Origin of the sequence: Celeribacter ethanolicus, from assembly GCF_001550095.1 — a bacterium.
In the GTDB taxonomy this organism is placed as follows: Bacteria; Pseudomonadota; Alphaproteobacteria; order Rhodobacterales; family Rhodobacteraceae; genus Celeribacter; species Celeribacter ethanolicus.
Window position 1 is genome coordinate 1 of sequence record NZ_LRUC01000011.1, and the last position, 56,189, is coordinate 56,189.

The following is a 56,189-nucleotide window of genomic DNA, read 5'->3' on the forward strand; positions in this document are numbered from 1 at the left end:
TTGGTTGCGGGAGTAGGATTTGAACCTACGACCTTCAGGTTATGAGCCTGACGAGCTACCGGGCTGCTCCATCCCGCGACAGGGTCGAATGTGTGTTAAGCATCGTATGAGAGATTAATAAGCTGATTATTAGGTTTGGCGGTGACCTACTCTCCCACGTCTTAAGACGCAGTACCATTGGCGCAATCGTGCTTAACGGCCGAGTTCGGGAAGGGATCGGGTGTTTCACTGACGCTGTGACCACCAAACCGAATAATGAGCTTATGTCCAAGTCAAGTAAGTGTTGTGTATGCTTTTGATTTCGTTCGAGTAAGAGCAGTTTTGCTTTTACTGGATCAAATCAAGCCTATCGGGCAATTAGTACTGGTCAACTGAATGCATTGCTGCACTTACATCTCCAGCCTATCGACGTGGTGGTCTTCCACGGCCCTCAGGGATACCTTGTTTTGAGGGGGGCTTCCCGCTTAGATGCCTTCAGCGGTTATCCTTTCCGATCATAGCTACCCTGCACTACCGTTGGCACGATAACAGGTCCACCAGTGGATCGTTCACCCCGGTCCTCTCGTACTAGGGGCAACTCCTCTCAAGTATCCTACACCCACGGCAGATAGGGACCGAACTGTCTCACGACGTTCTAAACCCAGCTCACGTACCTCTTTAAATGGCGAACAGCCATACCCTTGGGACCTGCTCCAGCCCCAGGATGAGATGAGCCGACATCGAGGTGCCAAACACTGCCGTCGATATGGACTCTTGGGCAGTATCAGCCTGTTATCCCCGGCGTACCTTTTATCCGTTGAGCGATGGCCCTTCCACTCGGGACCACCGGATCACTATGGCCGACTTTCGTCTCTGCTCGACTTGTCAGTCTTGCAGTCAGGCTGGCTTCTGCCATTGCACTCAACGAGCGATTTCCGACCGCTCTGAGCCAACCTTCGCGCGCCTCCGTTACTCTTTGGGAGGCGACCGCCCCAGTCAAACTACCCGCCACACAGGGTCCCGGGCCCAGATAATGGGTCGCGGTTAGACATCAAGCAGAACAAGGGTGGTATCTCAAGGAAGGCTCCACAGGAACTGGCGTTCCTGCTTCAAAGCCTACCACCTATCCTGCACATGTTGTGCCTGATGCCAGTGTGAAGCTGTAGTAAAGGTGCACGGGGTCTTTCCGTCTAACCGCGGGAAGCCTGCATCTTGACAGGCAATTCAATTTCGCTGAGTCGATGTTGGAGACAGCGGGGAAGTCGTTACGCCATTCGTGCAGGTCGGAACTTACCCGACAAGGAATTTCGCTACCTTAGGACCGTTATAGTTACGGCCGCCGTTTACCTGGGCTTCAATTCAGAGCTTGCACCCCTCCTTTTAACCTTCAGGCACCGGGCAGGCGTCAGACCCTATACGTCGTCTTGCGACTTCGCAGAGCCCTGTGTTTTTAGTAAACAGTCGCCACCCCCTGGTTTGTGCCCCCAGCCAATACTTGCGTAGAAACTGGGCCTCCTTCTCGCGAACTTACGGAGGTATTTTGCCGAGTTCCTTCAACATCGTTCTCTCAAGCGCCTTGGTATTCTCTACCAGTCCACCTGTGTCGGTTTAGGGTACGATCTAATGAGAGGCTATTTCCAGGGACCGCTGAGCCGCCCATTCAATCCGATAAGGATGAACGACCTTTGCGATCCGTCACTTCTCTCTGGCCACTGAATATTAACAGTGTTCCCATCGACTACGCCTTTCGGCCTCGCCTTAGGGGTCGGCTTACCCTGCTCAGATTAGCTTTAAGCAGGAACCCTTGGACTTTCGGCGACAGGGTCTCTCACCCTGTTTGTCGCTACTCATGTCATCATTCTCACTGGTGATCTCTCCACGGGATCGCTCACGCGCCCGCTTCACAGAAAGCTTCGAGCCTCTAATGATCCCCTTGAGGATCGAAAGAGGCATGAAGCTATATCACACCACGCTCTGCTACCATGCCTTACGGCATCCTCGGCTTCGGCTCATGGCTTGAGCCCCGTTACATCTTCGCCGCAGGACAACTTATCTAGACCAGTGAGCTGTTACGCTATCTTTAAAGGATGGCTGCTTCTAAGCCAACCTCCTGGTTGTTTTGGTCGTCCCACCTGCTTTCCCACTTAGCCATGAATTAGGGGCCTTAGCCGGAGGTCAGGGTTGTTTCCCTCTCCACTACGGGCGTTAGCACCCGCAGTGTGTCTGCCATCTAGTACTCCCGGGTATTCGGAGTTTGGTTAGGATCAGTAAGCCTGTGGGGCCCCATTACCCATCCAGTGCTCTACCCCCCGGGGTATTCGGATGACGCTCTACCTAAATAGATTTCGCAGAGAACCAGCTATCTCCGAGTTTGATTGGCCTTTCACCCCTAGGCACAACTCATCCCGACCTTTTTCAACAGGTGTGGGTTCGGACCTCCAGTAAGTGTTACCTTACCTTCATCCTGGTCATGCCTAGATCACTCGGTTTCGGGTCTGATCCCACGAACTCATGCGCCCTATTAAGACTCGCTTTCGCTGCGCCTACACCTAACGGCTTAAGCTTGCTCGTAAGACCAAGTCGATGACCCATTATACAAAAGGTACGCCGTCAGGACTCGAGGTCCCTCCGACTGCTTGTAGGCGTCCGGTTTCAGAAACTGTTTCACTCCCCTCGTCGGGGTGCTTTTCACCTTTCCCTCACGGTACTGGTTCGCTATCGGTCAGTAAGGAGTACTTAGCCTTCGGGGGTGGTCCCCCGATCTTCAGACAGAATTTCACGTGTTCCGCCCTACTTAATACGTCACTCAAAGCTTCCTATACGGGGCTGTCACCCGCTATGGCCAGACTTTCCAATCTGTTCTAGTCACTCATCGTGCTCGGCTGGTTCCCGTTCGCTCGCCGCTACTAGGGAAGTCTCTATTGATGTCCTTTCCTCCGGGTACTTAGATGTTTCAGTTCCCCGGGTTTGCTCTTAAAACCCTATGTGTTCAGGTTAAAAGTACCTGTTTCAGCAAGATATAAGCAGCCTAAGCTATTATATCGAACTGTCAGGTGGGTTCCCCCATTCGGAAATCCATGGATCAAAGCCTATTCTCGGCTCCCCATAGCTTATCGCAGAGTATCACGTCCTTCATCGCCTCTTACTGCCAAGGCATCCACCAAACGCCCTTCTCGCGCTTGATTTGATCCAGAAAGAGCAAAACTACATGATGTCCTACCGCCTGTCGGCGACTTGAGGACGAAGTTTGCGAGCAACGCGAGCTGGTAAAGACGCGAAGCTATACTTTCAGGACCAAAAGCATACTTTCCCGCTTCCGATCTTGTATGGGATCGGAAACGCGCTGCAGTTCCGCAGAACCGCAACTTGGTTAGTTTACTTGACTTGGGCAACATCATCTTTTCAGCCGCGATACAGACGTTGGACCGGGAATGTGGTCCGCTGAATGCCTTCCTTGCGGAAGCGACCGAGATCAACCCTCACTTGGGCGATCAACGATGTTGCATTTAATCTCTCTATACGATGTCAATTGTCGTCTAAGATTAGACGAGCAAACACTGATCTCAGTGCTTGCTGATGTAATCTTAGTGGTAATGGTGGAGCCTATCGGGATCGAACCGATGACCCTCTGCTTGCAAAGCAGATGCTCTCCCAGCTGAGCTAAGGCCCCATACTCGCTGTTTCAGCGAATTAGTGGTGGGTCGAGGAGGACTTGAACCTCCGACCTCACGCTTATCAGGCGTGCGCTCTAACCACCTGAGCTACCGACCCAAGTCCAGACCGGTAGGTCTGTGATACTTTACGAAGAGATATGAGGACGGCCTGGCCGAGTTTGATCAACTATTGTTGATCTATGCTACATTTTAGTGTCCTACCGCGCAGAGCGCTACTTGAGGACGTGTAGCTGCTAAGTGTTTCACGAGAGTGGCAAGCCAATCTGCTAGAAACATCCTTAGAAAGGAGGTGATCCAGCCGCAGGTTCCCCTACGGCTACCTTGTTACGACTTCACCCCAGTCGCTGAGCCTACCGTGGTCCGCTGCCCCTCCGAAGAGTTAGCGCACGGCCGTCGGGTAGACCCAACTCCCATGGTGTGACGGGCGGTGTGTACAAGGCCCGGGAACGTATTCACCGCGTCATGCTGTTACGCGATTACTAGCGATTCCGACTTCATGGGGACGAGTTGCAGACCCCAATCCGAACTGAGACATCTTTTGGAGATTAACTCACTGTAGATGCCATTGTAGCACGTGTGTAGCCCAACCCGTAAGGGCCATGAGGACTTGACGTCATCCACACCTTCCTCCCGCTTATCACGGGCAGTTTCCCTAGAGTCCCCGGCCAAACCGCTGGTAACTAAGGATGTGGGTTGCGCTCGTTGCCGGACTTAACCGAACATCTCACGACACGAGCTGACGACAGCCATGCAGCACCTGTCACTGATCCAGCCGAACTGAAGGAAACGATCTCTCGTAACCGCGATCAGGATGTCAAGGGTTGGTAAGGTTCTGCGCGTTGCTTCGAATTAAACCACATGCTCCACCGCTTGTGCGGGCCCCCGTCAATTCCTTTGAGTTTTAATCTTGCGACCGTACTCCCCAGGCGGAATGCTTAATCCGTTAGGTGTGTCACCGACAAGTATACTTGCCGACGACTGGCATTCATCGTTTACGGTGTGGACTACCAGGGTATCTAATCCTGTTTGCTCCCCACACTTTCGCACCTCAGCGTCAGTATCGAGCCAGTAAGCCGCCTTCGCCACTGGTGTTCCTCCGAATATCTACGAATTTCACCTCTACACTCGGAATTCCACTTACCTCTCTCGAACTCAAGACTAGCAGTATCAAAGGCAGTTCCAGGGTTGAGCCCTGGGATTTCACCTCTGACTGACTAATCCGCCTACGTGCGCTTTACGCCCAGTAATTCCGAACAACGCTAACCCCCTCCGTATTACCGCGGCTGCTGGCACGGAGTTAGCCGGGGTTTCTTTACCTGCTACCGTCATTATCTTCACAGGCGAAAGAGCTTTACGACCCTAAGGCCTTCATCACTCACGCGGCATGGCTAGATCAGGGTTGCCCCCATTGTCTAAGATTCCCCACTGCTGCCTCCCGTAGGAGTCTGGGCCGTGTCTCAGTCCCAGTGTTGCTGATCATCCTCTCAAACCAGCTATAGATCGTAGGCTTGGTAGGCCATTACCCCACCAACTACCTAATCTAACGCGGGCCGATCCCTCACCGAAATTCTTTCCCCCGAAGGGCGTATACGGTATTAAACCCAGTTTCCCGGGACTATTCCGTAGTGAAGGGTACGTTCCCACGCGTTACTAACCCGTCCGCCGCTAAACCCGAAGGCTTCGCTCGACTTGCATGTGTTAGGCCTGCCGCCAGCGTTCGTTCTGAGCCAGGATCAAACTCTCAAGTTGAAAGCATATTACTATGCTAACCTTGACGTCGAACCTCTGCACATCACTCCTGAAACCGGCTAGGGTTCCAGGAAACTGTTTCTCGTGCTTGGTATCAAAGATACCGAAAGCCGACAAACAGTGAAGCTGACACTCCATCATCGAACCCAAGTCCTAGGAGTGCGATATACAGACGTTCTTGTCGTTAAGACCAAACCGCCCACATATCTCTTCGTTCATCTATCAATTTCAAAGAGCCAGAGACAAAAACCAGACCAGTGCGCCCTAACTTGCGGCGCGCCCGCCCAGATCTGCCTCAAAATTTTCTGCCTCGCTTCCCCTCAAGAACCCCTCTCTGGCGTCCCGTCCGTTCCGTCTGGCGTCCCGTGCCGCGCTGTCTGCGCCGCCGGTGAAGGGGGTTCTAAGGCGAGTGCTCAGAACCCGCAAGCAGTTTTTGAAAGAAAAATGACGAATACACGAAACTTTCAGACAACAGCTTGATTTTTAACGATTTATTACGTCGAACTTTTTGGCGCCCCGCGACTTTCCGCGATTTCTACCCCCTGAAGAGCAGCCCCCCCCACGAAACGAAAACCGCTTATCCACATGAGGCTGCGCAACATTTGTCACTCCTGTCGAGTGGCGCCGCAAATCACACTGTGAATCGTACCGTGAATCGGAGACGAGTCAGCCGCGTGACTGTTGGGGAATCACCCCTCGGCTGCGTTTTCGTGCAGCAAACGGCAGACGCAACACCAGAAGAAGGGCGATTCCCCCGAGATAGAGCAGCGGCTCCAACTGCCAGCCTTTGCGCAGCATGACGAAATGCACGCCGCCAAGGACAACCGCCGGATAGACAAGCCAGTGCAGTCGCCGCCAATTGCGCCCGAGCCTGCGGATCGCGGCGTTATAGGAGGTGGCCGCCAGCGGGATCATCAGGACAAAGGCCGCCATGCCGATGGTGATATAGGGCCGCTTGTAAATGTCGGCGATGATCTGGGACGGGATCTGGACATCGAGCACGATCCATACCAGCAGATGCAGCACGATATAGAAGAAGGCGATCAGCCCCAAGGCGCGGCGGAACTTGATCAGGTTCAGCCCGGCATAGCGGCGCAACGGCGTGATGCAGAGCGAGGCGATCAGGACCTGAAGCCCCAGAAGCCCGATCTTGTGTTCCATCGCCTTGACGGGGTCGACGCCAAGCTGCCCGCTCACTCCGGCATAGAAATACCACGCGGGCGGGATCAGCGCGCCAAGATAGAGCGGCCAGGTCGGAATGCGGCGGGCAAAGCGATTGAGGCGGTCCATCAATATTCCTTGCTCAAGTCCATGCCTTTATAAAGCGCACCGACCTGTTCCTCGTATCCATTGAACTTCACCGTGGCCATGCGGGAGGCAAAGACGCCGCCGCCGATGCGCCGTTCGGTGGCCTGCGACCAGCGGGGGTGGCTGACCTCCGGGTTCACGTTGGAATAGAAGCCATACTCGCGATGGTTCGCGGCCTTCCACGTATTAATCGGCTGCTCACCGGTCAGGGTGATCTTGACCACCGATTTGATCGACTTGAAGCCGTATTTCCACGGCACCACCAGACGCAGCGGTGCACCGTTCTGGTTCGGCAGTTCCTGTCCGTAAAGCCCCGTCGCCATGATCGTCAGCGGATGCATCGCTTCATCGAGCCGTAGCCCCTCGACATAAGGCCAGTCGAGAATGGGTCGACGTTGCCCCGGCATTTCCTCCGGACGATAGAGCGTTTCGAAACGGACATATTTCGCGGAGGGCTCAACGCCAGCCAGATCGAGAAGCTGATTGAGTTCGAACCCGTTCCAAGGGATGACCATCGACCAGGCCTCGACACAGCGGAAGCGATAGATGCGCTCGTCGATGTCCACCTTCGACAGGATATCGCCCAGCCCATAAGAACCGGGCCGCTCGACCATGCCGTCGATCTCGACGGACCAGGGATCGGTGGTCAGGCTGCCAGCATAGCGGGCCGGGTCGTCCTTGCCGGTGCCGAATTCATAGAAATTGTTGTAGTTGGCGATCTCTTCGAAGGTGTTCGGCGTCTCCGTGGTGTCGAAACCCTCGATCTCGAACTTCGGCATGTCTTGCGCCTGCACCCCGGAGGCGGCCAGAAGGCCCGCGCCCGCCATGCCGGCCATGACGGCGCGACGGTTGAGATAGGCCAGCTCCGGCGTGACCTCGGAATATGGCAGGTTGAATCTGGACGTCATGGGTCCCTCCCGATCTGATTTCCCCTAGGGTAAACCGGGCGGGACCATGCTCAAACCAAACTTATCTCACAGATGCGTTGGTCTTTTGTAACTTTCGCCCGCGTATTGGTCGTGGTGATAGCTCGGGACAAGACGGTCGAGCGGCACGGAGGTGCCGTCGGCCTGCACGATGCGCACATGCCGACGTCGCATCTGCCGCGGCTCCAAAACGCCGACCGAGTGGGCGATCATCTCCAGTTCATGGATCGTCGCCGTGGCATAGGCCGCGACTTTCTTGTACTTGTCCTGCACCACGAGACCGCGTTGCAGATGCGGATCATGGGTGGTGATACCGGTCGGACAGGTGTTCTTGTTGCATTTGAGCGCCTGAATGCAGCCGAGCGAGAACATGAAGCCCCGCGCGGAACAGACGAAATCCGCGCCCGCACAGATCGCCCAGGCGACATCCGCCGGGTTCACCAGCTTGCCCGCCGCAACGATGCGGATGCGATCGTGCAGCCCGTATTTGTCGCGCAGATCGACGATGCGGATGAGCGCTTCCTTGATCGGCATGCCCACGAGGTCAATGAGCGGCATCGGGGCCGCCCCAGTCCCGCCTTCGCCACCGTCGATGGTGATGAAATCCGGCGCGCTTTCCTCGCCCCGCTCCTTGATCAGGGCAAAGAACTCTTCCCAGGGGCGCGACGAACCCACCACGAATTTGAACCCGACCGGCTTGCCGGTGACGTCGCGAATGTGGTTGATGAAATCCAGAAGGTCGTTGAAATCGTCCACCTCACGGTGCCGGTTCGGGGAGATCCCGTCTTCCCCCGGACGCAGGCCACGAATCGCGGCAATCTCCGGTGTGATCTTGGCGGCGGGCAGGATGCCACCCTTGCCGGGCTTCGCGCCTTGGGACAGCTTGATCTCGAACATCCGCACCTTTTCATGTGCGGCGGCCGCGCGAAGCTTGTCATCGTCGAGGTTGCCCTCCGCGTCCCGAATGCCGTATTTCGCCGTGCCGATCTGATAGACCAGGTCCGCACCGCCTTCGAGGTGAAAGGGCGACAACCCGCCTTCGCCGGTGTTGAGCCAGATCCCCGCCTCCTTCGCACCTTTCGAAAGCGCCAGAACCGCCGGTTTCGAAATGGCGCCGTAGGACATGCCGGAGATGTTGAAGATCGACTTCGCCGTGTAGGGCACCCGGCAATATTGCCCGATCAGCATCGGTTCGGTCACCGCGAACTGATCGTCGAGCGGCGGGAAGGCGGCGTTCATGAAGATCGGCGTGCCGGGGATGGAAAGCGAGCGGGTCGAGCCGAAGGCCACCGTATTGCCCTTGCCGTCGGAGGCGCGGTAAATCCAGTCGCGCTGCGCCCGGTTGAACGGCATCTCCTCGCGATCCATGGCAAAGAAATACTGCCGGAAGAATTCACCCAGTGTCGAGAACCAGTGCCGGAAATGCCCGATCACCGGATAATTGCGCAGGATCGCATCCCGCGTCTGCCGTTTGTCGAGCACGTAAAGCGCCAGAGCGACGAAGACCATCACCCCGATCACAACCACGAACACCAGCGCCAGAACCTGAAGCGCCATCATCGCCCAATGCCAGAAGGTCATTACCTTATCCCTTTGCATTCCGTTTGGCCCGACCCTGACAGAAGGCACACAGAAGACAACCGCAAACCGGGGCATGTTAGCGCTAAAATCTTAGCTGCGATGCGGCGTGACAGGGTCACATTCCTGTGCCTCACTCGACGCATAAACAGGGAGGAATATATCTATGCTCAAAGCACTCATCACCAGCGCGGTTCTCGCGCTCACCACAGGAATGGCCATGGCGGACGGCATCACCCACAAGATCGCGTTTCATATCGACGACAGCGACATGCGCCTGATGAACATGGCGCTCAACAACGCCAACAATGCCCGCAACTATTTCCAGTCGATCGGCGACGATGTCGTGTTGGAAATCGTGGCTTATGGGCCGGGGCTTCAGATGTTCCTGAAAGGTCAGAGCCCGGTGGCCGACAGGATCGAAATGATGGCGCTGGAATATCCCGATGTGACCTTTTCGGCCTGCGAGAACACCCTGCGCAACATGAGCAAAAACATGGACCGTCCTCTGGAGCTTCTCGAAGAGGCGCAAATCGTGCCCTCCGGCGTCGCCCGCCTCGTCGAGTTGCAGGAAGATGGCTACAGCTACATCAAGCCCTGATCCGGTCCCCATGAAAAAGGCGGCCCCGAAAGGCCGCCTCATTTTCCTTACTGTGCCGTCGTTCAATGAACGACAGCATCTTCCGGCGCAGGTCTGTTCGACCCGACGGTGCGCTCGCCGATAATCAGGCCATCGACTCCGGCGGAAACCGGAATGACGTCGCCATCCTTGACATCGCCCGCCAGCAAAAGCTCGGCCAGCGGATCTTGCAGCGCGCGTTGGATCACCCGTTTCAGCGGACGTGCGCCGAACACCGGATCATAGCCTTCATCGGCCAGCCATTGTTTCGCGGCCTCGTCGATCGCCAGCGAAATGTTGCGTTTCGCCAGACGTTTTTCGAGCCGGGCAAGCTGGATCTCAACGATCCCGCCCATATCGCCACGCCCCAGACGGTCGAAGATGATCGTCTCGTCGAGACGGTTCAGGAACTCGGGGCGGAAATGCGCCCGCACCGCGTTCATCACATCCCCTTTGGCCGTCGAACTGTCGGCCCCTTCCGGCAACTGGCTCAGCGCCTGCGACCCAAGGTTCGACGTCAGGATGATCAGCGTCTGTTTGAAGTCCACGGTGCGGCCCTGACCATCGGTCAGCACACCGTCATCGAGGACCTGCAACAGCACGTTGAACACATCCGGGTGGGCCTTCTCGACCTCATCGAACAGCACGACCTGATAGGGTCTGCGCCGCACGGCTTCGGTCAGAACACCGCCTTCGTCATAGCCAACGTAACCCGGAGGCGCACCGATCAGACGCGCGACCGCGTGTTTCTCCATGAACTCGGACATGTCGATGCGGACCATCGCATTGTCGTCGTCAAAGAGGAACTCTGCGACGGCTTTCGTCAGCTCTGTTTTCCCGACCCCGGTCGGCCCGAGGAAAAGGAAGGACCCAAGCGGACGGTTTTCGTCATTGAGACCCGCCCGCGCCCGGCGCACCGCATTGGCGACGGCATGCACAGCGGCTTCCTGACCGATGACCCGTTTGTGCAGGCCATCTTCCATCCGCAAAAGTTTCTCCCGCTCGCCTTCGAGCATTTTCGACGTCGGAATACCCGTCCAGCGTTCGACCACCTCGGCGATCTGTTCGGGGCGCACAGCCTCTTCGACCATGAGATCGCCCTCGGCTTCGATCTCTCCGGCTTCCGCGAGCTGTTTCTCAAGCTGCGGGATGATGCCGTAAGACAGCTCCCCGGCTTTCGCCAGATTGCCTTCGCGTTTGGCGATCTCCAAAGCGGCGCGGGCCTGATCGAGTTTCTCTTTCAGATCGCGCGTGCCTTCGAGTTTTTGCCGCTCGGCTTCCCATTTCGCCGTCATCGCATCCGACTGCTCCATGAGATCCGCAAGCTCCTGTTCGAGCTTCGACAACCGATGCTTGGACGCCTCGTCATCCTCTTTCTTAAGAGCCTCGGCTTCGATCTGAAGCTGCAGGATCTGACGATCGAGCGCGTCGAGTTCCTCGGGCTTACTGTCCACCTCCATCCGCAGACGCGATGCCGCCTCGTCGACAAGGTCGATGGCCTTATCCGGCAGGAACCGGTCGGTGATGTAGCGATGGCTCAAAGTGGCCGCCGCAACGAGGGCGCTGTCGGAAATCCGAACCCCATGGTGAAGTTCGTATTTCTCCTTGATCCCGCGCAAGATGGAAATCGTGTCTTCCACCGTCGGCTCCTCGACCACAACGGGTTGGAACCGGCGGGCCAGAGCCGCGTCTTTCTCGACATATTTGCGGTACTCATCGAGCGTCGTCGCACCGACACAGTGCAATTCACCCCGCGCAAGCGCCGGTTTGATCAGGTTCGCCGCATCCATCGCGCCATCGGTTTTGCCCGCACCCACAAGGGTGTGGATCTCGTCGATGAAAAGGATAATTTCGCCCGCGGCGGCCTCAATCTCTTTCAGGATGGATTTCAGACGTTCCTCGAATTCCCCGCGATATTTCGCGCCGGCGATCAGCGCGCCCATATCGAGCGCCAACAATTTCTTGTTGCGCAGAGATTCCGGCACGTCGCCATTGACGATCCGAAGCGCAAGCCCCTCGGCAATCGCGGTTTTCCCCACGCCCGGCTCCCCGATCAGGATCGGGTTGTTTTTGGTCCGGCGCGAGAGCACCTGCATCGAACGGCGAATTTCTTCGTCGCGGCCAATGATCGGGTCGATTTTCCCGGCCTCGGCGGCCTCGGTCAGGTCACGGGCGTATTTCTTCAGCGCCTCATAACCGTCTTCGGCAGAGGCGCTATCGGCCGTCCGGCCCTTGCGAATGTCGTTGATCGCCGTATTGAGTTTCTGCGCCGTCACGCCCCCGGCATCGAGCGCGTCTTTCGCCCCCGAGCGGGTGATCGCCAGCGCGGTCAAAAGCCGCTCGACCGGCACGAAACTGTCGCCTGCCTTTTTGGCAAGCTTTTCGGCCTCATCGAGAACCTTCGCGGTCTGTTGATCGAGATAGGTTTGCCCGGCATCGCCGGAGACCTTCGTCAATTTGTTCACGGCAGCCTCATTGGCGGCCATGACGGCTTTTGCATCGCCCCCTGCCTTGTTGATCAGGTTGGCGGCAAAGCCTTCTTCATCGTCAAGCAAAGCCTTCAAAAGATGCTCGGGTTTCAGAGCCTGATGGCTCTCCCGCATCGCGATCGTTTGCGCGGCCTGAAGGAACCCGCGCGACCTCTCGGTGAACTTCTCCATGTTCATACCGTCTCTCCTCTTCCAAGCGCCCCGGGTGAATTTCCGCGCCCGCTTGGCGGCACGCATGAGGGTCGGGGCCTTCCATCCCTAGATGGGCATCGCGCCAAGGCCCCGCAAGAGGACCTGTTGCATAATTGGAACAAATTTAGCGATCCCGGCGTTGCCCCTCAAACGGCAAACATGCCGGAGCAGTTACGGAGAAATGCCATGCACAGCTACGGCGCAGAAATTCAGGGCCTCATATATAATGCAGCGCTTCAGGCCTATCAGGCCCGCGTCATCTTTCACGAGGCGGGCGAACGGATTACATTTCCCGTCGAGTTCACCGCCCCGATCAGCGCGGATTACGCGACCGTCAGTCGCGGCCTTGCGCTCCGCGCCCGCGCGCTGCGTCATCGCAAACGCGGGGCCAATGTCGCCCGATTGAAGGACGTCGCAGAAATCGCAGCCCATCAAGGCCGATTGAGCGCCTGAGCCTCTTGACCCGACGGGCCTGTCTGCGCAAGGAGGGGCGAACCAGAGAGGATGTGCCCATGACTGCCCAGACCGCCGATGACCGCCTGATCGTTGCTCTTGATGTCCCGAATGTCGTACAGGGACTCGACCTTGCCAATCGCATCGGTGATGCCGTGTCCTTCTACAAGATCGGGCTTGGCATGTTGACGGGCGGCGGCTTTGCCCTCGCCAACGAGCTCAAGCAGGAGCAGGGCAAGAAAATCTTCCTCGACATGAAATTCTTCGACATCGGCGCGACGGTGGAAAACGCCGTGCGCGGCGTGGCGCAGCATGACATGGATTTCCTCACCGTGCATGGCGACCCCTATGTGGTGAAAGCCGCGAAAGAGGGCGCTTCCGGGTCGGATATGAAAATCCTCGCCGTCACCATCCTGACCTCACTCGACCGCGCCGATCTCGATGGCGCTTTGATCAAGGACGGCGAAATTCGCGATCTGGTGCAGGAACGTGCGGGCAAGGCCTTTCTCGCGGGTGCCGATGGCGTCATCGCCTCGCCGCAGGAAGCCGCGATGATCCGCGCGCTCCCCGAAGCGGCGGGCAAGCTGATCGTCACTCCGGGTGTGCGTCCGGTGGGTGCCGCGCTCGGCGATCAGAAACGCGTCGCCACGCCCGCACAGGCGATCAAGGACGGGGTCGACCACATCGTCGTCGGGCGTCCGGTCTGGCAGGCGGACGACCCGCGCAAGGCGGCGCTCGCCATTCAGAACGAAATCGCCACGGCCTGAGCCGCAAAAACTCCGCACACAAACCAGACATCAAAAAACGGCGCCCGAAAGGACGCCGTTTCTTTTTGTTTCATCGAATGACGACTTATTCCGAAGCCGGCGCCTCCGGGGCGCTTTCCTCGGTCGTCACATTCAGCGACCCGCCATTGTCCGGCGCGTCGTTGTTGATCGTGACCGAGGCGCCATCAGCCCCTTGCGTCATCGGCGAGGTGTCACCGCCCAGCATCACATAGAGGATCACGCCAAGCACCACGACAATCGCGCCAAGGATAAAATACAGCCCGCCGTTGCCGCCCGAGCTTTGGTTGTAGGACTCATTCTGTGCCATGAGCTTTCCTTTGCGTTTCTATTCCAGTCACGGGGTCAACGCCCTCGCGTCACGCAAGGTTCCCGCTCTGCGCCAAATACCGTCCGAGACGGCCCCGCAGGCCGGTCACCACATCGCCCCGCGTCACGAAATCGCCCACCGGCATCCAAGCCCAACTCTGGCCCTCGTCGCCCAGACAAATCTCCCCATCCGTCAGCGTCTCCCACCGCGCCACGAAGAAATGCACCCGGCCCCCGGGATTGGTATGACCGGCCTCCTCGCGATGATAAATCACCCGCTCCGGCGCGATCTCGACGGACAATTCCTCGAATAGTTCGCGCGCCACGGTCTCAAATGGGCTTTCCACCCCTTCCCGCCCGCCGCCGGGCAGGTCCCAGTGGTTGGGATAGGGAATGTCGGGGTGATCGTCGCGCAACAGCGTCAGCACATGCCCGCCTCGCAAAATCGCGATTTTGGCCCCGTCGAAGGGGCCAAAATCCTCAGACATCGTCATTGATGTCCTTGTCCCAGACTTTCACCTGGCCTTTGCGCAGGCCGAAAATCTTCCGCATGCCGAGCCAGGCGATCATCGAACAGACCGCGAAGATCAGCGTCAAAAGCGACACATTCGCCCCGATCCAGCCGAGAAACAGCAAAAGCGCCACCACCGCAGCCCCGATGCCAAAGCCAAGGAACAAAAAGCCCGCCGCGATGATTTCAAGCGCCATAAGCGCAATCGCCACCAGCCCCCAAAACCACCATTCGAGCAACAGAACCATGTGCTCCATCACGCCTTGCCTTTCAAAAGCTTGAACGCATCGCCAAAGGCCTCAAGCGCTGCCGAGGGCAGAACGATAGTCTGTTTGCCGGTCCCCTCGCCCAATGCGGTCAACGCCTCGACCTGTTTCAGGGCCACCTGATATTGCGCCGCCTCGATGCCGTTCTTGGCAATCGCCCCGGCCACGACCTCGGTGGCATAGGCTTCGGCGTCGGCCTGAATCCGGCGCGCCTTGGCCTTTTGTTCGGCGGCGTAAAGCTCGGCGTCTGCGGCCAGCTCGACGGAGCGTTTCTCGCCCTCGGCTTCCATCACCGTCGCGCGACGCGCGCGCTCGGCGTTCAATTGCTGCAACATCGCGGCGCGGGTGGCCTCGTCGAGATTGACGTCCAGCACCTCGGCCCGCGTCACTTCGATCCCCCAGTTGTCGACCGCATCTTCGACCGCCACCTTGATCGTCGCGATCAGTTGCGAGCGGTTCGATTGCACCTCGTCGAGCTCCATCTTGCCGATCTCGGCGCGGACGATCCCGGCCACGGTCGTGGCAATCGCCGCGTCCACATCGCGGATACGGTAAACCGTCTTTTCCGGCTCGATGATGCGGTAAAACACGGAGGTCTCGACCTTCACCAACACGTTGTCGGAGGTGATCGCGTCCTGCATCGCATTCGGAAGCTGGCGTTCGAGGATCGAGATCTTATGCGCTACCACATCAATGAGCGGCACGATAAAGTTGATCCCCGGCCCCAAAACGGTGCGCAGCCGCCCAAAGCGCTCGACCACGAATTTCTCTGACTGCGGCACGATCCGCACGCCTTTGAGCACCAGAAGAACGATGAACAGCGCCAACGCCAGCGTAACGATATTGCCACCGGTCAGAAACTGTGCCGGATCAATGGAATTCATGAGTAACCTTCCCCCAAACTGATATGCCGGGGCACATGGCCCCCTCTCGCAGATGGGTATAGAATAGCATCGGATCAAGAAAGCGAAACATGCCCGCTCCCACCATGTCCTGTCTGTGCCGTGACTGCCTCTCGACGTTCGATCATGGCCTGCGTTGCCCCAACTGCGGGCGGCCGCGGGTGTTGTCGCATCCCGAGCTTTTCACCCTGTCGATTGCGCATATGGATTGCGATGCCTTCTACGCTTCCGTCGAGAAACGCGACAACCCAGAGCTGCGCGACAAGCCGGTGATCGTCGGCGGCGGCAAGCGCGGCGTGGTGACTACCGCCTGTTACATCGCCCGGATCAAGGGCGTGCGTTCCGCCATGCCGATGTTCAAGGCGCTCGCACTTTGTCCGGAGGCGGTCGTGGTGAAACCGAGGATGGACGCCTATGTGGCCGCCTCACGCGAGATCCGCGATATGATGGCGGAGCTGACCCCGGATGTAGAACCGCTGTCGCTCGACGAGGCGTTCATGGACCTCACCGGCACCACGAAACTGCATGGTCATCCCCCCGCCGTCATGCTCGCGCGCCTGGTGAATCGGATGCGCGACGAATTGCATCTCACCGGCTCCATCGGCCTGTCGCACAACAAATTCCTCGCCAAGATTGCCTCCGACCTCGACAAACCTCGCGGGTTTTCGGTGATCGGCGAAGCGGAAACCATGGATTTCCTTGCCAACAAACCCGTGAGCCTGATCTGGGGAGTCGGACGGGCCACACAGGCCGCGCTTGAGAAAGCCGGGATTCGCACGTTCACCGATCTCAGGCGCTGGGAGAAAGACGATCTGCATCACCGGTTCGGCGCAATGGGCGACCGGCTCTGGCATCTGGCGCGCGGGCAGGACAGCCGCCGCGTTTCCGCTCATCGCCCGGTGAAATCCATCTCGAACGAGACCACCTTTTCCGAAGACATCGGAGCCGCCGACCTGCTCGAAGGTCATCTTTGGCGGCTGGCGCAGAAGGTCTCGGACCGGGCCAAGGCGAAAGACATCGCCGGACGCACCGTCACGCTCAAACTGAAGCGTGCGAGCCATGCCACCCTGACCCGGCGCGTGACCCTGCATGAGCCGACGAATATCGCCGACCGCGTCTACCGCACCGCGCGCGATCTGATGACGCCCGAACTGCCGCAGGGGCCTTTTCGGCTCATCGGCGTCGGGATTTCCGAACTGGGCCCTGCCGATCAGGCCGATCTCTCGCCCGATCTGCTCGATCCCGACGCCACCAAACGCGCCAAGGCCGAGCGTGCCAGTGACGAGATTCGCCGCCGTTTCGGCACGGATGCGATCATGAAAGGTCGGGCGCTTCGGTAAACCGGCACGTTATTCGGCGGCGAGCGGCAGTCCTTCGATCCCGATCTCCGCAATCGAACGTGCCGCCGCAGAGATACGGGTCCGCAACGCCGGAAAATCGGAGCGCGGTACAAGTGTGCGTTCGTTCATGTAGAGAGAACGGTCGATCTCCACCTGAATCGCGTGGCACCGAGACGAGGGGCGCCCGTAGTGCTGCGCCACATAGGCGCCCGCGAAGGGCACATTGCGCGAGACGACAAAGCCCTGCGCCCGAAAGGCCGCCTCCACCGCCGCAACGATCCCCGGCGCCGCCGAGGCCCCATAACGATCACCGATCACCACCTCGGGTCGCTTGCCCCGCGCAGTCCGGATCGCATTCAGCGCTTCGCGTGGCATGGAATGACAGTCGATCAGAATCGCCTGACCGAACAGCGACCGCGATTCGTCGAGCACCGCCTTAAGCAATTCATGATAGGGTCTCCAGACCGTGTCGATCCGCGCCTCGGCCTCCGCCCGCCGGATCTTGCCCCGGTAAATGCTGCGCCCCCCGGCCACGACCCGCGGAACGACACCAAGCCCGGAGGCAATGCGCGGATTGAGCCCGACACGCGCCACATCCTCGACCAGCGCGGGATCGAGCTCATCGGCACGCCGGTTGAGATCGACCCAGGCACGGGGATAGACAGCGGACAGGAGCACGGCCCCATAAGACGGTACATCGGAAAACAACCGATCCACATAGGCGTCCTCGGAAGAGCGCAACTGCAAGGGATCGAGCACGGAAGCCGCAATCATCTCCGCCGGATAGTCGCGCCCGCTGTGCGGCGAAGCAAAAACCACGGGGGAGCGCCTCCGCTCCGGTCTTTGCAACAGATAGGGCGCTTTGCTCATCGGGGCTCCTTTTCCTCAAAAACTATAGACACGGAAATTCTCTGCCAAAAGCCCTTGAACAATCACCCGACTCCTTTTATACGCTGCCGGACTGACGCGGGAAATGCCCCGCGTCTTGTTCTTTACGCTTCGAAGCGTGATTTGCAAGACGTGGAAATCCCGAGGAAGAATGGGCGTATAGCTCAGTGGTAGAGCACTTCGTTGACATCGAAGGGGTCACAAGTTCGAACCTTGTTACGCCCACCATTCTTCCAAAGTCGACTGGTTTTAACAGGCGCACGCAGGCGCCGCGACAAGGAGAAGAACATGAAAGTTCGCAACTCGCTCCGCTCGCTGAAAAACCGGCACCGCGACTGTCGCGTCGTGCGCCGCAAAGGCCGCGTGTACGTGATCAACAAGACGCAGCGCCGCTTCAAAGCCCGTCAGGGCTGAGCTTCAGCAGCGACTACAAAAAAAACCGCCCGATTTTCGGGCGGTTTTTTTATGTCTGCGCTCAGCATGGGATTGGGCGCGCCCCAAAGGGCACGCCCGCAACGCTCACTTCGACACGTCGATCAGAATCTTGACGTGTTCGCCAGAGGCATCGAGCAAGGCGTCGAACCCTTCGGTCACAGCCTCGTCCAGCACGATTTTCCTGGTCACGACTTTCTCCGCCGGAATCGCACCCGACGCGATCAGGTCGATCACTTTCGGCCAATACGACGTCGGATAGGCCCAAGCGCCGCGCACATCGACATCCTTGAAGGTCACGTCATGCCAATGCAGCTTGCTGTCCTTGGTGTGCAGCCCCACCTGAACGATCGTGCCCTGTTTGCGCACGGCCTGAAGACCGGTGTTGAGCGCGGCTTCGTTGCCCGAGGCCTCGATCACTTTGTCACAACCGACGCCCCCTTCGGTCCGGGCGCGAATCTCGGCTACGACATCGTCCTTCATCGGGTTGAAGGTGATCACCTCAGGCAAGATTTCCTTCGCCATTTTCAACCGGGTTTCGTTCACGTCCGAGAGGAAGATCTTCGTCGCGCCGTAAGCTTTCGCCGAGAGCATCGCCAGCATCCCAATCGGACCGGCGCCCGTCACAAGCACGCTGTCGCCCGCCGTCACTTCGCCACGTTCACAGGCATAGACGGCCACGGCCGTCGGCTCGACCAATGCGCCCTCTTCCCAGCTCATGTTGTCCGGGATTTTCACCGCGTTGTAATCGTTGACGATAGCGGCTTCGGCCATGCCGCCGGACATCCAGCTCAGACCGACAAGCGCCAGATCTTCGCTCAGATGAAACAGACCGCGGTCGGCGAAATAATCGCCCGAGCGCGGCATCACCAGCGGCTGCACCGACACGCGGTCGCCCGGTTTCACATGAGTCACACCTTCACCCACGGCGGTCACTTCGCCGCTGAACTCGTGGCCCAGAACCTGCGGAGCCTGTGCCTTGGTGAAAGGATGCGGCTCGACCGGCACGAAAATCGGCCCGGCGACATATTCATGCAGGTCGGTACCGCAGATGCCGACATATTTGTTCTTGATCGCAACCTGCCCGGGCCCCGGCTGGGGAATATCGTCAATCTCTTCGATGCGAAGGTCTTTCGCGGCATAGAATCTGAGAGCTTTCATGGGGGAGGTCTCCTTTAAAATTCAATCGGCCTCTGCCGGAGGCGTCGTGCCGCGACAGAGCTGCGGGCTGTCGTACCATCTGTGCGATCTCTCTGCCCGCTGCCTCTTACCTAAGGTTATATCCACAAATGAAAACGTGCATCGCCGCACACAATTCTGTGTAAAGCGAGCCATTGCCACACCTGCGAACAAAAAAGCGCCACGCGGTAGCGCAGCGCCTTGCCGTTTCGCCTTAAAGCGCTCTCACACCTTGCGGTAAATCTCGTCCTCGATCTCGGAGGTATCCACGCCCAGGCTTTCCAGACCGTCCTCCAGATAGTCGGCCAAAAGAGGAATGCCCAAGAGGTATTTGTCGGTCGGCCCGATGGCTTCCTGTTTCGCAGTCTCGAACGCTTCGGCGTAATCGTCGAAGGTCTCGCGCCCGATCCACATGATCGCGACAAGTGCGGCTTTCTCATCCTCGTTCAGGCCACGAATGAAACTCTGCAACTCGCGCCCGGTCCCGTCGGACGGGCGGGATTCGAGGATCGTATCGCCATCTGCATCGTCGGACGGCGTGTCCCAACGACCGACTTTCGCCCCAAGTTCGCGCGCACGCACGATGACATAGGCGACTTTGTGCGGGCTGATATCCATGACAGGGGTCCTCCAATAATCTGATTGAGTGTGCATCTTACATGCGTTTCAGCACATGACCTAAGTCAAAGAGTCAGGTTTGAGAAGGGGCGTTCACGATTTCTGCACAAGGGTCGCGGGGGCGACGGAGGGCGCATCCGGCGCCAGTTCCTCAAAATCGAAATTGTCGAGACGATGCGCGCGCTTGCCAGCCTTTTCGGCAGAGATCTTGATGTCTTCGAGGTCTTTCGCCGCCTGTCCGAAATGCCGGTCGAGATTGCCGACGCGGGTGCCGAGACGCTCGACATCGCCGTGCAAAAGCGACAGTTCCTTACGGATCGCCCCGGCCTGTTCGCGCATCCGTGCATCCTTGAGAATCGCCCGCATGGTGTTGAGCGTCGCCATGCAGGTGGTCGGCGAGACGATCCAGACACGTTTGTCGAAGCCTTCACGCACAAGCTCCGGGAAATTGGCGTGAAGCTCGGCATAGACCGCCTCGGACGGCAGGAACATCAGGGCCCCGTCCGCCGTTTCGCCTTCGAGGATGTATTTTTCGGAAATATCGGCGATGTGTTTTCTCACCGCCTGACGCATGAGTTTGGCGGCCTCGTTCAACTCCCATTGAGTCTCCGCACGCCGCAGCGCCTCATAGGCCTCCAGCGGGAATTTGCTGTCGATGGCAATCGGTCCCGGCGGGTTCGGCAGGTGGATCAGACAATCCGCCCGCCGCCCGTTCGAAAGAGTCGCCTGTAAACTATAGCTGTCCTTCGGAAGCGCCTTGCCCACGATATCGTTGAGCTGAATCTCCCCAAACGCCCCGCGCGTCTGCTTGTTCGACAGGATGTCTTGCAACGACAACACATTGCCGGAAAGCTTCTCGATATTGGCCTGCGCCTTGTCGATGGTCTCCAACCGCTCCTGCAACGCGCCAAGGCTTTTCGCCGTCCGCTGCGCCGAGCCCTGAAGGTTGACGTTCATCGTCTCGGTCACCAAAGCCAGCCGCTTTTCCATCAGCTCCAGCATCCGCGCCTGCGAGGCAACCTGCGCCTCCGACACATGGGTCAGGCCACCGGCAAGCTGTTGTTGTCCGTCGGAGAGCATCTGCACCCGCTGACCGAGCTGGTTCATTTGCTGCGCAATCGGCAAAGCCATTTTCGCCGCCTCGCCGGAGCGTTTCAGCACCACGATCAGCAGAGCGAAAAAGACCAGAAGCACCGCCCCGCCAATCACGGCGGCGAGCGTCAGGGGATCGTTGAAATCGAGTGTCATGTGCGTCCGAATAGCCGTTCGATGTCGGAAAGTTTCAGCTCCACATAGGTGGGCCGACCGTGGTTGCATTGCCCGGAATGGGGCGTCGCCTCCATCTCCCGCAAAAGCGCGTTCATCTCTTCGGCATGCATCCGGCGACCCGACCGGATCGAGCCATGACAGGCCACGCGCGACAGAACCGCTTCAATCCGGGCCTGAACCGAGAAACTGTCGCCCAGATCGGAGAGCTCATCGAGAATGTCCTCGATCATCGCCTTGGCATCAACGCGGCCCAGAATGGCGGGCGTCTCGCGCACCGCAATCGCGCCCCCGCCAAACGGTTCGATGCCGAGGCCAAGCTTGGCAAGATCGTCCGCCATGTCCAAAAGCATCTGCGCATCGTTCACGGAGAGCTCAACAATCTCCGGGATCAAAAGCGCCTGCGCCTTGACGCCGTGCTCCGCCATCTGATGTTTGAGTTTCTCGTAGACCAAGCGTTCATGCGCCGCGTGTTGATCGACGATGACGATGCCACGCTCGGTCTGGGCGATGATGTAATTCTCATGCACCTGCGCCCGCGCCGCGCCCAAGGGCAAAGCCTCGGTCACGGGGGCTGCTTCGATCTCTTCCATCCGCGCCGAGGGCACAGACATTTCCGCGAAACCGGGCGTTTCCATCGGCTCCGCGCGCTCCGGCGCTTGCCAATTGTAGCTCTGCTCAATCACCCCGGAGGACGGCCGATAGGGCACAGAATAGCTCTGCGACGGGCGGTCCATCTGATAGACGCGCGGCTCGGTGACCTCCGGGCGCATCGCGCCCAAGGTCGCATTCGCCACCGTGGTCGAGGCCCGATGCCCAGCCTCCGCCAAAGCATGACGCAGCGCCGAGACGATCAGCCCGCGCGCGATCCCCGGCTCGCGGAACCGCACTTCGGATTTCGCGGGATGGACGTTGACGTCGACCAGATGCGGATCGCAGTCGATGAACAGACAGGCCGCCGGATGTCGGTCCCGGGACAGGAAATCGAAATAGGCCCCCCGCAGCGCACCGACCAAAAGCTTGTCGCGCACAGGCCGCCCATTGACGAAAAGATACTGCGCCACTGCAGAACCGCGCGAATAGGTCGGCAAAGCGGCATAGCCCGTAAGCGTCAGCCCCTCGCGCTCCGCATCAATCGCCAAAGCGTTCTCGGCAAAATCCTTGCCCAACACGGTCGCGAGCCGTCCATGCAGCGCATCGAACATATCGCCGCTCTCGGGGTCGGCGCGGAAGGTCACCCGGCCTTCGCCACCGCCCGAGACATCGCGGAGCGTAAATCCGACATAGGGCTCGGCCATCGCCAGACGCTTGATCACATCGGAAATCGCCTGCGCCTCCGCCCGGTCGGTGCGCAGGAATTTGAGGCGTGCGGGCGTGGCGTAAAACAGATCGCGCAGCTCAACGACCGTGCCGCGCGAGAGCGCCGCCGGTTTCACCGGCTCCGCCTTGCCACCGGACACGGACATGCTGACACCCTCGCCGCCCTGCACGCGGGAGGTCAGTTTCAACCGCCCGACCGCACCCAAGGACGGCAAAGCCTCGCCGCGAAAGCCAAACGTATGAATGTCGAGCAAATCGGACCCGTCGATCTTCGACGTCGCATGGCGCGACAGCGCCAAAGGCAGATCCTCCGCACTCATGCCACAGCCATCATCACTGACCCGGATCAGCGTCTTGCCGCCGTCGGCATAGTCCACTTCGACCCGCGTCGCCCCTGCGTCGATGGCGTTTTCCACCAGTTCCTTGACGGCGGAGGCGGGCCGTTCCACCACCTCACCGGCGGCGATACGGTTGATTGCGCCCTCGTCGAGCTGACGAATGACGGGACGGGGCTGATCCTGGCTTATGTTGCGTGCGGGAGAGTTCATGACACCAGAGGTAGCATGGACCCTCCCGATTCGACCATGAGGAAATCTCAGTTTGTCTGAAGCCCTTCGGGCGATCCGACCACGACGAAGGTCAGGGTCTCGGGGTTATAAAGCCGCTTGATTACCCGGTTCACGTCCTCAAGCGTCACCGCATTGACCAGATCGTTGCGGGTCTTGATATAATCCGGCGACAGCCCGTCCATCTGCATCCCCACAAGGATGCGGGCGATCGTGCCATTGCCGTCGAAGCGCAGCGGGTAGGCCCCGGTCAGGTAGGTCTTGGTCAGGTCGAGCTCTTCCTGCGTCAGCCCCTTATCGGCGAATTTCGCCCATTCGTCCTTCACCACATTCACCGCCTCGGCGACGACCTCATTGCCGGAGGAAAACTGCCCGAGGATCATCTCGGCATGATCGAAAGACACGAGGTAGGAGCCGACACCATAGGTCAGCCCGCGTTTCTCGCGCACCTCTTCCATCAGCCGCGAATCCCCGTGACCGCCCAGAACCTCGTTGGCGACATAGGCCGGTATGAAATCCGGATCGTCGCGCTTGATGCCTTTCTGCCCGAAAAGCACCACCGATTGCGGCGTCTCGAACGGCACCACCGTCAGCCCGCCCATCAGCGCCGGTTCGACAGTCTCCGGCAGCGCCGCTCCAGTCTCAGGCAGATCGCCCAGAAGATCGTCGAGCAGGCTGGCAAGTTCCTCGGCGGTGATATCGCCCACCGCCCCGACATAAAGCCGGTCGCGGGTCATCACCCGGTCCTTGGCGGCGAACATATCCTCGGGCGTCAGCCCCTCGACACTCTCGAACGTGCCGTTATCGTCGCTGCCATAGGGATGCGCACCGAAAGCCATTTTGTAGAACACTTCGGAGGCGATATCGCCCGGATCGGTCGCTTTCGAGCGCAGGATCGAGGCCACCTGCCCCTTCACCCGCTCCACCGCATCGGCGTCGAATCGCGGTTCCATGATCGCCTGACGCAAAAGCGCCATGGCCTCGTCCCGGTTCTCGCTCAGGAACCGGGCGGAAACGCTAACGGTATCCATGCTGGCGTTAAAATTGAAACTGGCGGCCAGATCGTCGCGCGCCTTGGCGAAACCCTGCGCATCCATCTCGCCTGCGCCCTCTTCCAGCGTCGCCATCATCAGATTGACCTCGCCCCGCTTGCCCTCGCGATCCAGCGAGGTGCCACCACGAAAGCGGATTTCCAGTGCGGTGAAGGGGATGGAATGTTCCTCCACCAGCCAGGCCTTGATCCCGCCGGGGGTCTCCACCGTCTGCACATCGACGGCGGCCTGCACCGGCAGGGTGAACCAGATCAGCGCCACCAGCGCCGCAGCAAAGCGTTTCATCCGTCCGCTCCTTCATTCATTTCGGGCATCAGCCAGCCGGTCACGGCGCGACGGCGGTCGAACACCTCATGGGCGGCGGCCATCACATCTTCGGGCGTCACCGCCTGAAGAATGTCCGGCCAGGCCTCAATGTCCTCAAGCGACAGGCCCAGAGCGAGTTCCTCGCCATAGCGGCGCGCCTGGCCTTCGACATCGTCTTCGGCATAGATCAGATTGGCGCGCAGCTTGGTTTTCAGCCGTTCGAACTGGTCGAGGTCGATGCCATCGGCGATGAATTGCGCCACGGCGGCGTCGAGCGCATCTTCCGCCTCCTGCATCGGCACCCCCGGCGAGGGCACGATCACCAGACCGAAGGTGGTATCGTCAATACTGGCCCCGTCGTAATAGGCCCCGGCATAGATCGCGGTCTGATCCTCGAAGGTCAGTTTGCGCGCAAGATAGGAGGTCGTGGAATTGCCGCCCAGAAGCGAGGCGAGAATTTCGAGCGCAGCGGCTTTGGTCTGATCGCCGGGATCGCGTTCCGGGGCGAGATAGCTGCGCATCACCGTGGGTTGCGCCACCCGCGCGTCCGTCATGGTCATACGCCGTTCGGCCAGTTGCGGCGGCTCCTGCGGGCGCACCCGCTCGCCCAGACCGGGCGTCGGCTCCAGCGGGCCGTACCACTCTTGTGCCAGCTTATAGACCTCATCGGGATCGACATCGCCCGCCACCACGAGAATGGCGTTATTCGGCGCATAATAGCGGTGGTAGAAATTGAACGCGTCGTCGCGTGAAAGCTGTTCCATTTCCTGCCGCCAGCCAATGATCGGAATGCCGTAGGGATGGTTGAGATATTGCGCCGCCCGCGTCTGTTCGCGGAACAACGCGCCCGGGTCGTTGTCGATCCGCTGATTGCGCTCTTCCAGAATGACCTGACGCTCGGTCTTCACGTCGTCCTCGGTCATCTCCAGATCGCGCATCCGGTCGGCTTCCATCTGCATCATAAGACCCAGACGGTCGGCCGCGACCCGTTGATAATAGGCGGTATAATCCCACGATGTGAACGCATTGTCCGAACCGCCGTTCCGCGTCACGGTTTCCGAAAGTTCACCGGCGGCGAGATCGTCCGTACCCTTGAACATCAGATGTTCGAGAAAATGCGCGATGCCGCTCTTGCCCATCGGCTCGTCGGCCGCGCCGATCTTGTACCAGACCGTATGGGCCACCACAGGCGCGCGGTGATCTTCGAGCACCACGACCTCCATGCCATTCTCCAACTCGTAATGGCTCACCTCGGCAGCAAGTGCCGGGGAACTCAGCGCAATCAGCGCCGCTGAGACAGCGTATTTCATGAAAACACCCTTGTGCGTCAGTATTGGCTTACTGTTGCCGCAAACGGCGCGCAGGACAACAGGGGCTGACGCGGATGTGAAGCAAAAGGATCGGGTTTGGCAAGGGGCGTGGCGTCAATCATGACGCTTTGCCAGTGCCCTTGGTCCTTGCCCGAGGCTCACTTCTCCGGCGGAGCGCTCGGCACCTTGACGCCAAGGGCGCGCAGGCGCAGCCATTCCTCATAGGCGTCGAGCGCAAAACGCTTGTAAGCGCGCTCGTAGCTGCCCCGGCCTTTGCGCTTTTTCGCGTCCGCTTCGGCCAGCTCCGCCCGGATCGTCGGATCGACGCCATATCGCGAGGCATAAGTGACGATGCCGCCATCGACAGCGCCCGTCGGCACACGCCCGCCCAGCGCGACAATCGCGTCCGCATTCGGCGTCGCATCGGTCAGGTTCGCGCCGCCGGGCGTCGGCACCGGCAGGCTGCTGTAGCTCGCGGGCTCCTGAAGCGGCTTGGCCGGAACGACAGAAAACTCATCGGGTCCGGTTTTCACCTGATTCGCCATGCGGTCGCGAGACTGGCCACAGGCCACAAGGGCACTCAAAGCCATCAGGCACAAACCCGTCCGGAGCACATTCGAGACCATGAAAACCTTCCTCCGCCAAATCGCGTCAGAGCATGTGTAGACGATGGGCGCGCCAAGGTCACGCCCGGTTTTTCGTCTCCCCGGTGAAAAGGATGAGACCGAAAGCCCCGGCAAAGATCGCAATATCGGCGACATTGAAAGAATAGGGGTTGGCAAACCCGCAACAGGACATGTTGAGGAAATCCGCCACGGCGCCATAAACGATGCGGTCGATCGCATTGCCCAGTGCACCGCCGACCAAAAGCCCCGCGCTGATCTGACCCAACGTGGAAAACCGTTCGCGACGGACCCAGAACATGACCCATGTCGAAATCACCACCGCCAGGGCCACCCAGCCCCAGCGCAGCAGATCGCCATGACCGGACAAAAGCCCGAAATTGGCGCCCCGGTTCCATGCCATATGGAACACGAGATAGGGGGGCAGAACGTCGATCTGCCCCACCTCTTTGAGATTCATGCCCTGGACCACGGCCCATTTCGAAAGCTGGTCGATCACGAAAGTGATCAGCGCTGCGAGGATCGTGGTCCGCATGGTTTGACCTTAGTGACGGAAGTGGCGCATGCCGGTGAGGACCATGGCGAGACCGGCCTCATTGGCGGCGTCGATGACCTCTTGGTCGCGCATCGAACCACCCGGCTGGATCACGCAGGACGCACCGGCCGCAGCGGCTTCGAGAAGACCGTCGGCAAAGGGGAAGAAGGCGTCGGAGGCCACAGCAGAGCCTTTGGTGAGCGGCTCCGGCAGGCCCATGGCTTCGGCCATACGCTCGGCTTTCTTGGCGGCGATCAGCGCGGAATCGAGACGCGACATCTGACCGGCCCCCACGCCAACCGTGGCTTGGTTTTTCACATAGACGATGGCGTTGGATTTGACGTGCTTCGCGACTTTCCACGCAAACAGCAGATCTTGCATCTGCTCGGGCGTCGGCGCTTTCTCGGTCACGACCTTCAGATCGTCCACGCCGACAAAACCGGCGTCTTTATCCTGGAACAAATAACCGCCCGCAACCTGACGGATCGTGTTCGGCTTCGCCAAAACGTTCGGCAGGCCTTCGGTGGTCAGAAGACGCAGGTTCTTTTTCGCGGCGAAAATCTCTTTCGCATCGTCGGTGGCACCGGGGGCGATGACGACCTCGGTAAAAATCTCAACGATGGCTTTCGCGGTCTCCGCATCGAGCACCTGGTTCAATGCCACGATGCCCCCGAAAGCCGAGGTGCGGTCGCAATCGAAAGCGTTGTTATAGGCCTCCAGAAGCGTCGCGCCCTTCGCCACACCACAGGGGTTGGCGTGTTTGATGATCGCCACAGCCGGCGTCTCCGCCGGATCGAACTCGGCGACCAGCTCAAACGCCGCATCGGTGTCGTTGATGTTGTTGTAGGACAGCTCTTTGCCCTGATGCTGCACAGCGGTCGCCACACCCGGACGCTCAGAGCCATCGACATAGAAGGCCGCCGACTGGTGCGGGTTCTCGCCATAACGGAGCGTCTGTTTGATCTGACCAGCAACCACACGACGACGCGGGGCCACTTCGCCAATCGCGGAGGCCATCCAATTCGACACGGCGGCGTCATAGGCGCCGGTGCGGGCATAGGCAATCTGGGCCATTTTCTGGCGGAAAGCGTAGGAGGTCTGGCCGTCGTTGGCGTCAAGCTCGGCGATCAGCGCATCGTAATCCTCGACATCCACCACAGTGGTGACAAACCCGTGGTTCTTCGCCGCCGCACGGATCATCGCCGGACCACCGATGTCGATGTTCTCGATCATCTCGTCATAGTCGGCCCCGCGGGCCAGAGCGGCCTCGAACGGGTAGAGATTCACGATCAACAAATCGATCTCACCGATGCCGTGCTCATCCATCGCGGCCACATGTTCGGCATTGTCGCGCAGCGCCAGAAGCCCGCCATGCACACGCGGGTGCAGCGTTTTCACACGCCCGTCCATCATCTCCGGGAACCCGGTCACCTCGGAGACGTCTTTCACATCGAGCCCCGCCTCGCGCAGCGTCTTCGCTGACCCGCCGGTGGACAAAAGCTCGACCCCCTTGGCGGCCAGCGCCTTGCCCAGATCAACAAGGCCGGTTTTGTCGGATACGGAAAGAAGCGCGCGCTTCACGGGATAGAGATCGGTCATGGTGGCAGTCCATCTTTGTGGCGGTCAGATCAGGGTCTCGTCGTCCATCTCAAGATCGCGGAGCGTCGTCGGCGTCTCCTGCGCCTTGGCCAATGTCCAACGGACACGGGTCGCATAATCCATTGCCGCCGCAGATAGAACCACTTGTTTCGCCGCACGCGGCTTTAAGCGGTTTTTTTCGAGGTAAACCGAGCGTTCAAGGCTCATTTTCGCGCGACCGTCATGGCGGAACACCCAAATCTCTCCGGATTTGAGCGCCAGAGACACCGCAGCCCCCCCCATGTCGATCTCCGCATCCACGTCCGGATGGAGATGAAACCGAACTTGAAACGGGATGCCCTGAAGCTTGAGCTTGTCCATCATCCGGTCGAATTGCCGCTCGTCGGCTTCGGTGATCGTCGCCAGAGTGTCCTCGCCCGCGATCCCCCGCCCGTCTTTCGACAGCTCGATCTGGCGGATATGGGTCAGCCCGTGGGTGCGCCCGTAGCCGTTGTGCCCAGCCACAAACCCGCCGCCATCCTCACCGGCGCGCAACTCAAGCCGCACGTCATTGGGCACATCGACCAACAACTCGCGCAGATGCCCGCCAATCATCCGCTTGGCACCCAGACGGGACGAGGAGAACCCCTCGATCCCCAGAGTCGAATGCGACGGCGTCGCCCTCCCGGCCCGCCGCCAATCGGCCCCGAAACTGCCGCCCGCGCCGCAATTCACGATCAGGGGACGCCGCCCGGAGGTCAGTTCGAACGCCAGCGTCGAGGCATGGGCGTTGAACGAGGCCTCCACCCGTGGCGGAACAGCGGCATCGACGATGATCGAAGTCCGCCCCGCCGACAGCCGTAGAAACCCCATATGAAGTCCCTGCCCCGGCGGCGTCTTGTTACCAGAGGCCGCCAGCGCATGATCAAGCCGCCCTTCGGCGCCACGTCCGCCACCATGAAACCGCGCCAGCCCGCCATCGGAATGGCGCAACGCGCGCAATGTCGGCGCGATGCGTTCGATCGCCGCCAGATGCGCCTCCTCGGCGATCCGCCCCGCCTCTGACAAGGCCGCAGCCGCCCATGTCAAAAGCGTGAAAACCTCCAGAAGCTCTTCGGGATTGCGGGTCGGAATACCGCCTTCGAGGTCGATCTCGCTCTCGCATTCCTTCGAGAGCGCCTTCACCGCCGGCGCGACATGCTCCTCCATGCCGACAAGCGACAGCCCGGCATAGATCAACCCCGTCAGCGCCTCGAACCGCGGCAAGCCGGGGCTGGCCGTCTGCCAACGCCGCGCGAGAAAGATCGTCTGCTGCCCGAGCGTTTTATAGAAGGCGTTCGACACCTCCGTTTCCTGCCCCGACAGGAAAAACAGCGCGTGATGGATCCAGCGAATGAGCCGCCGCCCGGTCAGATCCGGCGTCCAGCCCGGTCCCTTGCCGCGCGCATAGCGCTCCATCCAGCCCTTGATCCAATCCTGCGCCCGATGCCGCGCGTTGTAATCGCCCACGGCCGCCAAATCATCGAGCCAGGCAAAGCCATGAATTTCTTCGACAAAACCGGATGCGGGCGCCTCGATGTCCCAGATCGAGGCATTCGGCGCCTCGACCAGATATCCGGCAAAAAGGAAATTCCCGCCGATCAACTGACGACCACGTGCAAAGGAGCCGATGGATTTGGGTTCGGGTTGCGAAACGAATCCCATCGCGGGTTTTGCACGCGCCACACGCAGCGCATGAAACCGGTTCATGCGGCGGACGTTCTTCGCGCGCCAGTCCTCGCTTTGCGACATTGCCTGCCCCAGCCTGTCGGTTCGTTTTCGTTGTCCGCGAAGATAGCGGGCACACCCCGGGATGTCATCGGGAAATCCCGGGCCGTCATCCCCGTCGAAGCACCGTGATGAAGAATCCATCCATCCCGCCACGGTCCGCCCAGTAATCCGGACGGGTGCGCAGCCCCTCCGCGCCGATCCATTCCGGATCAATGCCGGGGATCTTGAGCGCGTCGAGATCGAGCCTGAGATCGGGATGTCGCTCCATCGCGTCGCGCACCTGTTCCTCGCCCTCGTCGATGAGCAGAGAACAGGTGCAATAGACCAGCTTTCCACCGGGTTTGAGCATCCCCAAAGCCCGGTCGATCAGATGTTCCTGCAACTCGAACAGCCCCGGAAAATCCGAGCCGTCCTTGACATGCGGCAGGTCCGGGTGCCGCCGGATCGTCCCCGTGGCGGTACAGGGCGCGTCGAGCAGGATCGCGTCGAAATCCGCCCCTTCGTATTCCAGCGCATCGCCGATGGCGATTTCCGCCGACAGACCGCAGCGAGCAAGGTTTTCCTGCACTCGACTCATCCTCGACTCGGAGATATCGAGCGCCGTGACCTCGGCCCCCATGGCCGCAAGCTGCATCGTCTTGCCACCGGGGGCGGCACACATATCGAGAATGCGCGCGCCCTTTTCCGGCGCAAGGATTCGCGCAGGCAGGCTGGCGGCAGCATCTTGCACCCACCAATCGCCCGTCTCGAACCCGTCCAGTTTGGTGACTTGCACCGCGCCGCTCAAACGCACCGATCCGGTCGGCAAGACCTCGCCGCCGAGCTTTTCGGCCCAAGCCTCGGGGTCCTGTTTGACGGTCAGATCAAGCGGCGCACCCTTGGCCTGCGCCACCTCCATCGCGCTGACTGCCGCCTTGCCGAAATCCGCCACCAAAGGCTTGCGCAGCCATTTCGGCAGCATCGGCGCGGGCAGCGTGCCCCATTTCGCCTTTTCCCCGTCGATCTTGCGCAGCACCGCATTGACCAGCCCTTTGAAATGGCTCGATTTCGGGCGCTCCTGCATCAGCGTGACATAGGCGTTCACAACCCCATGCGCGGCCTCGCCCATGGCGCAAATCTCGAACACGCCGAGACGCAGCGCATCCATCACATGCGGCGCGGGACGTTTGGCAAGATGCGGCCCAAGCATCCGGTCGCAGCGGTCGATGACGCGCAGAGCTTCGGTCACCAGACGCTGCGCGCGCGCACGATCCTCCGGTGACAAATCCTTAGTTCGCTGCAACAGCACTTCGGACAGGAGCCGCTTCTCCACGAGAACGGCATCCAGAAGGGCCAGAGCGGCCCGGCGGGCGGCAAGCCCCGCAACATCGGATGATCTTGTTTTCATAGCTCAACCCCGTATATCACAAGGCCAAGCCGGACAAGATCATCCGAAAGGAGCTTCCGATGAGCGACGACACTCCAAAGACCCCCGAAATGCGCGACATCTCCCACCTGCCCGCCGCCGCCCAGCGCGCGCTGGCCGAAGCGGAAGAGCGGCGCAAAGCCCGTGAAGAGGCAGTCAAAGCCATGCCCACCGAATTGGGTGGACGCGACGGGCCGGAACCTGTGCGCTATGGCGATTGGGAGAAAAAGGGCCTCGCCATCGACTTCTAAAGAAAAACCCGCGGAAATCCGCGAGTTTTGTTTTGAGTATTTGGGCCAAGAAAAAGATCAGAGGCCCAGCACGTCGAGCATATCGTATTCGCCCGGCTTCTGCCCCTGCCCCCAAAGCGCGGCTTTCAAAGCACCCTTGGCAAAGAGCGAACGATCCGAGGCGACATGGCGCAGAATGATCCGCTCGCCTTCGCCTGCGAACATCACATCATGCTCGCCCACGATGTCGCCGCCACGGATGGAGGAAAAGCCGATGTCGCCTTTCTTGCGCGCACCCGTGATTCCGTCGCGACCCGAATCGCGCACCTCTTCGAGCTTCACGCCACGGCCTTCAGCCGCAGCCTCGCCCAGCATCAATGCCGTGCCCGACGGCGCGTCCACCTTGCGGTTGTGATGCGCTTCGATGATCTCGATGTCGTAATCGGAATCCAGCGCGGCCGCGACCATTTTCGTGAGCTTGGTCAAAAGGTTGACGCCCAGAGACATATTGCCCGCACGGATGATCGTGGCGTGACGGGAGGCGGCTTCGATCTTTTTCAGTTCTTCGGGGCACATGCCCGTGGTGCCGATGACATGGACGCAACGTGCCTGCGCCGCCAGCCCCGCGAATGCGACCGTCGCGGCAGGCGCGGTAAAGTCGATCACGGCCTGCGCCTTGGCAAAGGCTTCCAGCGCATCGTCGGTGACAGTGATCCCGATCGCCGTGCCACCCATGGCTTCGCCCACATCGCGCCCGACCCAATCGCTGCCCGCGCGCTCGACCGTCCCCACGAGTTTGCACTTGTCCGAGGCCAAAACGGTTTTGATCAACATCTGGCCCATACGGCCGGACGCACCGGTGATGACAATGCCGGGAAGCTCGCTCATGTTCTGCACTCCTAATTCAGTCGCGCGAGCTTTAGCGCGGCCAAGCGGATTTGGCAAAGCCCGCTTGCATGAAAGGCCAATCAAGACTATCTCGCGCCTATGGCAAAACGTTCTCATTCCGGCGGACCTTCGGGTTCGCATCGCACCCTTCGCATTGGCGAGGCCATTCGGCGTCGTCTGTCCGAGATGTTGTCCCGTGGCGAAATCCACGATCCCGATCTCACCGCGATGTCGATCACGGTAGGCGAGGTGCGTGTGACCTCGGACCTGCGGATCGCGACCGCCTATATCCTGCCGCTGGGCGGGAAATCGGCAGGCACCGCTCTGGAGGCGCTGCGTCGCAACAAGGGTGAGATTCGCCATCAGATCGGCAAGGCGCTTGGGATCAAGCATACGCCGGAGCTGAAATTCGAGTTCGACGATACGTTCGACCGGATGGATGCCACGCGCATTATGTTCTCTGACGAACGGGTTCAGCGCGACATTCATCACGACGACGCATCCGACGAAGAAGAATAACGGAGACATTCAATGGCCCGACGCAAAAAGGGGCGCGCAGTTCACGGTTGGCTGATCGTGGACAAGCCCGCTGGCATGACCTCGACCTCCGTTGTCAACAAGGTACGCTGGGCGTTCGACGCCCAGAAGGCGGGCCATGCCGGCACGCTCGACCCGGATGCGACCGGCGTTCTGGCAGTGGCCTTGGGCGAGGCGACCAAGACCGTGCCGTTCATCACCGAAGCACTGAAATGCTACCGGTTCTCGGTCCGTTTTGGGCAGGCGACGAACACAGACGATGCCGAGGGCGAAGTGATCGCCGAGAGCGATACGCGCCCGACGGATGCACAGATTCTCGATGCCCTACCTCAGTTCGAAGGCGACATCATGCAGGTGCCGCCGAAATTCTCCGCCGTGAAGATTGACGGCGAACGGGCCTATAAGCTGGCGCGCGACGATGAAGAGTTCGAGATTGCCGCACGGCCGCTTTATGTCGAAGAACTGAAATTCGTCGAGCGCGTCGATGAAGATCACGCGCTCTTTGAGATGACCTGCGGCAAGGGTGGCTATGTCCGCGCGATTGCCCGCGATCTGGGCGAGGCTTTGGGCTGTTTCGGCCATGTCGAATGGCTGCGCCGCGAATGGTCCGGACCCTGGGATGCCGAGGACGGGATTTCCATCGCCGAGATCGACGAAATGGCCAAGACCGAAGCGCTCGACGCCTATCTGCGCCCGGTCGAAGAGGGCCTGTCCGATCTCGACGAGGTGATGTGTACCCCCGAGGGCGCAACGCGCCTGCGCAACGGCAACCCAGGCATGGTCTACCCGGCAAACGGGGTGGAATACGGCGATGAAGTCTGGGCCTCGTTCGAGGGCAAGCCTGTGGCAGTCGGCATCTACAAATCCGGCGAATTGCACCCGTCTCGGGTGTTCAACCTCTGACCGCTTGATTTCACCGGGCAGAGCGGCCATTCAGAGCGCATGATCACACGCACCCATACCAAGGGCGATGCGCCCTCCACCGCCGTCTATTCCGATTGCGAACGCTATCGTTACTCGCTGGTCCGGGTCTGGGAGCCGGAGGGGCGCAAGGCGCTTTTCGTCATGCTCAATCCCTCGACCGCCACCGAAGTGCAGAACGATCCCACCGTGGAACGCTGTGAACGCCGGGCCCGCGCCCTTGGGTTCGGGTCGTTTTGCGTGACGAATATCTTCGCGTGGCGCGACACCGATCCGAAGAAAATGCGCGCAGCAAGCGATCCGGTCGGGCCAGAGAACGACGCGGCGATTCACGACTGGGCGCTCTGGGCGGATCAGGTCGTATGCGCCTGGGGCACCCATGGCGCGCATCTGGACCGGGGCGCCGAGGTCGAGCGGATTTTGCGCGGCACCGGACGCGATCTCTATCACCTCGGCCTCTCCAAAGCCGGACACCCGAAGCACCCGCTTTACATTGCCTATACGCAGCAGCCGGAACTCTGGCCCTGATCAGGCGGCGGAAAGCGCCGTGGGGCTGATCTCGACCACGATGTCGCCCAAGGTCACGTCGGGTGAGCCATACAGCACCGCCACCACATCGCCATTGACGATCACTTGGCTCGACAGCCCGTCGGCGGTCTGGCTCACCTCGACATCGAGCGTACCGTCATAGCTTTCACTCGGGTCGAGCGTCACGCGCAGCATGTCCTCTCCCTCGTTGAAATCGGTGATCTCGGCATGGCCGACATCGGCATTGGCATCGTAATAGAGCCAGAATTCATCGGCGCCCGCCCCGCCGGTCGCGGTATCTTCCGCATCCATCAAGAGCGTGTCGTCACCATCGCCGCCATACAGCGTATCGGCCCCCTCATCTCCCGAGAGCACATAGGACGATCCCGCGTCATTCCCGGCATAGATCACATCGTCGCCCGCACCACCGGACAGGATCGCCGTGCCATCGCCGCCATAGATCGTATCATTGCCTGCGCCCGCATCGACAATCGCCGCATCGTCGCCGGTCGCGATCACATCGTCGCCCGCCCCGCCGGTCACGATATTCAGCGTGCCATCGGTCTCTATCGTCGGCAGGCCGTCTTCATCGAGAGTCAAGGTCGCATCCGTGCCGCCCTGCATCACGTCATCGGCCAGAACCAGCGTTTCTCCCTGATCGCCCAGCACATGCTCCACCGTGTCACCGGTCGGTGCACCCGTTGCCATATCCTCATCCCCCTCCGGCGTCAGGACATCATCTTCCGGATCACCCGCGGGACCGGCCTCGTCAGGGATGCCCGGATCGTTCACCGCGAGCACGTAATCATTGGGATCGCCGTCAGGGCCGGCCTCGTCAGGGATGTCGGGATCGTTCGGGTCGATCGCTCCGAAATCGCCCAGTTCGCTCAGGGCATAGAGCGTGCTTTCCCCGGTTTCGGGGTCCAGCACTTCGACGGAGATATCGCCCACCGGAAGGGTGTCATGACCGAGGAAAGAGAGGGTGGTTTCATCTTCATCCGTGGCATAGGACAGGCTCGTACCGATCTCATTGCCCGCCTCGTCGGTCAGCGGTTCGACAATGAAATCCCCCACCAGGCCATCGGCCAGCGTCAGCGTGACATGATCCTCACCTTCGGTGAAACCGGAGAAAAGCGTTTCGCCGGACCCGCTCGCAACCGCGTAATCCTCGCCCGCATCCTCCGCCCCCTCCACGTCGGAAAATGTTTCATCGTCAGGAGAGGCCTCGGAACCGTCATCGGGCAGATCGGCTTGCGTGTCGCCGCCCAAGGCGTCAGTCAGCACGTCCCCCTCACCGGGGGCATCGGCGGCCTCATCGGCTGTGTCATCCTCAGGCAGATCGCTCTCTGTCATGGAAGAGGCGTCGGAATCGTCCCCGATCATCGCCACCTCGCTCAAAGCGAGTGCGGCAGGCACAAGTCCCAGCAATGCAAAAGCCCATAACATGTGCCCACACCTCTAATTCACACACCCGCATGAATAATACTTTTTTGAGCCAAAAGGGGAAAGAAAATCTCGAGAAAATTTTATCTAAACAACTGTTAAGAAATGTTAATTTTCAATATTCAAAAGCTTTGCAAAAATCATGGTGCACATCTTCGGTCAAAATTCTTGAATCACGGCTTTTGGACAAAGACCGGACGTCCTATGAACAGCATATGCGCCCGCCTTCATCGGATGTGTTGTCTGAAGAGCCGGATGCGTGAGCAGAACGGGTGACTCGCAGGGATGGGGCAGGACATGTCGGACCAGGAAAACGAGCTGTCGCAGGACATCAGAGCGCTGACGGAAGAGATCGACCGGCTCAACAATCACAGGTTCATTCGCATCCAGAATTCCAAATTGCGGATGATGTGGTTTCAGTTCCTGCGCGGGCTGGCTTTCGGCTTCGGCTCGGTCGTCGGCGCCTCCATCGTGGTGTCGATCGTCGGCTATATGCTCAACCAGATGGAGGTTGTGCCGATCATCGGCGACTGGGCCAAGCAACTGGCCGGCGAGATCCTGAGTGAAACGCAGCGGGTCGAGACCGGACAGTAGACCGGACAACGACCGGAAAAAGCTTTCTTTTTCAAAAGAATCCGGTTAAACGCGCGCATTCCCGAGCTATCAGCGCCGGGAAGATTCTCCAAGGGCCCTGCTGGACGACATCCCGGCTTGCGCCATAACCCTTTGTTTTCGAAAGGAGACCCCGATGTCGATCACGGTTGAAGAGAAAGCCCGCCTGATCAAGGAATTCGGCACCAAAGAAGGTGACACCGGTTCCCCCGAAGTTCAGGTTGCCATCCTGTCCTCGCGCATCGCGACGCTCACCGAGCACTTCAAAACCCACAAGAAAGACAACCACGGCCGTCGTGGCCTTTTGATGATGGTCGCCCAGCGCCGCAAGCTGCTCGACTACGTCAAAGGCAAAGACGAAGCTCGCTACCAGTCCCTCATCGAGCGTCTGGGCCTGCGTCGCTAAGCCCGCGGCTGCGCCAAGGCGCACCCTCGTTATGTTTTTCAAAAGACCCTCTTCGGAGGGTCTTTTTTCATCTCGCAACGCTCCGCCGCCCTCAAATCAGCGGACGCTGTCCCACATCCTCTTCCTCGACCAACGCATAGCCCTGCAATGTCTCCCGGTCGAGTATCTGCAATTCGCCATCGCTCCAACGCGCAACATGGCGGCTGCGCAGCACGCCCAGCGTCTTGTTGGTGTGCACCAGAGACAGACCCAACGCGTCCGCCACATCCTGTTGCCGATAGGGCAAGGGCACGCGATTGCCTTTCGCCAGGCCAAGATGTTTCAACCGGTCAAACAGTTTCAATAGCGCCCAGGACACGCGTTCGAGCCCCTTGCGCTGACCGACCGTGACAAGGCTTTGCCCGAGAAACGCCTCCTCCGAGGCCGCCAGCCAGACAAGGTCATAGGCCCGCCCCGGATGGTTCTGAAACAGGCGCCAGAGATCGCTGCGCCGGAAGGTACAAAGCACCATGGGCGTCGTCGCCTCGACCGAATGCCCGGCCACGCCCATCACCCCGGCCTGAAGACCGACGAAATCTCCCGGCAGGATGAAGTTGATCACCTGACGCCGACCGTTCTCAAGTGTCTTGTAGCGTACCCCCATGCCGCTCAGAACGGTGTAGAGATGCGGCGTCTCGGAGCCTTCGATCTGAATCGTCGTGCCCGCATCCACACTCAACTCCCCACTTTTGAACCCTTGGGTAAAGCTCAGCTCCTGCGGCGAGAAGGGCTGAAAACACTCCTTCTGCCGCAAAGGGCAATTTTTACACTCGACGGTCACGCAAATATCCTCCGGCTATGTCGTAGTTTAATTCGCGAAACCTCCTTTTGGTTCATTCTGAGGATGATTTTTCAAGACAGGCTTGCCCAGATATGTTCTCCCACACTGCCGCCCCCGCCGTTCAGAACGCGGTTTTCCTGATCCTTGCCGAGGATGGATCACTCGGGGAGAGCCTGCGTCTCGCGCTGCTCGAGATCGCCCCCGGCGCACAGGTGTATCGGGTCGAAAGTCCGGGTGAGGCCATCGTGGTACTGAGCAGGCTGGCCCATGTGACGGCCGCCTTTCTCGCGCTGCCCGCCGCCGAGCTTCATGCCGGTGTCCTGGGGCTGCGGCTGTCGCAACGCGGCGCCCGGATCGTTCTGCTGGTCTCGGCACCGTCCCCGATCCCATCGAACCATGACACTCTGATCTGGCCCCAGGACCCGAAGGCGCTGGTCGCGCTTTTGAACCCTGCGCCCTGCTGAAAGCCGCTCAGCGCGTGTCGTCCACCTGACGGATCACATCCGCCAGCTTTTGCCCGATCACTCGCGAGCCCTTCTTGGACGGGTGGATCATGTCCGCGCCATGAAAGGACCGGTCGCCCTCCGGGACAAGCTCTGACACATCGAGGAAATACACCCCGTCCATCGCCCGCACCATCTGCGTCAGCCGCGCTTCGAAGGCATCGCCAAGCTCGCGACACGAATCGATCACGGACTCCACCCCCGGGCTGCGCAGGTAGCCGAGGTAGATCACCCGCGCCCCGCTCTTGCGAATCTCACGCGCCAGATCGGGGATCGCGCCTGTGGTGCCCTGCCGGGAAATCATTCGGCTCATCTTACGCTCGCAGGCTCCGCAGCCGCAGCCCAGCCACAAATCGTTGCCACCGCCGTTGATCACCACCCAATCCACCGCGTCGCCGCGATACTGCTTGGTGATGTTCATGCCGATGGCGCCCGAAATCGGCAGGCCATACAGGATACGCGCGCCGCCCATGGCCCGATTTTCCACCGGCTCACCGAGGCTTTGCGACAACACATCGGCGATGGAGCTTTTCGAGACGAGATGCCAGGCCATCATGGAGTCGCCCAGCGCCAAAATGCGCGGACCATTCCCTTCGATCTGTGGCGTCTCATTCGCGAGAGCGGCCCGTGAGGCGATCTCATTGCCCGCCGCAAAGCCGGCTTCACCGCCTGCGATCACGGCACAGAGGCTCAGAAACAGGGCTTTCAAAAGGGATGTCATTCGGGCATGCAACATGGGCGACGCTCTTTTCATTCTGGCGACAAAAAAGATTCGTTGGCCCACCCAGCCTTTGTTCTTAAGAAATGCCACAGCGGCCAACCGCAGGGAAACCGAAAAATCGCACGCCCTGCCAAATAGTCAAATTTCCCAATGTTCCGCATTCGTACAGGATTTTTTTTCGTGCAAAAAATCCGAACAACCCAAATTCACCTTATTTAATGGGCGCTACAGTCTTTTCTTGTTTCAAAATGTCACATCTGCATTCTCCCGACAAAATTCCAACAAGGGGAAAACGTCATGGAATTGGGAGTATGGGTCAGTCTGATCCTCTATTTCGCGCTGATGCTCGCCATCGGCTTTTATGCGTGGCGCAAATCCACGGACACGGCCGAAGGCTATGTTCTGGGCGGGCGCAACCTTCACCCGGCCGTCGCGGCGCTCTCGGCGGGGGCCTCCGACATGAGCGGCTGGCTTCTGCTCGGCCTGCCCGGCGCGCTTTACGCCTCCGGCCTGATTGAGGCCTGGATCGGCATCGGGCTTTTCGTCGGCGCATTCATCAACTGGATCGTCGTCGCCCCGCGTCTGCGCGAACAGACCAAGCGCTATGACAACAGCCTCACCATCCCGGAATTCCTGTCGAACCGCTTCCCGACCGCAGCCACCACGCTGCGCGTCGTCTCCGCGGTGATCATCGTCCTGTTCTTCGCCGTTTACACCGCCTCGGGCCTCGTCGGCGGCGGCAAGCTTTTCGCCTCCGCCTTTGACGGCTCTTACATGACCGGCGTGATCCTCACCTTGGGCGTGGTGCTGATCTACACCGTCTTCGGCGGTTTCCTCGCCGTGTCGCTCACCGACTTCGTGCAGGGCTGCATCATGATGTTCGCCCTGATCATCATGCCGATCGTGATCCTCACCACCGGTCAGGGCAATGGCGTCGAACAGGCCGCCGAACGTCTCGCGACCGAGGTGGACCCGAACTACCTGTCGATGACCCACGGGCTGACGCTGTTGACCTTCCTGTCTACGGTCGCCTGGGGTCTGGGCTATTTCGGTCAGCCGCATATCATCGTGCGTTTTATGGCCGTGCGCTCCGTCAAAGAAGTGCCCGTGGCCCGCAACATCGCGATGCTCTGGATGGCGATCTCGCTGATCGGTGCCATCGGCGTCGGCATCTTCGGCCGCACTTATATGGAGCGCAACGGGCTGACGCTCGAGGACCCGGAAACGATCTTCATCGTGCTCTCCGAACTGCTGTTCCACCCGCTGGTGACCGGCTTCCTCTTCGCCGCGCTTCTGGCCGCGATCATGTCCACCGTCTCGTCGCAGCTTCTTGTGTCCTCCTCGTCCCTGACCGAAGATTTCTACAAGGTCTTCTTCCGCCGTCAGGCATCGGACCACGAACTGGTCAACGTCGGCCGGATCTGTGTGGCGCTCGTCGGCGTGGCCGCCATCCTGATCGCCTCTGACCCGTCCTCCAACGTCCTGGGCCTCGTGTCCAACGCATGGGCCGGGTTCGGCGCCGCCTTCGGACCGCTGATGATCCTGTCCCTGACCTGGAAACGCATGACCGGCGCGGGCGCCGTCGCAGGCCTCGTCGTCGGGGCGGGCACCGTCGCGTTCTGGATCATGTCCGGGCTGAACAAGAGCTTCATGGGGCAGGGTCTCTACGAGATCATCCCGGGCTTCGTCGCCTCCTTCATCGCGATCCTCGTTGTCAGCCTTCTGACCAAAGATCGCGGCGAATTCCGCCCTCTGGAAACGCCTGCCGAATAAACGGCGCCGAAAAGGGTAAAAAATGCGAACGGGCGGCCATGTGCCGCCCGTTTTCCTGTGTTTCACGCACAACTCGCGACTTGGCGCAGAGCGCATTTTGTTGTATGCGCCTTGACCATCTGAGACGTAACGCAACAGACCCCGGCGTTGTGAAGGTAAGATATGGGGTCGGCGGCAATGGGGCCGCCAGATAAACGGGAGACCCGAGAGGGCTCGGGAGCGCTCCCTAACAGGATACACTTGATGTTCAACGAAGTGAAAAAATCGATCCAGTGGGGCGAAGAAACCCTCACGCTGGAAACGGGCAAGATTGCCCGTCAGGCCGATGGCACCGTCATCGCCACCCTTGGCGAAACCTCCGTGATGGCCAACGTCACCTTCGCCAAGACCCAGAAAGAGGGCCAGGATTTCTTCCCCCTCACGGTTCACTACCAGGAAAAATACTACGCCGCCGGTAAAATTCCGGGTGGCTTCTTCAAACGCGAAGCCCGCCCGACCGAAAAAGAGACGCTGACCGCGCGTCTGATCGACCGTCCGATCCGCCCGCTGTTCGCCCCGGGCTTCAAAAACGAAGTTCTGGTGATGTGCACCGTTCTGTCGCACGATCTGGTCAATGACCCCGACGTCGTCGCGATGATCGCCGCTTCCGCCGCCCTGACCATTTCCGGCGCGCCCTTCATGGGCCCGATCGCCGGCTGCCGCGTGGGTTTCGAAGATGGCGAATACATCCTGAACCCGACCGTCGACGACATGCAGGATCTGCGCAACAACCCGGACCAGCGTCTGGACCTCGTTGTCGCCGGCACCAAAGACGCCGTCATGATGGTGGAATCCGAGGCTTACGAGCTGACCGAAGAGGAAATGCTCGGCGCCGTGACCTTTGCGCATGAACAGATCCAGCCGGTGATCGACCTGATCATCGACCTGGCCGAAGAGTCCGCGAAAGAGCCCTTCGACTTCCAGTCCCCGGATTACTCCGACCTCTTCGAGGCCGTGAAAGCCGCGGGCGAAGACAAGATGAAAGCCGCCTACGCGATCCTCGACAAACAGGAACGTGTGGCTGCCGTCGCTTCCGTCAAGGAAGAGATCAAAGCCGGTCTGTCCGAAGAGCAACTTTCGGATGCAAACCTCGGCTCCGCTCTGAAGAAACTCGAATCCAACGTGCTGCGCTCTTCCGTCGTGAAAGAGGGCAAACGCATCGACGGTCGCGCGCTTGATCAGGTTCGCCCGATCACCTGCGAAACCGGCCTGCTGCCGCGCACCCATGGCTCCGCTCTGTTCACCCGTGGTGAAACTCAGGGCCTCGTCGTGACCACGCTCGGCACCGGCGACGATGAGCAGATCATCGACGCGCTGCATGGCAACTTCCGCTCCAACTTCCTGCTGCACTACAACTTCCCGCCGTATTCGGTCGGCGAAGTCGGTCGTGTCGGCTCCCCGGGCCGTCGTGAAATCGGTCACGGCAAACTGGCATGGCGCGCCCTTCAGGCCGTTCTGCCCGCCGCCACCGACTTCCCCTACACGATCCGCGTGGTCTCCGAGATCACCGAATCGAACGGCTCCTCCTCGATGGCTTCCGTCTGTGGCGGCTCGCTGTCGATGATGGACGCCGGTGTGCCGCTCAAATCCGCTGTCGCGGGTGTGGCCATGGGTCTCGTGCTCGAAGACGACGGTGAGTTCGCCGTTCTGACCGACATCCTCGGCGACGAGGATCACCTCGGCGACATGGACTTCAAAGTGGCCGGGACCGAAAAAGGCATCACCTCGCTGCAAATGGACATCAAAGTCCAGGGCATCACCCCCGCGATCATGAAGCAAGCTCTCGCTCAGGCGAAAGAAGGCCGCATGCACATCTTGGGCGAGATGAACAAAGCGCTGTCCGGCGCGGGTGAATTCTCCGCCCATGCCCCGCGCATCGAAACGATGCAGATCCCGACCGACAAGATCCGTGAAGTGATCGGCTCCGGCGGCAAGGTCATCCGCGAGATCGTGGAAACCTCCGGCGCGAAAGTCGACATCAACGACGACGGCGTGATCAAGATCGCCTCCGCCAATGGCGAAGCGATCCAGAAGGCTTACGACATGATCTACTCGATCGTGGCCGAGCCGGAAGAAGGCCATGTCTACAAAGGCAAGGTCGTCAAACTGGTCGATTTCGGCGCGTTCGTGAACTTCTTCGGCAAGCGTGACGGCCTCGTGCACGTCTCGCAGATCGAGAACCGTCGCCTGAACCACCCGTCGGACGTTCTGAAAGAAGGTCAGGAAGTTTACGTCAAACTTCTGGGCTTCGACGACCGTGGCAAGGTCCGCCTTGGCATGAAAATGGTCGATCAGGAGACCGGCGAAGAGGTCAAGAAAGAGGAAGAAGCCGAATAATCGGTTCCCCTTTCGAGAAATCGAAAAGCCCCGCCGTAGGTGGGGCTTTTTTCATGCGCATGACGCACATCACAGCTTTTGCCACTCGGCGAACTCCCGCCATGGACACCACAAGTTTACCACCTGTGGTTGTGAGCCAACTTTCATCACCTGAGAAAAGGTGTAATACGGTGCCCATAGATTGCCTCAGACCCACATTCGAAAACCCAATGACAGACACCCGCCTCGACAGACATCTCCGCATCACGGTCGCCGCGCTGACCCGCAAGCGTCCGCAGATGGTCCAGGCGCTGATTACCTCTTGGGGCGCGATGAAGCTCCCTGAGAACTGCACGGCGCGGTGCCTCATCGTCGAGAATGATGACACGCCGCGCACCCGCGACCTGATCGAGGCGACTGCGGTGCTGCCGAATGGCCTTGAACTCGATTATGTGCTCGAAACCGAGGCGGGCATCTCCATCGCGCGCAATCGCGCCGCGAAAGTGTCATTGTCGCAGGAGGCCGATCTTCTGGTGTTCGTCGATGACGACGAGACCGTGGCACAGGACTGGCTGGTGAAGCTGATCGACGGGTATCGGCATAGCGACGCTGTGCTTCTGGGCGCGCCGCTGCGCATCGCGCCGCCGGTCGAGCCCCTCTCCTCCTTCCAGTCCCTGATGTACGAAAACCTGCGCGCCTTCTACCAGAAGCGGGAAGACCGCACGGCAGAAACCGCCACGCTCAACACGCCCGGGCGCGCCGTCATCGCCACCAACAACTGGATCGCGGAAACCCGGCTGTTTCGCAACGAAAACATCTGGTTCGACGAAAATCTGCGGTTTTCCGGCGGCGAGGACACACAGTTTCTGGAAGAGGTTAAAACACGCGGTTTCACCGTCGGCTGGATCAACGACGCTTTCGCCTACGAAACCGTACCCGCCGCACGCCTCAGCTTTCTCTACCAGTATCGTCGCACCAGAGATCAGGCCAACACCAATTTCCAGCGCCAGCTCATCGAAAAGCCGAGCCGGCGGTACAAGATGTTCCTGAAGATTCCCGCCAAGAGCCTTCAGCTTCTCTACCTGCTGCTGACATTGCCCGTCTCGCCGCAACGCTCTCTGCTGCAACTGGCGAAAAGGGCGGGCAACCTTTCGGGCAAACTCGGTGCCGCCATCGGCAATCGCTCGCAGCATTACACCACGACCACCGGTCACTGACCCCGCTCAGGCGCCTGCAAACCACCGTTTCGCCGCTAGGTCCTCGACGCTTTCCGCCTCGATCTGATCGACCTTGCGCATCACGCGTCGAACATGATCCGCCTCGTTCTGGGTCATGTTTGAGCCGCGTGAAATCTTGGCCTGAAGCTCGCTGTTCGAGCGGGTGTAATAATGGTTGAGCTGGATGTGATCGGCGGAATAGAAGCCCGGCTTTTTGCGATCAGAAGCGGAGGCCTTTTCGCCCCTGTCATTCACGCTCTCGCTCGCCCCATCCGTCTCGATCGAATGCACTTTCATCGCGGTGACATGGCACGGATCCACGATCATCTTGAAATTGCACATGCCTTTCAGGGGGCTCATCGGCTCCGGGTGCCGCCGTGTGTAATTCGCCACGATCCCGCCCTCCGGCGGTTCCTCGAACCCGTTGCGCCCGAACATATGCCACGGCAGCGAAATATTCGCCGCGCCCTCCAGATGCGCCAGACACTCCGGTAAGGTCTCCGCAGATTTCGGCACAAGGAATTCGTCCACGTCGATGAACGTCATCCAGCGGAACTGATCGCCGAAATTCGCCACCGCATGGGCATAGGCCAAAACCTGATTGTGGATTTCCGCCCCCGCCCCGTCGCGCAGTTTCTGATGCCACGGGATCACCGTGACGTTCTGTACCCCGACGGCGGCCACAAGCTGCACCAGCGTCCCGTCCGTCGAGCCGTTGTCATAGACGTAGAAATGCCGCACGCCGGCCTTGGCATGAAACCGCCCCCATTCGCCGATATGGCGCTCCTCGTTGCGCACGATGAGCACCACTGCGATGCCGTGCCGGTCGGCCATGGGCGCGGGCGGATCGAGTGCGATGCGAGAGATGGATCTGGTGCGGCGCAGTGCTGAAAACATGAAAAACCCCTGTTCGCGGGCAGCCTAATGAATTGGGCCACGGGCGAACAGGGGCGATTTTTAATGGCTTACGCCGAAAGCCTTAGGCTTTCACGAAACGCAGGTACGGAAGCTTGATGTCCACCTCGCCGAATTTCTCGGCGGCCTGCTCATCGGAGAGAGACAGAGCGGCAATCACGTCCTGACCCACGGTCCAGTTCGCAGGCGTGGCAAGCGGCTTGCCGTAGGTCTTCTGCACACCGTCGAGCGCGCGGAGCACTTCGGCAAAGTTCCGGCCCACGGACATCGGGTAGAGCATGGAAAGCTGCAGTTTCTTGTCCGGGGAGATGATGAACAGCGCCCGCACGGAGGCCGCATCGGCCGCGGTGGCGTTTTCATCGAGGTAAGCGTCGGCCGGCAGCATGTCGTAGAGTTTTGACACGGCCAGATCGGTGTCGCCGATGATCGGGAAACCCGCCGGCGCGCCGGAGAAGGCTTCGATGTCTTTTTTCCACGGGCCGTGCTCTTCAACCGGGTCGGTGGAGAGGCCGATGACCTTCACGCCGCGCTTTTCCCATTCTGCGGAAAGCTGCGCCACGGCGCCGAATTCGGTGGTGCAGACCGGGGTAAAGTCTTTCGGGTGGGAGAACAGAATGGCCCAGCTGTCGCCGATCCAGTCGTGGAAGTTGATCTCACCCTGATCGGTTTTGGCGGTAAAGTCGGGAACGATGTCGTTGATACGAAGACCCATGGTCATCTCCTCTGAATGTAAGTGCGTCGTCTGGTAACTTAGATACATTCTAAATTCTGGATTTCCACCCTGTTTTCAAGTACCGCGACAAATTTACTCGGATTTGTTCAAAACGGGCATTTCGCGGTAAAGGACAATCCCGCCCCACCGTCCGGGTGGCGAAAGCGCAATTGCTCGGCATGGAGCATCAGACGCGGCGCATCCCTGGCCTCGCCCTCCGCATAGAACGGATCTCCCATGATCGGGTGGCCGATGGCCAGCATATGCACTCTGAGCTGATGCGAACGCCCCGTTTTGGGCATCAGCCGCACGCGTGTCTGATTGCCCTCATAGCGCACCACCCGCCAATCGGTGACCGCCGGTTTACCGGTCTCGTGACAGACCATCTGTTTCGGGCGGTTCGGCCAGTCCACGATCAGCGGCAGGTCCACGGTGCCGGTTTTCTCCGCGATATGGCCATGCACCCAGGCGACATAGGTCTTTTTGGTCTGACGTTTCTCGAACTGAAGCCCCAAATGCCGCTGCGCATGGGGCGTCATAGCAAAGACCATCACCCCGGAGGTGTCCCGATCCAGACGGTGCACCAGCAGAGCCTCCGGGAAGGCCGCATTGATCCGCGACATCATGCAATCCGCAAGGTGTTCGCCCTTGCCCGGCACCGACAAAAGCCCGGAGGGTTTGTCCACCACGAGAATCTCGTGATCCAGATGCAGGATGTTCAGCGGGTCTTGCGGGGGATTGTAAGTGTCACTCATCGCGGTCTCTTTCGTCTCCCCCCGCGGGTATCACGCCCGGATCACATTGGCAAAGACGCTGTCGAGAATCCTGCCAAGCCGCCCGGCATCCTCCTCGGTGAACGCATCGGGGAAATCGCTGTCGAGATCGAACACGCCCAGAAGCTGCCCTTTCGCATTTTGCACCGGCAAAACAAGTTCCGAGCGCGTCGAAGACGCACAGGCGATATGGCCCTCGAAGGCCTCCACATCCGGGACAAGCTGCACCGTCCTCGTGCGCGCACAGGCACCGCAAACCCCGCGCTCGAACGGGATCACCAGGCAGCCATGCCCGCCCTGATACGGCCCGATCTTCAAAAGTCCTTCGGAAACAACACGGTAGAAACCCGTCCAGTGGAACCGGTCATCCGAGTGGTGCACTTCGCAGGCCACGGTGGCCATCAGCGCAACATCATCCGTCTCCCCGGCACAGAGTGCGGCGACCCGTGCCGACAAACCGTCGTAATCCGGCATGTTTTTCTCCCTTTTCCTGCTTCGCGCAAACCCATTGGTAAGGTTTCCCCCGTAGGATCAAACCCGATATAAGAACAAAGGTACGGCATATGAAACTGACCCATCAGGATTTTGATGACGTGCGAATCGTGAGCGTCGTCGAAAACCGCATCGACGCGGCCTGCGCCATTCAGTTCAAGGACGAGATGCGCGCGCTGAGCGACAGTGGCCCGGCGCGCATTCTCCTTGATCTCGGAAATGTCGAATTCCTCGACAGTTCCGGTCTTGGTGCCGTGGTCGCGGCCCTCAAGGCCGTGCGCAACGGGCAACACCTCGAACTCGCCGCGCTGCACCCCACCGTGCAACGGGTCTTCCGTCTCACCCGCATGGATACCGTTTTCACCATTCACACCAGCGTCGCCGCTGCGGTCGAGGGCATCGCAAATGCGTCCTGAGGGAAATCTCAAACGTCAGGAGACCTGGGAGGCCCCGCCCGAACCGAAAGAGCATATGTTGAGACTCATCCTCCCGGCAACCGAAGCCGCAGTGCGCCGCGGATTGGCCAGTATCAAACACGGGCTGAGCACGGACCACTATGGCCCGGACGAGCTTGCCAGTCTCGAGATCGTCCTCGCCGAGGCGCTCAACAACATCGTCGAACATGCCTATGCGGATCGCTCCGACGGCATGATCGAAATCCACCTGTCCCAGACCCCGAAGGGCCTGTGGTGCACCATCCTCGACAATGGCCAGATGATGCCCGGCGGCGAACCGCCTCTCGGTCGCCGCGCCGATCTCAATTGCGACATCGCCGATCTGCCCGAGGGCGGCTTTGGCTGGTTTCTGATCAGGGAACTGGCGCATGAGCTGGAATATGTCCGGGAGAGCGATCACAACCGCCTCTGCTTTCGCATGTCGATCGGTCAGATGGCCTGAACGCCTCTTCGCTCTGCGCGCCCGACGGCTCAGTTCAACTGGAAATGCAACGGATAGGCGCCATCCTCGAACGGGCCGAACAGGTCGTCGAGATCGGGATGCTGCACCGGCTCCCCGGAATAATCCGCCACGAGATTCTGCTCCGACACATAGGCGACGTAAAAGCTCTGATCGTTTTCCGCGAGCAGATGGTAAAACGGCTGATCCTTGCTCGGGCGCACATCCTCAGGAATGGCGGCATACCATTCCTCGGTGTTGGAGAACATTGCGTCGACATCGAACACCACGCCACGGAAACTGTGTTTCCGGTGCCGGACAACCTGTCCCAGATGATATTTGGCGCGTGATGACATCATGACGTTGCAACCCTCATACTTGGTTAGTAGACCTTTAAAACGGTCTCTGTCCACGGGGGGCAGCCCGGGAAATGGGAAACAGTCTGTGAACCTTGTTTTGACAGTGCTCGAAATCGTGGCGCCGGTGTTCCTGCTGGCGCTGATCGGGTTCACCTGGGTCAAGACCGGCCACGAATACCGGCTGGAGTTCGTCACCAAACTTACCATGACGCTTTCCGTCCCCGCGCTGATCTTCACCGCGCTGGTCAAGGCCGACATCGAACCCGCCGCGCTCTCCGCCCTCTCGCTGGCCTCGATCGTCGCCTATGGCGGGGTCACAATCGCCGTCTGGCTCGTGGTCAAACTGATGGGGCTCGACAGCCGCACCTACCTCGCACCACTGATCTTCGGCAACACCGGCAACCTCGGCCTGCCGCTCGCGCTCTTCGCCTTTGGCGAGGCCGGGCTGAGCTATGCCGTCGTCGTCTTCGCCGCCATGGCACTCTGGTCCTTCACCTTCGGGGTCTATGTCACCGCAGGCGGCGGCTCTCTCGGCAAGGCGTTCAAGGAACCGCTGGTCTGGGCCACGGCGCTTGGCGCGCTGTTCCTCTGGCAGGGCTGGACGCTCCCGACCTTTGCGATGAACACGCTGTCGCTTCTGGGCCAGATCGCCATCCCGCTGATGCTCATCACCTTGGGCGTCGCCGTCGCACGGCTGCATCCGCACGGGCTCGGGCGCGCCGCCGTCATGGCCGTCGGCAAGGTCGTGCTCTGCGCCGGCATAGCCGCCCTCGCCGGGCTCTGGTTCAACCTCGATCCGGTGCCCTTCGCCGTGCTCGTCGTCCAGATCGCTACCCCGGTCGCCGTCACCTCCTACATGCTCGCGGAAAAATACGGCGCGGATTCGGATGCGGTCGCCGCCCTCGTCGTCTCCTCGACTCTGCTGTCGGTGATCTACCTGCCGATCCTTCTGGCGCTCCTGATCTGAGCGTTTCCGAAACGCCCCCGTTCACAGGAATGCCATTTCACAGCCAGCCCAAATCCGCTATGCTCCTTGGAAAGATAAAGCGAGAGGCAGTTATGAGCAGACGTCTTCGCGCACTTGCGGTCCTTTTCCTGCTGTCCGCCTGCGGCGGCGGTTACAACAGTGCGCCCAGAAATCTCGACAACGCATGTTCCATTCTGGACCAGCGCCCGACCTATTTGCGCGCGATGAAGAAATCCGAACGCAAATGGGGCATCCCGGTGTATGTCCAGATGGCGACGTTCTATCAGGAAAGCAAATTCGACGGCGATGCCCGCACGCCGCACCAGTTCGTGCTCAACGTGATCCCGATGGGGCGGCAAAGTTCGGCCTTCGGCTATGCTCAGGCGCTCGATGCCACCTGGGACGAGTATCGCGTGGAGCAGAACCGCAGGGGCGCCAAACGCACCCGGATCGAGGACGCCACCGATTTCATGGGCTGGTACATGGCAGAAACTTCCGAACGCCTCGGCATTTCGAAATACGACGCCCGCAACCAATATCTCGCCTATCACGAGGGCCGCAGCGGATACGCCCGCGGCAGCTACAATTCCAAAGCCTGGCTCGTGCGGGTCGCCGGTTCCGTCGCCGACCGCGCCGAGGTCTACCGCCAGCAGCTCACCGCCTGCGGCAAGATCTGAACCGGATCAGTCGAGCGGCGTGCCGCGCCGCTTGGCTTCCGTGCGGATGTTGAATTCCCCGTCCGACACCGAACCGCCCAGTTTCATCCTGGTGAGCTGAACCGTGGTCGACCCGCCGGTTTCGTCATGGATCACCCAGGCCTTAAGCACCGGGGTCGCACTGAAAATCATGTCGATGGAGCCGTATTCCGGGTGATCCGGGTCCTGCGCCCGCACAACCGTATCGCCATTCTGTTCGGTGTGCGACACAACCATCTTGGCTTTGCTCAGGTCGACATTGCGCGCCAGCATCAGGGACAGCGGCGTCTGCGACAGCGGAAACCGCTGCGGCGGCTCGTTGGAGCCGGGATCGAACACCGCGACCTGACCGCCCGACACCAGCACAAGCGCATCGTCTCCCCCGCCATAATCGAGCCGCATCCGCCCCGGGCGTTTGATCGTCACGGCACCTTGCGACCGCGAGCCGTCGTCATTGATCTGGGTGAATTCCGCCTCGACCGTTCCGAGACCGTTGAGGTAGCTCGAAATCGTCGAGAGCGGCAGTTTCTCCGCCGCCGCAGGACCGGCGAAGGAGAGGGCGACAAGGGCAGGCGCGAGGGCCTTGAGGGAGGCCCGCACAGGGGCACTGAGAATCTGTTTCATGCCTGAGATATAGCCGCTCCCGACGCGACTTCCACCTCTCCTGACTTCACAGGTCGCGGAACTCCGCGTGAGCTTACTGCTCCGGCACCAGAATCTCGCGCTTGCCGACATGGTTCGCAGGCGACACCACACCCTCGTCCTCCATCTGCTCCACCAGACGCGCGGCCTTGTTATAGCCGATCGCCAGTTTGCGCTGGATGTAGGAGGTCGAGCATTTGCGATCCTTGATCACGATGGCCACCGCCTGATCGTAAAGCGCATCCTCGCCCGAGGTATTGCCGCCGGTGCCAAGGCCCAGAACCGCGTCGATATCGGCGGATTTCTCGTCATCCGGCCCTTCGACCACACCGCCGACGTAATCCGGCGGACCGTAGGCCTTGAGATAGGAAACGATCTTTTCGACCTCCTCATCCGACACGAACGGCGCGTGACAACGGGTGATCCGGCCACCGCCGCCCATGTAGAGCATGTCGCCCATGCCCAAGAGCTGTTCGGCGCCTTGCTCGCCCAGAATGGTGCGGCTGTCGATTTTCGAGGTCACCTGAAACGAAATCCGGGTCGGGAAGTTCGCCTTGATCGTGCCGGTGATGACGTCCACGGACGGACGCTGCGTCGCCATGATCAGGTGAATCCCCGAGGCCCGCGCCATCTGTGCCAGACGCTGGATACAGGCCTCGATCTCCTTGCCCGCCACCATCATCAGATCGGCCATCTCGTCAACGACAACGACGATGAAGGGCAGCGCTTCGGGCTGGAATTCCTCGGTCTCGAAAATCGGATCGCCGGTCTCCTCGTCAAACCCGGTCTGCACCGTGCGGGAGAACAGCTCGCCTTTCGCCAGCGCCTCTTTGACGCGACCGTTGTAGCCGTCGATGTTGCGCACGCCCATCTTGGACATTTTGCGATAACGGTCTTCCATCTCGGCGACGACCCATTTGAGCGCCACAACGGCCTTTTTCGGGTCGGTCACAACCGGGCTCAGAAGATGCGGAATGCCATCGTAGACGCTGAGTTCGAGCATCTTCGGGTCGATCATGATCATCCGGCATTCTGCGGGAGTCAGCTTGTAGAGGAGCGACAGGATCATGGTGTTGATCGCCACGGATTTCCCGGACCCGGTGGTCCCGGCAATCAGCAGGTGCGGCATCTTCGCAAGGTTCGCCACAACCGCATCGCCGCCGATATCCTTGCCAAGCGCCAGCGGCAGCGAATGCTTGCCATCGCCATAATCGCGCCCCGACAGGATCTCGCGGAAGGACACCATTTCGCGATGTTCGTTCGGCAATTCGATCCCGATCACCGAGCGTCCCGGCACGGTCGAGACACGCGCGGACAGCGCCGACATCGAACGCGCAATATCGTCCGCCAGACCGATCACCCGGCTGGCCTTGAGACCCGGCGCGGGTTCGAGCTCGTACATGGTCACGACCGGCCCCGGCCGCACCGACACGATCTCGCCCTTCACACCGTAATCGTCGAGCACATTCTCCAACATCCGGGCATTCTCTTCGAGCGCCTCGTCGGACAGCGTATGCCGCACGATATTGACCGGGTTTTCCAGCAGAGACAGCGGCGGCACCTCGTATTCGGCCTCTTTCGGGTCGAATTTCAGGCTGGGCTGCGCCTCTGCCTGGGCCTGTTTCGACGGCACGACAGGTTTGCGCACCGGGTGCTGCACCACGCGTTTCGCCTCGGGGGCTGCGGGTTGCGCATGTTCGAACCGGGCGGGCTGGGGCGCGATATATTCCGGCGTTTCCACCGGTTCATAACCCGCATCGTAACCATCGTCATAACCGTCCTCATAGGCCCCTTCATAGGCTTCGAGCGGCACATAATCCGCCTCGTACCCGTCGGCCTCATAGCCGTCATAAGACGCCTCATGCGGCTGCGGCGCCGCGATCTCGACCATCGGTGTCGCAACCGCAGGCGTGGTGTCGAGGATCATCGGGCGCGGGCCCTTCTTGTATTTCGCCACGGCCTTTTGCGCCGCACTCATCGGCGGCTCTACACGGGTCGCGCCCGGCACAATCGCCCGCGATCCGGCACGCGCCCGCGAGTTGATCACATTGGCGATCTTCGAACGGATGCGGTCGTCCTGCCCCGGCAGCATTTCCACATCGGGGGCCAGATCCCGCTCGATCAGCTCGGGCTCCGGGTCTTCCACCGCATTGCGTTTCAAAAGCGTCGGCATCTTGGCAAAGAGCGACGGCTTGGCCTCCACCTCCGGCGCGGGCATCGGTGCCGCGACCGGCGCCGCAACCGATGCGGAAATATGCGCCTCGCGCACATCGGCACGGATCACCCGCGACCCGTGGTGCGCGGCCTGTTGCGTCTGCATCTGGGCGTCAAAGGCCGCCTGTTCCTCGGCAATCTGACGCTGCTCTTCCCGACGCGCCTCGCGACGCGCCGCCGCCTTCTCCGCCATGCGCTGGCCGAGATGCACCGAACCGCGCGCGCTGCGCCCCATCAGGTGCAGCATCAGCGCATAAAGCGATACCAGTCCCCAAAGCAGATAGCGACCGATGTCGACCATCTCCGAGCGCGTGAAACCGAAGGCGAAAAGCGCCAGAGCCAGAGCCGCAAAGAACGACAAAAAGGCCAGAACCTTAAGGCTGAGTGCCGCACCGAAAGGCACGATCTGGATCAGCGCCGCCAGAACCGTATCGCCGAACAGCCCGCCAAAGCTCTGCGGTGCGCTGGAAGCGTGAGTCGAGGCATAGACCGCCGCCACCGCAATGGCGATCGGCACGAAGACCGCCCGCGACAGGGCCCGCTCCGAGCCACGATGGAAAATATACCGCAGCCCCCAGGCCGCAAACCCGAGCGCAAAACCCCAGGAGGCCACACCGACGATGATCATCAGAGGCGAGGCAATCGAGGCCCCGAAACGCCCGAGAATATTGTTCACAGGCGCTTCCGTCGCCGACAGCCAGCTCGGGTCCTCCGGCGTATAGCTTCCCAGCAGCAGCGCAAAGATCAGACCGACCAGCAAAAGGCCGAGCCCGATCAGCTCCTGCCCCCGGCGTTCCAGCAAGATCTGGGTGTTTTTGTCGAACAGCGGATCGCGACCACGTGCCTGATAGGATGCCATGCCTGCCTCTTAACCTTAACCGTACAAACAGTCGCGGAGCTGGATCAGCCCGCGCTGTGTCTCTTCTTTTGGGGCCACCAAGGCGACCCGGATGTAATGCTTGCCGGGGTTCTCCCCGTTCACCTCGCGCGACAGATAGGCACCGGGCAAAACCCGGATGCCGGTTTCCGTCCAGAGCTTCATCGCCGCCTCTTCGCCGTCCGTCACCGGCAGCCAGAGGAAAAACCCCGCCTGCGGCGCCTCCGCGCCTTGAATGCCCGAAAACACCTCGTCGGCCATGTCGAACTTTTCGACGTAGAGCTTGCGCGAGGCGATGACGTGCTCCTCGTCGGCCCAGACGCGGGCGGAGACCGCCTGGATCGGGCCGGGCAAAGGCGCGCCTGCATAAGAGCGCAGCCGACGAATGCGGAGCATGTTTTCCGGCCCCGACGCCACAAAGCCAGAGCGCAATCCAGGAAGGTTCGAGCGTTTCGACAGCGAATGGAAAATCACCACACGTTCGGGGTCCGCCCCCATCTCGCGCGCCACTTCCAACGCACTGACGGGCACTTCGTCACGGTAAATCTCGGAATAGCACTCGTCAGAAAACACCTTGAAATCGTGTTTTTCCGCCAAGAAAATCAAATCGCGCAAATAATCGCGCGAGGCAATCGCACCCTGCGGATTCGACGGGCTACAGATATAGGCAATCGCCGTGCGGTCCAGAACCTCGCTCGGAAGCCCTGCGTAATCCGGCAAAAATCCGGTCTCGCGCGTCGCAGGTACGAACACCGGTTCGGCCCCGATGGTCGTCGCGGCGACGGCATAGACCTGATAAAACGGATTGGGTGTGAGCACGACCGGCTGTTTGCCATTCTTGGTCTCCGGGCAGAGCGCGATACAGGCGTTCATCAGCCCCTCGCGCGTGCCGTTGAGCGCCATGATGTCGGTGACGGGATCGACCGTCACACCGAAACGGCGCTTGAGCCACCCGGCAATCGCATCCAGCAACTCATCCGTGCCATTGTTGTTCGGATATTTCGCAAAGCCCGCGATATTCTCCGCCAGAACCTCCCCCACAAAGGGCGGCATGGCATGGCGCGGCTCGCCGATGGTCATATGCATGACCTCGCCCCCCGGCGCATGCACGTCGAGAAGGCTCCGCAAACGCGGAAAGGCGTATTCCGGCAGGTTGGAAAACCGCTCAGGGAACATCATGAAACTGCTACTGCCTCTGTGTCTCCGGATCTTTTCGCCCGGGTGTTTGGGGTCAAGATAACCGGGCCGGGCCGATTGGTCCAGAAAAAGACGGGGGCGTCTGTGGCCCTCGCGCACAGGTTGTGGCTTTTAGGCCAGAACACTCAGGTCAGCGCGGTCTCCGCCGCCTTGCCCAAGCGCAACAACCGCGCTTCGCTCATCGGCGGCGTTTGCAGGATCACGCCACAGGACGGAACCCCCGTCGGAAGTGTCAGCGCGGTCAGCCCCATCAGGTTGCCGACCCGCGTATTGCGCAGCGCCAGAAGGTTTTCGGTGACGTAATATTCAGCATCCGTCATCAGCCGTTCGGCATCGGGCGGCAGGATCGGCGCGGTCGGCAGGATAACCGCATCATAGCCCGCCGTGGCCTTGAGATACGCCCCCCGCAGATGCGCGAGTTTCTTCCACCCGGCGACGAAATCCGCGCCATTAAACGCCCCGCCCGAGCGGAACCGTTCGAGAATGCGCGGGTACATCACATCGGGATTGGCCTCGATATAGGTGCGCCATTCGGCATAGGCCTCGGTGGTAAAAAGAATGCCGGAGAGA

53 protein-coding genes, 4 tRNA genes and 3 rRNA genes (1 of these 60 running past the window's edge) are annotated in these 56,189 nt (G+C 60.3%); 21 read left to right on the forward strand and 39 right to left on the reverse strand.

The annotated features are described in order from the left end of the window. Position 1: 1 nt before the first annotated feature. The 9 genes from NH195_RS05830 to NH195_RS05870 form a co-directional block, all read right to left on the reverse strand. A tRNA-Met gene (locus NH195_RS05830) sits at positions 2–78 on the reverse strand. Between the two features lie 55 nt (positions 79–133). Next, positions 134–248 (reverse strand): 5S ribosomal RNA (gene rrf / locus NH195_RS05835). Between the two features lie 88 nt (positions 249–336). Continuing rightward, positions 337–3,164 (reverse strand): 23S ribosomal RNA (locus tag NH195_RS05840). 409 nt (positions 3,165–3,573) lie between these two features. Then, a tRNA-Ala gene (locus NH195_RS05845) sits at positions 3,574–3,649 on the reverse strand. Between the two features lie 24 nt (positions 3,650–3,673). Beyond that, a tRNA-Ile gene (locus tag NH195_RS05850) sits at positions 3,674–3,750 on the reverse strand. Positions 3,751–3,935: 185 nt separating this feature from the next. Further along, positions 3,936–5,402 (reverse strand): 16S ribosomal RNA (locus NH195_RS05855). Together the 16S, 23S and 5S rRNA genes with 3 tRNA genes alongside form the textbook arrangement of a ribosomal RNA operon. 666 nt (positions 5,403–6,068) lie before the next feature. Further along, positions 6,069–6,692: a protein-methionine-sulfoxide reductase heme-binding subunit MsrQ gene (gene msrQ, locus NH195_RS05860; protein ID WP_066704512.1), complete on the reverse strand. Its 624-nt coding sequence runs from the start codon at positions 6,690–6,692 to the stop codon at positions 6,069–6,071. Continuing rightward, positions 6,692–7,618: a protein-methionine-sulfoxide reductase catalytic subunit MsrP gene (msrP, locus tag NH195_RS05865; RefSeq protein WP_066704514.1), complete on the reverse strand. Its 927-nt coding sequence runs from the start codon at positions 7,616–7,618 to the stop codon at positions 6,692–6,694. The genes msrQ and msrP overlap by 1 nt, the downstream gene beginning before the upstream one ends. A 66-nt stretch (positions 7,619–7,684) precedes the next feature. Continuing rightward, positions 7,685–9,217 carry an FMN-binding glutamate synthase family protein gene (locus tag NH195_RS05870; RefSeq protein ID WP_066704517.1) on the reverse strand — a complete coding sequence of 511 codons (1,533 nt, stop codon included), beginning with the start codon at positions 9,215–9,217 and terminating at the stop codon, positions 7,685–7,687. 163 nt (positions 9,218–9,380) lie between these two features. Here NH195_RS05870 and NH195_RS05875 point away from each other — a divergent pair, with 163 nt between their 5' ends. Next, entirely contained in the window at positions 9,381–9,815 is a 435-nt protein-coding gene (locus tag NH195_RS05875; protein WP_066704519.1) for a DsrE family protein, read from the forward strand. A gap of 62 nt (positions 9,816–9,877) precedes the next feature. Here NH195_RS05875 and clpB read toward each other — a convergent pair whose 3' ends face one another. Then, on the reverse strand, positions 9,878–12,499 hold the full coding sequence (clpB, locus tag NH195_RS05880) for an ATP-dependent chaperone ClpB (protein ID WP_066704522.1): 2,622 nt from the start codon (positions 12,497–12,499) through the stop codon (positions 9,878–9,880). A gap of 201 nt (positions 12,500–12,700) precedes the next feature. Here clpB and NH195_RS05885 point away from each other — a divergent pair, with 201 nt between their 5' ends. Next, entirely contained in the window at positions 12,701–12,967 is a 267-nt protein-coding gene (locus NH195_RS05885; protein WP_066704524.1) for a hypothetical protein, read from the forward strand. A gap of 59 nt (positions 12,968–13,026) precedes the next feature. Continuing rightward, on the forward strand, positions 13,027–13,734 hold the full coding sequence (gene pyrF / locus NH195_RS05890) for an orotidine-5'-phosphate decarboxylase (protein ID WP_066704525.1): 708 nt from the start codon (positions 13,027–13,029) through the stop codon (positions 13,732–13,734). Positions 13,735–13,819: 85 nt separating this feature from the next. Here pyrF and NH195_RS05895 read toward each other — a convergent pair whose 3' ends face one another. From NH195_RS05895 to NH195_RS05910, 4 genes are read right to left on the reverse strand one after another with little or no spacing between them, the layout of a single operon-like run. Further along, positions 13,820–14,062, reverse strand: coding sequence for a hypothetical protein (locus NH195_RS05895; RefSeq protein ID WP_066704527.1), 243 nt, complete (start codon positions 14,060–14,062; stop codon positions 13,820–13,822). A gap of 49 nt (positions 14,063–14,111) precedes the next feature. Then, on the reverse strand, positions 14,112–14,555 hold the full coding sequence (locus tag NH195_RS05900; protein WP_066704529.1) for an NUDIX hydrolase: 444 nt from the start codon (positions 14,553–14,555) through the stop codon (positions 14,112–14,114). Then, on the reverse strand, positions 14,542–14,829 hold the full coding sequence (locus NH195_RS05905; protein WP_066704530.1) for an NfeD family protein: 288 nt from the start codon (positions 14,827–14,829) through the stop codon (positions 14,542–14,544). The genes NH195_RS05900 and NH195_RS05905 overlap by 14 nt, the downstream gene beginning before the upstream one ends. Further along, positions 14,829–15,722: an SPFH domain-containing protein gene (locus NH195_RS05910; protein ID WP_066704531.1), complete on the reverse strand. Its 894-nt coding sequence runs from the start codon at positions 15,720–15,722 to the stop codon at positions 14,829–14,831. Before NH195_RS05910 ends, NH195_RS05905 begins: the two co-directional genes overlap by 1 nt. 104 nt (positions 15,723–15,826) lie before the next feature. Here NH195_RS05910 and NH195_RS05915 point away from each other — a divergent pair, with 104 nt between their 5' ends. Further along, entirely contained in the window at positions 15,827–17,080 is a 1,254-nt protein-coding gene (locus NH195_RS05915) for a DNA polymerase IV (protein ID WP_066704766.1), read from the forward strand. Positions 17,081–17,089: 9 nt separating this feature from the next. On the opposite strand, the gene NH195_RS05920 is transcribed toward NH195_RS05915, so the two are convergent. Then, entirely contained in the window at positions 17,090–17,950 is an 861-nt protein-coding gene (locus NH195_RS05920) for an N-formylglutamate amidohydrolase (RefSeq protein ID WP_066704532.1), read from the reverse strand. A 171-nt stretch (positions 17,951–18,121) separates the two neighbouring features. Between NH195_RS05920 and NH195_RS05925 the strand changes: the two genes are divergently transcribed. Both NH195_RS05925 and ykgO read left to right on the forward strand, forming a co-directional pair. Beyond that, positions 18,122–18,196 (forward strand) — tRNA-Val (locus NH195_RS05925). 60 nt (positions 18,197–18,256) lie between these two features. Then, positions 18,257–18,382: a type B 50S ribosomal protein L36 gene (gene ykgO, locus NH195_RS05930; protein WP_005850168.1), complete on the forward strand. Its 126-nt coding sequence runs from the start codon at positions 18,257–18,259 to the stop codon at positions 18,380–18,382. Positions 18,383–18,487: 105 nt separating this feature from the next. On the opposite strand, the gene NH195_RS05935 is transcribed toward ykgO, so the two are convergent. The 11 genes from NH195_RS05935 to NH195_RS05985 form a co-directional block, all read right to left on the reverse strand. Continuing rightward, a complete protein-coding gene (locus NH195_RS05935) occupies positions 18,488–19,561 on the reverse strand; it encodes a 2,3-butanediol dehydrogenase (RefSeq protein ID WP_066704541.1) in 1,074 nt (357 codons plus the stop codon). 243 nt (positions 19,562–19,804) lie between these two features. After that, the gene (locus tag NH195_RS05940; protein ID WP_066704542.1) at positions 19,805–20,197 is read right to left on the reverse strand and encodes a DUF3775 domain-containing protein; all 393 of its coding nucleotides are present in this window, start codon (positions 20,195–20,197) and stop codon (positions 19,805–19,807) included. A 93-nt stretch (positions 20,198–20,290) separates the two neighbouring features. Next, positions 20,291–21,445, reverse strand: coding sequence for a DNA recombination protein RmuC (locus NH195_RS05945; protein WP_066704544.1), 1,155 nt, complete (start codon positions 21,443–21,445; stop codon positions 20,291–20,293). Next, the gene (gene mutL, locus NH195_RS05950) at positions 21,442–23,331 is read right to left on the reverse strand and encodes a DNA mismatch repair endonuclease MutL (RefSeq protein ID WP_066704546.1); all 1,890 of its coding nucleotides are present in this window, start codon (positions 23,329–23,331) and stop codon (positions 21,442–21,444) included. Before mutL ends, NH195_RS05945 begins: the two co-directional genes overlap by 4 nt. Positions 23,332–23,378: 47 nt before the next feature. Then, a complete protein-coding gene (locus NH195_RS05955; protein ID WP_066704548.1) occupies positions 23,379–24,686 on the reverse strand; it encodes a M16 family metallopeptidase in 1,308 nt (435 codons plus the stop codon). After that, entirely contained in the window at positions 24,683–26,017 is a 1,335-nt protein-coding gene (locus NH195_RS05960) for a M16 family metallopeptidase (protein ID WP_066704550.1), read from the reverse strand. Before NH195_RS05960 ends, NH195_RS05955 begins: the two co-directional genes overlap by 4 nt. A gap of 158 nt (positions 26,018–26,175) precedes the next feature. After that, complete coding sequence (locus tag NH195_RS05965) at positions 26,176–26,607, reverse strand: DUF3035 domain-containing protein (RefSeq protein ID WP_155846087.1); 432 nt, start codon at positions 26,605–26,607, stop codon at positions 26,176–26,178. A gap of 94 nt (positions 26,608–26,701) precedes the next feature. Then, the gene (gene lspA / locus NH195_RS05970; protein ID WP_066704554.1) at positions 26,702–27,175 is read right to left on the reverse strand and encodes a signal peptidase II; all 474 of its coding nucleotides are present in this window, start codon (positions 27,173–27,175) and stop codon (positions 26,702–26,704) included. A 9-nt stretch (positions 27,176–27,184) separates the two neighbouring features. Beyond that, complete coding sequence (purH, locus tag NH195_RS05975) at positions 27,185–28,774, reverse strand: bifunctional phosphoribosylaminoimidazolecarboxamide formyltransferase/IMP cyclohydrolase (protein ID WP_066704556.1); 1,590 nt, start codon at positions 28,772–28,774, stop codon at positions 27,185–27,187. A 24-nt stretch (positions 28,775–28,798) separates the two neighbouring features. Further along, entirely contained in the window at positions 28,799–30,544 is a 1,746-nt protein-coding gene (locus NH195_RS05980) for a heparinase II/III family protein (RefSeq protein WP_066704557.1), read from the reverse strand. 85 nt (positions 30,545–30,629) lie between these two features. Then, positions 30,630–31,910: an RsmB/NOP family class I SAM-dependent RNA methyltransferase gene (locus NH195_RS05985; RefSeq protein WP_066704559.1), complete on the reverse strand. Its 1,281-nt coding sequence runs from the start codon at positions 31,908–31,910 to the stop codon at positions 30,630–30,632. A gap of 59 nt (positions 31,911–31,969) precedes the next feature. Between NH195_RS05985 and NH195_RS05990 the strand changes: the two genes are divergently transcribed. Continuing rightward, positions 31,970–32,179, forward strand: coding sequence for a DUF1674 domain-containing protein (locus NH195_RS05990; protein WP_066704562.1), 210 nt, complete (start codon positions 31,970–31,972; stop codon positions 32,177–32,179). A gap of 57 nt (positions 32,180–32,236) precedes the next feature. Here NH195_RS05990 and dapB read toward each other — a convergent pair whose 3' ends face one another. Next, on the reverse strand, positions 32,237–33,046 hold the full coding sequence (dapB, locus tag NH195_RS05995; RefSeq protein WP_066704566.1) for a 4-hydroxy-tetrahydrodipicolinate reductase: 810 nt from the start codon (positions 33,044–33,046) through the stop codon (positions 32,237–32,239). A 99-nt stretch (positions 33,047–33,145) separates the two neighbouring features. Between dapB and rbfA the strand changes: the two genes are divergently transcribed. Genes rbfA through NH195_RS06010 form a run of 3 tightly spaced genes read left to right on the forward strand, consistent with a single transcriptional unit; the run spans position 33,146 to position 35,032 of the window. Beyond that, positions 33,146–33,565 carry a 30S ribosome-binding factor RbfA gene (rbfA, locus tag NH195_RS06000; RefSeq protein WP_066704568.1) on the forward strand — a complete coding sequence of 140 codons (420 nt, stop codon included), beginning with the start codon at positions 33,146–33,148 and terminating at the stop codon, positions 33,563–33,565. Positions 33,566–33,577: 12 nt separating this feature from the next. After that, complete coding sequence (gene truB / locus NH195_RS06005) at positions 33,578–34,486, forward strand: tRNA pseudouridine(55) synthase TruB (RefSeq protein ID WP_066704570.1); 909 nt, start codon at positions 33,578–33,580, stop codon at positions 34,484–34,486. Positions 34,487–34,525: 39 nt separating this feature from the next. Continuing rightward, a complete protein-coding gene (locus NH195_RS06010; RefSeq protein WP_066704572.1) occupies positions 34,526–35,032 on the forward strand; it encodes a DUF1643 domain-containing protein in 507 nt (168 codons plus the stop codon). Here the strand turns inward: NH195_RS06010 and NH195_RS06015 are convergent, their stop codons facing one another. Then, the gene (locus NH195_RS06015) at positions 35,033–36,478 is read right to left on the reverse strand and encodes a calcium-binding protein (protein ID WP_066704573.1); all 1,446 of its coding nucleotides are present in this window, start codon (positions 36,476–36,478) and stop codon (positions 35,033–35,035) included. Positions 36,479–36,507: 29 nt separating this feature from the next. Here NH195_RS06015 and NH195_RS21415 point away from each other — a divergent pair, with 29 nt between their 5' ends. The 3 genes from NH195_RS21415 (at position 36,508) to rpsO (ending at position 37,493) form a co-directional block, all read left to right on the forward strand. Further along, positions 36,508–36,738: a hypothetical protein gene (locus NH195_RS21415; RefSeq protein WP_162265851.1), complete on the forward strand. Its 231-nt coding sequence runs from the start codon at positions 36,508–36,510 to the stop codon at positions 36,736–36,738. Positions 36,739–36,772: 34 nt separating this feature from the next. Then, positions 36,773–37,069 carry a DUF5665 domain-containing protein gene (locus tag NH195_RS06020; RefSeq protein ID WP_066704771.1) on the forward strand — a complete coding sequence of 99 codons (297 nt, stop codon included), beginning with the start codon at positions 36,773–36,775 and terminating at the stop codon, positions 37,067–37,069. 154 nt (positions 37,070–37,223) lie between these two features. Next, positions 37,224–37,493 (forward strand): 30S ribosomal protein S15, encoded by a 270-nt coding sequence (gene rpsO, locus NH195_RS06025; RefSeq protein WP_066704574.1) that lies wholly within the window; start codon positions 37,224–37,226, stop codon positions 37,491–37,493. A 91-nt stretch (positions 37,494–37,584) separates the two neighbouring features. On the opposite strand, the gene NH195_RS06030 is transcribed toward rpsO, so the two are convergent. Next, the gene (locus tag NH195_RS06030) at positions 37,585–38,286 is read right to left on the reverse strand and encodes a Crp/Fnr family transcriptional regulator (RefSeq protein WP_238379703.1); all 702 of its coding nucleotides are present in this window, start codon (positions 38,284–38,286) and stop codon (positions 37,585–37,587) included. Between the two features lie 119 nt (positions 38,287–38,405). Here NH195_RS06030 and NH195_RS06035 point away from each other — a divergent pair, with 119 nt between their 5' ends. After that, positions 38,406–38,777 (forward strand): hypothetical protein, encoded by a 372-nt coding sequence (locus tag NH195_RS06035; protein ID WP_066704576.1) that lies wholly within the window; start codon positions 38,406–38,408, stop codon positions 38,775–38,777. 7 nt (positions 38,778–38,784) lie between these two features. On the opposite strand, the gene NH195_RS06040 is transcribed toward NH195_RS06035, so the two are convergent. Further along, entirely contained in the window at positions 38,785–39,537 is a 753-nt protein-coding gene (locus NH195_RS06040; RefSeq protein ID WP_081423808.1) for an SGNH/GDSL hydrolase family protein, read from the reverse strand. Between the two features lie 297 nt (positions 39,538–39,834). Here NH195_RS06040 and putP point away from each other — a divergent pair, with 297 nt between their 5' ends. The 3 genes from putP (at position 39,835) to NH195_RS06055 (ending at position 44,882) form a co-directional block, all read left to right on the forward strand. After that, positions 39,835–41,310: a sodium/proline symporter PutP gene (putP, locus tag NH195_RS06045; RefSeq protein WP_066704578.1), complete on the forward strand. Its 1,476-nt coding sequence runs from the start codon at positions 39,835–39,837 to the stop codon at positions 41,308–41,310. A 243-nt stretch (positions 41,311–41,553) separates the two neighbouring features. Further along, a complete protein-coding gene (gene pnp, locus NH195_RS06050) occupies positions 41,554–43,686 on the forward strand; it encodes a polyribonucleotide nucleotidyltransferase (RefSeq protein WP_066704580.1) in 2,133 nt (710 codons plus the stop codon). A gap of 209 nt (positions 43,687–43,895) precedes the next feature. Then, complete coding sequence (locus NH195_RS06055) at positions 43,896–44,882, forward strand: glycosyltransferase family 2 protein (protein WP_066704582.1); 987 nt, start codon at positions 43,896–43,898, stop codon at positions 44,880–44,882. A 6-nt stretch (positions 44,883–44,888) separates the two neighbouring features. Here NH195_RS06055 and NH195_RS06060 read toward each other — a convergent pair whose 3' ends face one another. From NH195_RS06060 to NH195_RS06075, 4 genes are all read right to left on the reverse strand, one after another. After that, positions 44,889–45,779: a glycosyltransferase family 92 protein gene (locus tag NH195_RS06060; RefSeq protein WP_066704584.1), complete on the reverse strand. Its 891-nt coding sequence runs from the start codon at positions 45,777–45,779 to the stop codon at positions 44,889–44,891. A gap of 82 nt (positions 45,780–45,861) precedes the next feature. Next, entirely contained in the window at positions 45,862–46,509 is a 648-nt protein-coding gene (locus NH195_RS06065; RefSeq protein ID WP_066704586.1) for a peroxiredoxin, read from the reverse strand. 107 nt (positions 46,510–46,616) lie between these two features. After that, positions 46,617–47,264, reverse strand: a complete 648-nt coding sequence (locus NH195_RS06070; protein ID WP_066704588.1) for an RluA family pseudouridine synthase — start codon at positions 47,262–47,264, stop codon at positions 46,617–46,619. A 30-nt stretch (positions 47,265–47,294) separates the two neighbouring features. Then, positions 47,295–47,756 (reverse strand): GAF domain-containing protein, encoded by a 462-nt coding sequence (locus NH195_RS06075; RefSeq protein WP_066704589.1) that lies wholly within the window; start codon positions 47,754–47,756, stop codon positions 47,295–47,297. 89 nt (positions 47,757–47,845) lie between these two features. On the opposite strand from NH195_RS06075, the gene NH195_RS06080 reads away from it, so the two are divergent. Together NH195_RS06080 and NH195_RS06085 are read left to right on the forward strand one after the other, a co-directional pair. Continuing rightward, the gene (locus tag NH195_RS06080) at positions 47,846–48,190 is read left to right on the forward strand and encodes an STAS domain-containing protein (RefSeq protein WP_066704591.1); all 345 of its coding nucleotides are present in this window, start codon (positions 47,846–47,848) and stop codon (positions 48,188–48,190) included. 55 nt (positions 48,191–48,245) lie between these two features. Beyond that, a complete protein-coding gene (locus NH195_RS06085; protein ID WP_238379704.1) occupies positions 48,246–48,671 on the forward strand; it encodes an ATP-binding protein in 426 nt (141 codons plus the stop codon). 29 nt (positions 48,672–48,700) lie between these two features. On the opposite strand, the gene hspQ is transcribed toward NH195_RS06085, so the two are convergent. Then, entirely contained in the window at positions 48,701–49,027 is a 327-nt protein-coding gene (gene hspQ, locus NH195_RS06090; RefSeq protein ID WP_066704595.1) for a heat shock protein HspQ, read from the reverse strand. Between the two features lie 85 nt (positions 49,028–49,112). Here hspQ and NH195_RS06095 point away from each other — a divergent pair, with 85 nt between their 5' ends. Beyond that, positions 49,113–49,994 (forward strand): AEC family transporter, encoded by an 882-nt coding sequence (locus NH195_RS06095; protein WP_066704597.1) that lies wholly within the window; start codon positions 49,113–49,115, stop codon positions 49,992–49,994. A 92-nt stretch (positions 49,995–50,086) separates the two neighbouring features. Beyond that, the gene (locus NH195_RS06100) at positions 50,087–50,671 is read left to right on the forward strand and encodes a transglycosylase SLT domain-containing protein (protein ID WP_066704600.1); all 585 of its coding nucleotides are present in this window, start codon (positions 50,087–50,089) and stop codon (positions 50,669–50,671) included. Between the two features lie 6 nt (positions 50,672–50,677). Here NH195_RS06100 and NH195_RS06105 read toward each other — a convergent pair whose 3' ends face one another. From NH195_RS06105 to NH195_RS06120, 4 genes are all read right to left on the reverse strand, one after another. Continuing rightward, entirely contained in the window at positions 50,678–51,313 is a 636-nt protein-coding gene (locus NH195_RS06105; protein ID WP_066704601.1) for a LolA family protein, read from the reverse strand. 73 nt (positions 51,314–51,386) lie between these two features. Further along, the gene (locus NH195_RS06110) at positions 51,387–54,404 is read right to left on the reverse strand and encodes a DNA translocase FtsK (RefSeq protein WP_066704603.1); all 3,018 of its coding nucleotides are present in this window, start codon (positions 54,402–54,404) and stop codon (positions 51,387–51,389) included. A 15-nt stretch (positions 54,405–54,419) separates the two neighbouring features. Beyond that, positions 54,420–55,601, reverse strand: a complete 1,182-nt coding sequence (locus NH195_RS06115) for an aminotransferase class I/II-fold pyridoxal phosphate-dependent enzyme (protein WP_066704605.1) — start codon at positions 55,599–55,601, stop codon at positions 54,420–54,422. A gap of 143 nt (positions 55,602–55,744) precedes the next feature. Beyond that, positions 55,745–56,189: the 3' portion of an amidase gene (locus NH195_RS06120; protein WP_066704607.1), read on the reverse strand. Its footprint extends 884 nt past the window's final position; only the last 445 of its 1,329 coding nucleotides appear in the window; its start codon lies beyond the right edge, outside the window; the stop codon is at positions 55,745–55,747.

Excerpts from the sequence above, each read along its gene's own strand:
- NH195_RS05990 (WP_066704562.1), top strand. The coding sequence starts at position 31,970 with ATGAGCGACGACACTCCAAAGACCCCCGAAATGCGCGACATCTCCCAC.
- ykgO (WP_005850168.1), top strand. The coding sequence starts at position 18,257 with ATGAAAGTTCGCAACTCGCTCCGCTCGCTGAAAAACCGGCACCGCGAC.
- NH195_RS06015 (WP_066704573.1), bottom strand. The coding sequence starts at position 36,478 with ATGTTATGGGCTTTTGCATTGCTGGGACTTGTGCCTGCCGCACTCGCT.
- NH195_RS05920 (WP_066704532.1), bottom strand. The coding sequence starts at position 17,950 with ATGAGCAAAGCGCCCTATCTGTTGCAAAGACCGGAGCGGAGGCGCTCC.
- NH195_RS06055 (WP_066704582.1), top strand. The coding sequence starts at position 43,896 with ATGACAGACACCCGCCTCGACAGACATCTCCGCATCACGGTCGCCGCG.
- NH195_RS06105 (WP_066704601.1), bottom strand. The coding sequence starts at position 51,313 with ATGAAACAGATTCTCAGTGCCCCTGTGCGGGCCTCCCTCAAGGCCCTC.
- purH (WP_066704556.1), bottom strand. The coding sequence starts at position 28,774 with ATGACCGATCTCTATCCCGTGAAGCGCGCGCTTCTTTCCGTATCCGAC.
- NH195_RS05985 (WP_066704559.1), bottom strand. The coding sequence starts at position 31,910 with ATGAAAACAAGATCATCCGATGTTGCGGGGCTTGCCGCCCGCCGGGCC.
- NH195_RS06040 (WP_081423808.1), bottom strand. The coding sequence starts at position 39,537 with ATGACATCCCTTTTGAAAGCCCTGTTTCTGAGCCTCTGTGCCGTGATC.
- hspQ (WP_066704595.1), bottom strand. The coding sequence starts at position 49,027 with ATGATGTCATCACGCGCCAAATATCATCTGGGACAGGTTGTCCGGCAC.
- clpB (WP_066704522.1), bottom strand. The coding sequence starts at position 12,499 with ATGAACATGGAGAAGTTCACCGAGAGGTCGCGCGGGTTCCTTCAGGCC.
- NH195_RS05945 (WP_066704544.1), bottom strand. The coding sequence starts at position 21,445 with ATGACACTCGATTTCAACGATCCCCTGACGCTCGCCGCCGTGATTGGC.
- pyrF (WP_066704525.1), top strand. The coding sequence starts at position 13,027 with ATGACTGCCCAGACCGCCGATGACCGCCTGATCGTTGCTCTTGATGTC.
- NH195_RS05900 (WP_066704529.1), bottom strand. The coding sequence starts at position 14,555 with ATGACGATGTCTGAGGATTTTGGCCCCTTCGACGGGGCCAAAATCGCG.
- NH195_RS05915 (WP_066704766.1), top strand. The coding sequence starts at position 15,827 with ATGTCCTGTCTGTGCCGTGACTGCCTCTCGACGTTCGATCATGGCCTG.
- rpsO (WP_066704574.1), top strand. The coding sequence starts at position 37,224 with ATGTCGATCACGGTTGAAGAGAAAGCCCGCCTGATCAAGGAATTCGGC.
- putP (WP_066704578.1), top strand. The coding sequence starts at position 39,835 with ATGGAATTGGGAGTATGGGTCAGTCTGATCCTCTATTTCGCGCTGATG.
- NH195_RS06115 (WP_066704605.1), bottom strand. The coding sequence starts at position 55,601 with ATGATGTTCCCTGAGCGGTTTTCCAACCTGCCGGAATACGCCTTTCCG.
- NH195_RS06020 (WP_066704771.1), top strand. The coding sequence starts at position 36,773 with ATGTCGGACCAGGAAAACGAGCTGTCGCAGGACATCAGAGCGCTGACG.
- NH195_RS06075 (WP_066704589.1), bottom strand. The coding sequence starts at position 47,756 with ATGCCGGATTACGACGGTTTGTCGGCACGGGTCGCCGCACTCTGTGCC.
- NH195_RS05980 (WP_066704557.1), bottom strand. The coding sequence starts at position 30,544 with ATGTCGCAAAGCGAGGACTGGCGCGCGAAGAACGTCCGCCGCATGAAC.
- NH195_RS05885 (WP_066704524.1), top strand. The coding sequence starts at position 12,701 with ATGCACAGCTACGGCGCAGAAATTCAGGGCCTCATATATAATGCAGCG.
- lspA (WP_066704554.1), bottom strand. The coding sequence starts at position 27,175 with ATGCGGACCACGATCCTCGCAGCGCTGATCACTTTCGTGATCGACCAG.
- NH195_RS05935 (WP_066704541.1), bottom strand. The coding sequence starts at position 19,561 with ATGAAAGCTCTCAGATTCTATGCCGCGAAAGACCTTCGCATCGAAGAG.
- NH195_RS05905 (WP_066704530.1), bottom strand. The coding sequence starts at position 14,829 with ATGGAGCACATGGTTCTGTTGCTCGAATGGTGGTTTTGGGGGCTGGTG.
- NH195_RS05910 (WP_066704531.1), bottom strand. The coding sequence starts at position 15,722 with ATGAATTCCATTGATCCGGCACAGTTTCTGACCGGTGGCAATATCGTT.
- NH195_RS05965 (WP_155846087.1), bottom strand. The coding sequence starts at position 26,607 with ATGGCTTTGAGTGCCCTTGTGGCCTGTGGCCAGTCTCGCGACCGCATG.
- NH195_RS06060 (WP_066704584.1), bottom strand. The coding sequence starts at position 45,779 with ATGTTTTCAGCACTGCGCCGCACCAGATCCATCTCTCGCATCGCACTC.
- NH195_RS06110 (WP_066704603.1), bottom strand. The coding sequence starts at position 54,404 with ATGGCATCCTATCAGGCACGTGGTCGCGATCCGCTGTTCGACAAAAAC.
- pnp (WP_066704580.1), top strand. The coding sequence starts at position 41,554 with ATGTTCAACGAAGTGAAAAAATCGATCCAGTGGGGCGAAGAAACCCTC.
- NH195_RS05955 (WP_066704548.1), bottom strand. The coding sequence starts at position 24,686 with ATGAAACGCTTTGCTGCGGCGCTGGTGGCGCTGATCTGGTTCACCCTG.
- NH195_RS06010 (WP_066704572.1), top strand. The coding sequence starts at position 34,526 with ATGATCACACGCACCCATACCAAGGGCGATGCGCCCTCCACCGCCGTC.
- msrQ (WP_066704512.1), bottom strand. The coding sequence starts at position 6,692 with ATGGACCGCCTCAATCGCTTTGCCCGCCGCATTCCGACCTGGCCGCTC.
- NH195_RS05870 (WP_066704517.1), bottom strand. The coding sequence starts at position 9,217 with ATGACCTTCTGGCATTGGGCGATGATGGCGCTTCAGGTTCTGGCGCTG.
- NH195_RS06085 (WP_238379704.1), top strand. The coding sequence starts at position 48,246 with ATGTTGAGACTCATCCTCCCGGCAACCGAAGCCGCAGTGCGCCGCGGA.
- dapB (WP_066704566.1), bottom strand. The coding sequence starts at position 33,046 with ATGAGCGAGCTTCCCGGCATTGTCATCACCGGTGCGTCCGGCCGTATG.
- truB (WP_066704570.1), top strand. The coding sequence starts at position 33,578 with ATGGCCCGACGCAAAAAGGGGCGCGCAGTTCACGGTTGGCTGATCGTG.
- NH195_RS06070 (WP_066704588.1), bottom strand. The coding sequence starts at position 47,264 with ATGAGTGACACTTACAATCCCCCGCAAGACCCGCTGAACATCCTGCAT.
- NH195_RS05875 (WP_066704519.1), top strand. The coding sequence starts at position 9,381 with ATGCTCAAAGCACTCATCACCAGCGCGGTTCTCGCGCTCACCACAGGA.
- mutL (WP_066704546.1), bottom strand. The coding sequence starts at position 23,331 with ATGAACTCTCCCGCACGCAACATAAGCCAGGATCAGCCCCGTCCCGTC.
- NH195_RS05895 (WP_066704527.1), bottom strand. The coding sequence starts at position 14,062 with ATGGCACAGAATGAGTCCTACAACCAAAGCTCGGGCGGCAACGGCGGG.
- NH195_RS06065 (WP_066704586.1), bottom strand. The coding sequence starts at position 46,509 with ATGGGTCTTCGTATCAACGACATCGTTCCCGACTTTACCGCCAAAACC.
- NH195_RS05940 (WP_066704542.1), bottom strand. The coding sequence starts at position 20,197 with ATGGATATCAGCCCGCACAAAGTCGCCTATGTCATCGTGCGTGCGCGC.
- NH195_RS21415 (WP_162265851.1), top strand. The coding sequence starts at position 36,508 with ATGAATAATACTTTTTTGAGCCAAAAGGGGAAAGAAAATCTCGAGAAA.
- msrP (WP_066704514.1), bottom strand. The coding sequence starts at position 7,618 with ATGACGTCCAGATTCAACCTGCCATATTCCGAGGTCACGCCGGAGCTG.
- rbfA (WP_066704568.1), top strand. The coding sequence starts at position 33,146 with ATGGCAAAACGTTCTCATTCCGGCGGACCTTCGGGTTCGCATCGCACC.
- NH195_RS06080 (WP_066704591.1), top strand. The coding sequence starts at position 47,846 with ATGAAACTGACCCATCAGGATTTTGATGACGTGCGAATCGTGAGCGTC.
- NH195_RS05960 (WP_066704550.1), bottom strand. The coding sequence starts at position 26,017 with ATGAAATACGCTGTCTCAGCGGCGCTGATTGCGCTGAGTTCCCCGGCA.
- NH195_RS06035 (WP_066704576.1), top strand. The coding sequence starts at position 38,406 with ATGTTCTCCCACACTGCCGCCCCCGCCGTTCAGAACGCGGTTTTCCTG.
- NH195_RS06100 (WP_066704600.1), top strand. The coding sequence starts at position 50,087 with ATGAGCAGACGTCTTCGCGCACTTGCGGTCCTTTTCCTGCTGTCCGCC.